The 53,948-nt window shown below is 60.1% G+C and carries 62 protein-coding genes and 2 pseudogenes (1 of these 64 running past the window's edge); 26 read left to right on the top strand and 38 right to left on the bottom strand.

The features are described 5' to 3' along the window. Positions 1–741: 741 nt before the first annotated feature. The 10 genes from AC0L3E_RS24955 to AC0L3E_RS25000 all read left to right on the top strand — a co-directional run bounded on the left by AC0L3E_RS24955 (position 742) and on the right by AC0L3E_RS25000 (position 10,134). Positions 742–1,686, top strand: a complete 945-nt coding sequence (locus AC0L3E_RS24955) for a heme-binding protein (protein ID WP_473605852.1) — start codon at positions 742–744, stop codon at positions 1,684–1,686. Beyond that, on the top strand, positions 1,683–3,563 hold the full coding sequence (locus AC0L3E_RS24960) for a methanol/ethanol family PQQ-dependent dehydrogenase (protein ID WP_128307161.1): 1,881 nt from the start codon (positions 1,683–1,685) through the stop codon (positions 3,561–3,563). Before AC0L3E_RS24955 ends, AC0L3E_RS24960 begins: the two co-directional genes overlap by 4 nt. Next, on the top strand, positions 3,544–4,413 hold the full coding sequence (locus AC0L3E_RS24965) for a substrate-binding domain-containing protein (protein WP_127331654.1): 870 nt from the start codon (positions 3,544–3,546) through the stop codon (positions 4,411–4,413). The genes AC0L3E_RS24960 and AC0L3E_RS24965 overlap by 20 nt, the downstream gene beginning before the upstream one ends. After that, complete coding sequence (locus tag AC0L3E_RS24970) at positions 4,410–4,943, top strand: c-type cytochrome (protein ID WP_127296112.1); 534 nt, start codon at positions 4,410–4,412, stop codon at positions 4,941–4,943. The genes AC0L3E_RS24965 and AC0L3E_RS24970 overlap by 4 nt, the downstream gene beginning before the upstream one ends. A gap of 14 nt (positions 4,944–4,957) precedes the next feature. Continuing rightward, positions 4,958–5,950, top strand: coding sequence for a cytochrome c oxidase subunit II (coxB, locus tag AC0L3E_RS24975; protein WP_127331652.1), 993 nt, complete (start codon positions 4,958–4,960; stop codon positions 5,948–5,950). Next, the gene (gene ctaD, locus AC0L3E_RS24980; RefSeq protein ID WP_128307162.1) at positions 5,947–7,917 is read left to right on the top strand and encodes a cytochrome c oxidase subunit I; all 1,971 of its coding nucleotides are present in this window, start codon (positions 5,947–5,949) and stop codon (positions 7,915–7,917) included. The genes coxB and ctaD overlap by 4 nt, the downstream gene beginning before the upstream one ends. After that, positions 7,914–8,519 carry a cytochrome c oxidase subunit 3 gene (locus AC0L3E_RS24985; RefSeq protein WP_127268121.1) on the top strand — a complete coding sequence of 202 codons (606 nt, stop codon included), beginning with the start codon at positions 7,914–7,916 and terminating at the stop codon, positions 8,517–8,519. The genes ctaD and AC0L3E_RS24985 overlap by 4 nt, the downstream gene beginning before the upstream one ends. A gap of 133 nt (positions 8,520–8,652) precedes the next feature. Then, the gene (locus AC0L3E_RS24990) at positions 8,653–8,862 is read left to right on the top strand and encodes a hypothetical protein (RefSeq protein WP_245469322.1); all 210 of its coding nucleotides are present in this window, start codon (positions 8,653–8,655) and stop codon (positions 8,860–8,862) included. After that, on the top strand, positions 8,859–9,737 hold the full coding sequence (locus tag AC0L3E_RS24995; protein WP_127331646.1) for a cytochrome c oxidase assembly protein: 879 nt from the start codon (positions 8,859–8,861) through the stop codon (positions 9,735–9,737). The genes AC0L3E_RS24990 and AC0L3E_RS24995 overlap by 4 nt, the downstream gene beginning before the upstream one ends. Continuing rightward, positions 9,718–10,134, top strand: a complete 417-nt coding sequence (locus AC0L3E_RS25000) for a c-type cytochrome (protein ID WP_127331644.1) — start codon at positions 9,718–9,720, stop codon at positions 10,132–10,134. Before AC0L3E_RS24995 ends, AC0L3E_RS25000 begins: the two co-directional genes overlap by 20 nt. 78 nt (positions 10,135–10,212) lie before the next feature. On the opposite strand, the gene AC0L3E_RS25005 is transcribed toward AC0L3E_RS25000, so the two are convergent. From AC0L3E_RS25005 to AC0L3E_RS25020, 4 genes are all read right to left on the bottom strand, one after another. Next, complete coding sequence (locus AC0L3E_RS25005) at positions 10,213–11,052, bottom strand: DUF3618 domain-containing protein (RefSeq protein WP_128307164.1); 840 nt, start codon at positions 11,050–11,052, stop codon at positions 10,213–10,215. Continuing rightward, a complete protein-coding gene (locus tag AC0L3E_RS25010) occupies positions 11,049–11,441 on the bottom strand; it encodes a phage holin family protein (RefSeq protein WP_128307165.1) in 393 nt (130 codons plus the stop codon). The genes AC0L3E_RS25005 and AC0L3E_RS25010 overlap by 4 nt, the downstream gene beginning before the upstream one ends. Continuing rightward, positions 11,438–12,043, bottom strand: coding sequence for a hypothetical protein (locus tag AC0L3E_RS25015; RefSeq protein WP_128307166.1), 606 nt, complete (start codon positions 12,041–12,043; stop codon positions 11,438–11,440). Before AC0L3E_RS25015 ends, AC0L3E_RS25010 begins: the two co-directional genes overlap by 4 nt. A gap of 552 nt (positions 12,044–12,595) precedes the next feature. Next, positions 12,596–13,513, bottom strand: coding sequence for a glycoside hydrolase family protein (locus AC0L3E_RS25020; RefSeq protein WP_164898456.1), 918 nt, complete (start codon positions 13,511–13,513; stop codon positions 12,596–12,598). 356 nt (positions 13,514–13,869) lie between these two features. Here AC0L3E_RS25020 and AC0L3E_RS25025 point away from each other — a divergent pair, with 356 nt between their 5' ends. Both AC0L3E_RS25025 and glf read left to right on the top strand, forming a co-directional pair. Next, complete coding sequence (locus AC0L3E_RS25025) at positions 13,870–15,042, top strand: glycosyltransferase (RefSeq protein ID WP_128307167.1); 1,173 nt, start codon at positions 13,870–13,872, stop codon at positions 15,040–15,042. Between the two features lie 2 nt (positions 15,043–15,044). Further along, positions 15,045–16,187, top strand: coding sequence for a UDP-galactopyranose mutase (gene glf, locus AC0L3E_RS25030; RefSeq protein ID WP_256747089.1), 1,143 nt, complete (start codon positions 15,045–15,047; stop codon positions 16,185–16,187). A 75-nt stretch (positions 16,188–16,262) separates the two neighbouring features. Here glf and AC0L3E_RS25035 read toward each other — a convergent pair whose 3' ends face one another. Beyond that, positions 16,263–17,429, bottom strand: coding sequence for a beta-glucosidase (locus AC0L3E_RS25035; protein WP_128307168.1), 1,167 nt, complete (start codon positions 17,427–17,429; stop codon positions 16,263–16,265). 464 nt (positions 17,430–17,893) lie between these two features. Between AC0L3E_RS25035 and AC0L3E_RS25040 the strand changes: the two genes are divergently transcribed. Next, on the top strand, positions 17,894–18,274 hold the full coding sequence (locus AC0L3E_RS25040) for a hypothetical protein (RefSeq protein ID WP_164898457.1): 381 nt from the start codon (positions 17,894–17,896) through the stop codon (positions 18,272–18,274). A 150-nt stretch (positions 18,275–18,424) separates the two neighbouring features. Here the strand turns inward: AC0L3E_RS25040 and ku are convergent. From ku to AC0L3E_RS25060, 4 genes and pseudogenes are all read right to left on the bottom strand, one after another. Further along, positions 18,425–19,248: pseudogene (ku, locus tag AC0L3E_RS25045) on the bottom strand (non-homologous end joining protein Ku). 573 nt (positions 19,249–19,821) lie between these two features. Next, entirely contained in the window at positions 19,822–20,031 is a 210-nt protein-coding gene (locus AC0L3E_RS25050) for a hypothetical protein (protein ID WP_127266476.1), read from the bottom strand. 139 nt (positions 20,032–20,170) lie between these two features. Continuing rightward, complete coding sequence (locus AC0L3E_RS25055) at positions 20,171–20,344, bottom strand: hypothetical protein (protein WP_127266475.1); 174 nt, start codon at positions 20,342–20,344, stop codon at positions 20,171–20,173. Between the two features lie 340 nt (positions 20,345–20,684). Continuing rightward, positions 20,685–20,990 (bottom strand): hypothetical protein, encoded by a 306-nt coding sequence (locus tag AC0L3E_RS25060; RefSeq protein WP_127266474.1) that lies wholly within the window; start codon positions 20,988–20,990, stop codon positions 20,685–20,687. A 1,095-nt stretch (positions 20,991–22,085) separates the two neighbouring features. Between AC0L3E_RS25060 and AC0L3E_RS25065 the strand changes: the two genes are divergently transcribed. From AC0L3E_RS25065 to AC0L3E_RS25075, 3 genes are all read left to right on the top strand, one after another. Continuing rightward, entirely contained in the window at positions 22,086–22,820 is a 735-nt protein-coding gene (locus AC0L3E_RS25065) for a Crp/Fnr family transcriptional regulator (RefSeq protein WP_127331628.1), read from the top strand. Between the two features lie 19 nt (positions 22,821–22,839). After that, positions 22,840–23,076: a DUF6894 family protein gene (locus AC0L3E_RS25070; protein ID WP_127266472.1), complete on the top strand. Its 237-nt coding sequence runs from the start codon at positions 22,840–22,842 to the stop codon at positions 23,074–23,076. 231 nt (positions 23,077–23,307) lie between these two features. Then, positions 23,308–23,547, top strand: coding sequence for a hypothetical protein (locus AC0L3E_RS25075; protein ID WP_164898455.1), 240 nt, complete (start codon positions 23,308–23,310; stop codon positions 23,545–23,547). A gap of 3 nt (positions 23,548–23,550) precedes the next feature. Here the strand turns inward: AC0L3E_RS25075 and AC0L3E_RS25080 are convergent, their stop codons facing one another. The 8 genes from AC0L3E_RS25080 to AC0L3E_RS25115 all read right to left on the bottom strand — a co-directional run bounded on the left by AC0L3E_RS25080 (position 23,551) and on the right by AC0L3E_RS25115 (position 28,448). After that, a complete protein-coding gene (locus AC0L3E_RS25080) occupies positions 23,551–23,739 on the bottom strand; it encodes a hypothetical protein (RefSeq protein WP_127296097.1) in 189 nt (62 codons plus the stop codon). A 605-nt stretch (positions 23,740–24,344) separates the two neighbouring features. Continuing rightward, positions 24,345–25,301, bottom strand: a complete 957-nt coding sequence (locus AC0L3E_RS25085; protein ID WP_473605853.1) for an NAD(P)/FAD-dependent oxidoreductase — start codon at positions 25,299–25,301, stop codon at positions 24,345–24,347. Positions 25,302–25,398: 97 nt separating this feature from the next. Further along, the gene (locus AC0L3E_RS25090; RefSeq protein ID WP_127318130.1) at positions 25,399–25,683 is read right to left on the bottom strand and encodes a DUF6894 family protein; all 285 of its coding nucleotides are present in this window, start codon (positions 25,681–25,683) and stop codon (positions 25,399–25,401) included. Positions 25,684–25,981: 298 nt separating this feature from the next. Further along, positions 25,982–26,215: a hypothetical protein gene (locus AC0L3E_RS25095; protein WP_128307170.1), complete on the bottom strand. Its 234-nt coding sequence runs from the start codon at positions 26,213–26,215 to the stop codon at positions 25,982–25,984. Positions 26,216–26,471: 256 nt separating this feature from the next. Further along, a complete protein-coding gene (locus AC0L3E_RS25100; RefSeq protein WP_127266467.1) occupies positions 26,472–26,693 on the bottom strand; it encodes a hypothetical protein in 222 nt (73 codons plus the stop codon). A 9-nt stretch (positions 26,694–26,702) separates the two neighbouring features. After that, complete coding sequence (locus tag AC0L3E_RS25105; protein ID WP_128307171.1) at positions 26,703–26,903, bottom strand: hypothetical protein; 201 nt, start codon at positions 26,901–26,903, stop codon at positions 26,703–26,705. A gap of 723 nt (positions 26,904–27,626) precedes the next feature. After that, positions 27,627–27,920 carry a DUF768 domain-containing protein gene (locus AC0L3E_RS25110; protein ID WP_127318176.1) on the bottom strand — a complete coding sequence of 98 codons (294 nt, stop codon included), beginning with the start codon at positions 27,918–27,920 and terminating at the stop codon, positions 27,627–27,629. Between the two features lie 282 nt (positions 27,921–28,202). Continuing rightward, entirely contained in the window at positions 28,203–28,448 is a 246-nt protein-coding gene (locus AC0L3E_RS25115; protein ID WP_127331622.1) for a hypothetical protein, read from the bottom strand. A 723-nt stretch (positions 28,449–29,171) separates the two neighbouring features. Between AC0L3E_RS25115 and AC0L3E_RS25120 the strand changes: the two genes are divergently transcribed. Next, entirely contained in the window at positions 29,172–29,681 is a 510-nt protein-coding gene (locus AC0L3E_RS25120) for a ferritin-like domain-containing protein (protein WP_473605855.1), read from the top strand. A 245-nt stretch (positions 29,682–29,926) separates the two neighbouring features. On the opposite strand, the gene AC0L3E_RS25125 is transcribed toward AC0L3E_RS25120, so the two are convergent. Both AC0L3E_RS25125 and AC0L3E_RS25130 read right to left on the bottom strand, forming a co-directional pair. Further along, positions 29,927–30,772, bottom strand: a complete 846-nt coding sequence (locus AC0L3E_RS25125; protein ID WP_473605856.1) for an SIR2 family NAD-dependent protein deacylase — start codon at positions 30,770–30,772, stop codon at positions 29,927–29,929. Positions 30,773–30,812: 40 nt separating this feature from the next. After that, on the bottom strand, positions 30,813–31,121 hold the full coding sequence (locus tag AC0L3E_RS25130) for a hypothetical protein (RefSeq protein WP_127318144.1): 309 nt from the start codon (positions 31,119–31,121) through the stop codon (positions 30,813–30,815). Between the two features lie 330 nt (positions 31,122–31,451). Between AC0L3E_RS25130 and AC0L3E_RS25135 the strand changes: the two genes are divergently transcribed. Both AC0L3E_RS25135 and AC0L3E_RS25140 read left to right on the top strand, forming a co-directional pair. Continuing rightward, the gene (locus tag AC0L3E_RS25135) at positions 31,452–31,625 is read left to right on the top strand and encodes a hypothetical protein (RefSeq protein WP_127331618.1); all 174 of its coding nucleotides are present in this window, start codon (positions 31,452–31,454) and stop codon (positions 31,623–31,625) included. 39 nt (positions 31,626–31,664) lie between these two features. Further along, a complete protein-coding gene (locus AC0L3E_RS25140; RefSeq protein ID WP_127266460.1) occupies positions 31,665–32,162 on the top strand; it encodes a metallophosphoesterase family protein in 498 nt (165 codons plus the stop codon). A 258-nt stretch (positions 32,163–32,420) separates the two neighbouring features. Here AC0L3E_RS25140 and AC0L3E_RS25145 read toward each other — a convergent pair whose 3' ends face one another. Then, positions 32,421–32,852 carry a hypothetical protein gene (locus tag AC0L3E_RS25145; protein WP_127318150.1) on the bottom strand — a complete coding sequence of 144 codons (432 nt, stop codon included), beginning with the start codon at positions 32,850–32,852 and terminating at the stop codon, positions 32,421–32,423. 285 nt (positions 32,853–33,137) lie between these two features. Here AC0L3E_RS25145 and AC0L3E_RS25150 point away from each other — a divergent pair, with 285 nt between their 5' ends. From AC0L3E_RS25150 to AC0L3E_RS25160, 3 genes are read left to right on the top strand one after another with little or no spacing between them, the layout of a single operon-like run. Beyond that, positions 33,138–34,175 carry a glycosyltransferase family 2 protein gene (locus tag AC0L3E_RS25150; RefSeq protein WP_164761561.1) on the top strand — a complete coding sequence of 346 codons (1,038 nt, stop codon included), beginning with the start codon at positions 33,138–33,140 and terminating at the stop codon, positions 34,173–34,175. Then, positions 34,150–34,842: a class I SAM-dependent methyltransferase gene (locus tag AC0L3E_RS25155; protein ID WP_127318152.1), complete on the top strand. Its 693-nt coding sequence runs from the start codon at positions 34,150–34,152 to the stop codon at positions 34,840–34,842. The genes AC0L3E_RS25150 and AC0L3E_RS25155 overlap by 26 nt, the downstream gene beginning before the upstream one ends. Beyond that, positions 34,820–35,284, top strand: coding sequence for a GtrA family protein (locus AC0L3E_RS25160; protein ID WP_127266457.1), 465 nt, complete (start codon positions 34,820–34,822; stop codon positions 35,282–35,284). Before AC0L3E_RS25155 ends, AC0L3E_RS25160 begins: the two co-directional genes overlap by 23 nt. Positions 35,285–35,288: 4 nt before the next feature. Here AC0L3E_RS25160 and AC0L3E_RS25165 read toward each other — a convergent pair whose 3' ends face one another. From AC0L3E_RS25165 to AC0L3E_RS25180, 4 genes are all read right to left on the bottom strand, one after another. Beyond that, on the bottom strand, positions 35,289–35,912 hold the full coding sequence (locus tag AC0L3E_RS25165) for a hypothetical protein (protein WP_127318154.1): 624 nt from the start codon (positions 35,910–35,912) through the stop codon (positions 35,289–35,291). Next, positions 35,899–37,146: a hypothetical protein gene (locus AC0L3E_RS25170; RefSeq protein ID WP_127331612.1), complete on the bottom strand. Its 1,248-nt coding sequence runs from the start codon at positions 37,144–37,146 to the stop codon at positions 35,899–35,901. Before AC0L3E_RS25170 ends, AC0L3E_RS25165 begins: the two co-directional genes overlap by 14 nt. Then, on the bottom strand, positions 37,143–37,430 hold the full coding sequence (locus tag AC0L3E_RS25175) for a hypothetical protein (RefSeq protein WP_127318158.1): 288 nt from the start codon (positions 37,428–37,430) through the stop codon (positions 37,143–37,145). Before AC0L3E_RS25175 ends, AC0L3E_RS25170 begins: the two co-directional genes overlap by 4 nt. 223 nt (positions 37,431–37,653) lie before the next feature. Next, complete coding sequence (locus AC0L3E_RS25180; RefSeq protein ID WP_128307173.1) at positions 37,654–38,586, bottom strand: lipid kinase; 933 nt, start codon at positions 38,584–38,586, stop codon at positions 37,654–37,656. A 603-nt stretch (positions 38,587–39,189) separates the two neighbouring features. Here AC0L3E_RS25180 and AC0L3E_RS25185 point away from each other — a divergent pair. Continuing rightward, positions 39,190–39,330: a hypothetical protein gene (locus AC0L3E_RS25185; RefSeq protein ID WP_473605858.1), complete on the top strand. Its 141-nt coding sequence runs from the start codon at positions 39,190–39,192 to the stop codon at positions 39,328–39,330. Positions 39,331–39,383: 53 nt separating this feature from the next. Here AC0L3E_RS25185 and AC0L3E_RS25190 read toward each other — a convergent pair whose 3' ends face one another. From AC0L3E_RS25190 to AC0L3E_RS25225, 8 genes are all read right to left on the bottom strand, one after another. Then, complete coding sequence (locus AC0L3E_RS25190; RefSeq protein ID WP_127321601.1) at positions 39,384–40,127, bottom strand: amino acid ABC transporter ATP-binding protein; 744 nt, start codon at positions 40,125–40,127, stop codon at positions 39,384–39,386. Further along, positions 40,124–41,098, bottom strand: coding sequence for an amino acid ABC transporter permease (locus AC0L3E_RS25195; RefSeq protein WP_473605859.1), 975 nt, complete (start codon positions 41,096–41,098; stop codon positions 40,124–40,126). Before AC0L3E_RS25195 ends, AC0L3E_RS25190 begins: the two co-directional genes overlap by 4 nt. 56 nt (positions 41,099–41,154) lie before the next feature. Beyond that, positions 41,155–41,988 (bottom strand): transporter substrate-binding domain-containing protein, encoded by an 834-nt coding sequence (locus AC0L3E_RS25200; RefSeq protein WP_473605860.1) that lies wholly within the window; start codon positions 41,986–41,988, stop codon positions 41,155–41,157. A 264-nt stretch (positions 41,989–42,252) separates the two neighbouring features. Next, a complete protein-coding gene (locus tag AC0L3E_RS25205) occupies positions 42,253–43,080 on the bottom strand; it encodes an alpha/beta fold hydrolase (RefSeq protein WP_473605954.1) in 828 nt (275 codons plus the stop codon). Positions 43,081–43,082: 2 nt separating this feature from the next. Beyond that, a complete protein-coding gene (locus AC0L3E_RS25210; RefSeq protein WP_127380198.1) occupies positions 43,083–44,159 on the bottom strand; it encodes an LLM class flavin-dependent oxidoreductase in 1,077 nt (358 codons plus the stop codon). 27 nt (positions 44,160–44,186) lie between these two features. Further along, positions 44,187–45,698 (bottom strand): aldehyde dehydrogenase, encoded by a 1,512-nt coding sequence (locus tag AC0L3E_RS25215; RefSeq protein WP_127332292.1) that lies wholly within the window; start codon positions 45,696–45,698, stop codon positions 44,187–44,189. A 22-nt stretch (positions 45,699–45,720) separates the two neighbouring features. Next, positions 45,721–46,698, bottom strand: a complete 978-nt coding sequence (locus AC0L3E_RS25220) for a flavin reductase family protein (protein ID WP_127322470.1) — start codon at positions 46,696–46,698, stop codon at positions 45,721–45,723. 176 nt (positions 46,699–46,874) lie between these two features. Next, positions 46,875–48,668: a helix-turn-helix domain-containing protein gene (locus AC0L3E_RS25225; protein WP_473605861.1), complete on the bottom strand. Its 1,794-nt coding sequence runs from the start codon at positions 48,666–48,668 to the stop codon at positions 46,875–46,877. Positions 48,669–48,831: 163 nt separating this feature from the next. On the opposite strand from AC0L3E_RS25225, the gene AC0L3E_RS25230 reads away from it, so the two are divergent. Then, the gene (locus AC0L3E_RS25230; protein WP_127332298.1) at positions 48,832–49,413 is read left to right on the top strand and encodes an amino acid synthesis family protein; all 582 of its coding nucleotides are present in this window, start codon (positions 48,832–48,834) and stop codon (positions 49,411–49,413) included. A gap of 482 nt (positions 49,414–49,895) precedes the next feature. On the opposite strand, the gene AC0L3E_RS25235 is transcribed toward AC0L3E_RS25230, so the two are convergent. From AC0L3E_RS25235 to AC0L3E_RS25260, 6 genes and pseudogenes are all read right to left on the bottom strand, one after another. Further along, complete coding sequence (locus tag AC0L3E_RS25235; RefSeq protein ID WP_245466509.1) at positions 49,896–50,060, bottom strand: hypothetical protein; 165 nt, start codon at positions 50,058–50,060, stop codon at positions 49,896–49,898. A gap of 402 nt (positions 50,061–50,462) precedes the next feature. After that, positions 50,463–51,182, bottom strand: coding sequence for a chemotaxis protein CheB (locus tag AC0L3E_RS25240; RefSeq protein ID WP_245470334.1), 720 nt, complete (start codon positions 51,180–51,182; stop codon positions 50,463–50,465). A 7-nt stretch (positions 51,183–51,189) separates the two neighbouring features. Further along, complete coding sequence (locus AC0L3E_RS25245) at positions 51,190–51,513, bottom strand: chemotaxis protein CheB (protein WP_245470335.1); 324 nt, start codon at positions 51,511–51,513, stop codon at positions 51,190–51,192. A 135-nt stretch (positions 51,514–51,648) separates the two neighbouring features. Next, positions 51,649–52,617 (bottom strand): manganese catalase family protein, encoded by a 969-nt coding sequence (locus AC0L3E_RS25250; RefSeq protein WP_127332300.1) that lies wholly within the window; start codon positions 52,615–52,617, stop codon positions 51,649–51,651. Positions 52,618–52,715: 98 nt separating this feature from the next. Further along, positions 52,716–53,270: a M20/M25/M40 family metallo-hydrolase gene (locus AC0L3E_RS25255; RefSeq protein ID WP_473605863.1), complete on the bottom strand. Its 555-nt coding sequence runs from the start codon at positions 53,268–53,270 to the stop codon at positions 52,716–52,718. A gap of 26 nt (positions 53,271–53,296) precedes the next feature. Then, positions 53,297–53,464 (bottom strand): annotated as a pseudogene (locus AC0L3E_RS25260) (cytochrome c oxidase subunit I); the annotation flags it as partial. A gap of 155 nt (positions 53,465–53,619) precedes the next feature. On the opposite strand from AC0L3E_RS25260, the gene AC0L3E_RS25265 reads away from it, so the two are divergent. Continuing rightward, positions 53,620–53,790: a hypothetical protein gene (locus tag AC0L3E_RS25265; RefSeq protein ID WP_127321693.1), complete on the top strand. Its 171-nt coding sequence runs from the start codon at positions 53,620–53,622 to the stop codon at positions 53,788–53,790. A gap of 1 nt (position 53,791) precedes the next feature. Then, positions 53,792–53,948: the 5' portion of a DUF2243 domain-containing protein gene (locus AC0L3E_RS25270; RefSeq protein ID WP_473605865.1), read on the top strand. It continues 650 nt past the right edge of the window; the window shows 157 of its 807 coding nt (coding positions 1–157); it begins with the start codon at positions 53,792–53,794; its stop codon lies off the right edge, out of view.

The following is a 53,948-nucleotide window of genomic DNA, read 5'->3' on the forward strand; positions in this document are numbered from 1 at the left end:
GCCGGCGCCAAACGTCCCAACAAACCCGCCACAGGCGCCGGCCACCCTCGCCTCGGTCGCCTCCGAGATGTGCAGTGTTGAGTGGATGCGTCGTCGCGTCGAGGGCTCATGGCTTCGCCTCTCGGATCGCTCGCAAGGTCGCACGGCGTAGTTTGTCCTCGCGCTTGAAGGTCTTCACGCGGTCGACAAGGCTGCCGCTGCTCGGGCACTCCAACTTCGATGAGGCGTATGAGGTCGCGCTCGCGGGCGCAGTACCGCGGAAGCGGGGGTGGGGTCTATTGCGTGCGTCACCTGCGTGGTCGCAAACGGAGGTCGGCTAGTCCGCCGAATGACTTTATCGCCGTAGCTTCCCTACTCCCACTCGATTGTTCAAACAGCGTATAACCCTTTGAAATCGCTGTCAAATATTTTCCAGAACTGCTAAAATTCCGACACTAGAACCGTCAAAAAATTACGCTCTTGATTTTAAAGGGAAAATCGCCACAAAAAATATTTCGAGGTTTCACCAACTATCGGGACCATCCGGGCGATTTTCGAATTTTATGACGTCCACCAGCGTGCCCAAGTCGCCTCAAAAAGTACCGTCGCCTTCTCAACTAGGCATTTTTCATCGCAAAATGAGCCGTTGTCGCGAGTCCGGGTGGATCGTCCGTATGGTCCCGCAACCGCTCCGCTTCTCCGATAATGCCAAGTGCTTACTAGGTGCGATGAGCCGGCCGCCGGCGGGACAGACGGCAACCCTTGCCATTCACCGGACGGGAACTGTGCATTTTTTCCAAAAGCAGGAACATACCTGCATCGCCCAAGTTAGACATCGACGGCATTGGATCACGGATTCTTTCTCGCATTCTCCAGTCTGACAGAGTGCTCCATGATTCTTTGATGCTCGAACCAATGGGCAGGACAATGTACCGCTGTCAGCTTTTCTTATCTGCCTTTGGCCTGATGTTGGCGGGTGGCCTGTCCCCACAGGGCCAAGCCATGGCACAGGCGCCCTGCCCGGCCCACCACGATAAGCTGCTCGCTGTCCTCAAGGCCAATGTGAAAGCGAGCGGCGGACCTGCCAACGGAGGCTTTGAGACCAACGAATGGGCGGCTGTCGTTGCCCGCGACGGCGCCGTGTGCGCGATCGCTTTCAGCGGTCCCACCGCCGATTCCCAATGGCCGGGCAGTCGCCTCGTCGCGGCAGAGAAGGCCAATACGGCCAATGGGCTCAGCTTGGCGCAAATGGCCCTATCGACGGCCAATCTCTACGCGGGGGCGCAACCTGGCGGGCCGCTTTTCGGCTTGCAGGAGACCAATCCGGTCAACCAGGCCGCAGCCTATGCGGGCGATCCCAAAACGTTCGGAAGCGCCAGCGATCCGCTCGTCGGCAAGCCGATTGGAGGCGTCGTTGTGTTTGGCGGCGGGCTTGCCCTCTATGACGGAAAGAGCATCGTCGGAGGCATCGGGGTCTCCGGAGATTCCTCATGCGCCGATCACAATGTCGCCTGGCGTGTTCGCGCGGCGCTCGGCCTCGACAAGGTTCCCGCCGGAGTCAATCCCAATCGCAAGGACGCCATCGTCTACGATCTGGATCCCGGCGGCAAAAGCGCCTCGGGCTGGGGCCATCCGCTTTGTGCCGGCACCGAGGCTGACATCGCGGCGGAGCTCGGCGCCGGGGTGGGAGGCTCGATCCACAAATGAAAGGCATGCTGCACCCGGCACAGGCGCGCGTTAACGAAGGACGAGGCGACCGCGCATCGGCGACCGAGAATTCTTTTCGCACCTGCATACTCTCGGTGATGCTGCTGGCATGCGGCCCATTCCTGAGCGGTGCCTCGGAGCCGCCATCGGCGGCGGCTATTGCGCCGCCCGCCGCCGCCGCGCCACCCGATGACGGGCAATGGACTATGCCGGCCAAGAACTACGCGTCGACCCGCTTCAGCGACCTGACCGAGATCAACGAAGGCAACGTCAAGAACCTGCAGGTCGCCTTCACCTTCTCCACCGGCGTGAACAAGGGCCAGGAAGCAGCGCCGCTGGTTGTCGGCAACATCATGTATATCATCACGCCCTTTCCCAACATCGTCTACGCGCTCGACCTTTCCAGGCCCGGCGCGCCGATGAAGTGGAAGTACGAGCCCAACCCCGAGCCGGCGGCACAAGGGGTGGCCTGCTGCGATGTCGTCAACCGCGGCGCGGCCTTCGCCGACGGGCGCATCTTCTTCAACACGCTGGACGGCCACACGATCGCCCTCGACGCCAACACAGGCAAACCAATCTGGAACGCCCATATCGGCAACATCAACATCGGCGAGACCATCACCATGGCTCCGCTGGTGGTGAAGGGCAAAGTTTTGGTCGGCAATTCCGGCGGCGAAATGGGCGTCCGCGGCTGGGTCAAGGCGCTGGATGCCGGAGACGGGCATATTGTCTGGACGGCTTATGGCACTGGACCCGACAAGGATGTGCTGATCGGCCCGGACTTCAAGCCCCACTATGACATGGACAAGGGCACAGACCTTGGCGTGACGACATGGCCGCCGGAAGCCTGGAAGATCGGCGGCGGCAATATGTGGGGCTGGATCTCCTACGATCCGGCCTTGAACTTGATCTTCCACGGCACAGGCAATCCAGGACCGTGGAATCCGGATTTGCGGCCCGGCGACAACAAATGGACGTCCGGTATTTTCGCGCGTGATCCCGATACCGGAGCGGCGAAGTGGTTCTATCAGTGGAGCCCGCATGACCTCCATGACTATGACGGGATCAACGAGCAGATCCTTCTGGACATGACCTGGCAAGGCAAGCCGCGCAAGGTCCTCGTCCGACCGGAACGCAACGGCTACCTCTATATCCTTGATCGAACCACTGGCGAGGTGTTGTCCGCCACAGCCTACGGTCCGGTTAATTCCAGCAAAGGCGTCGACCTGAAGACCGGCCGCCTGATTGCAAACCCCGACAAGAAGACCGGCACCGGCAAGGTGGTCCGAGACATTTGCCCGACAGCGTCCGGCCTCAAGGACTGGCAGCCATCGGCCTTTTCGCCGAGGACCGGCCTGCTCTACATCCCCCACAACAATCTCTGCATGGATGAAGAAGGCGTCGAGGTAAACTACATCGCAGGCACGCCCTATGTCGGCATGAACGTACGCATGATCCCCGGGCCGGGCGGCAATCGTGGTGCCTTCACCGCCTGGGATGTTGCCGCCGCGAAGCCGGCCTGGGTCCTGAAGGAGAACTTTCCGGTGTGGAGCGGCACCGTCGTCACTGCCGGCGATGTCGTCTTTTACGGCACCATGGAAGGCTGGTTCAAGGCGGTCAGCGCCAGGACTGGCGATCTCCTTTGGCAATTCAAGACATCGTCCGGCATCATCGGCCAGCCGATAACCTATCGCGGCCCCGATGGGCACCAATATGTCGCAATTCTGTCAGGCGTCGGTGGCTGGGCCGGTGCCATCGTTTCCGGCGACCTCGACCCGCGCGATGCCACCGCGGCACTTGGCTTCGTCAACGCGATGAAGGATCTAAAGAACGCTACCACGGCGGGAGGCACGCTTTATGTGTTCCGGCTGCCTTGATGGATTGGACTTGACCGTACGTCCGGCGCGAAAGGCGTTCCAACGGGTGGCGATCGGCATGGCCGGGCTCGCCTTGTTGCTCTTGCCGGCCATTGCCAATCCACGTGAGTTGAGAGTGTGCGCCGACCCGAACAACATGCCGTTTTCCAACGCGGCCGGTCAAGGCTTCGAGAACAAGATCGCGGAAATCATCGCCACTGATCTCGGCGCCAAGCTGACGTATACTTGGTGGGCGCAGCGCCGTGGCTTCATCCGCAACACGCTGAAGGCAGGCCTTTGCGATCTCGTGCCCGGCACGCCTGCCAATCTCGAAATGCTGCGCACGACCACGCCTTACTACCGTTCGTCTTATGTCTTTGTAACCCGCCAGGACGGCCCGGACGTGGCCTCCTTCAACGACCCGCGGTTGCAAGAATTGCGTATCGGTGTTCAGCTCATCGGCGACGATGGCGCCAACTCGCCGCCAGTCCAGGCGCTTGGCCGCCGCGGCATCGTCGGGCACCTCATCGGCTACCCCGTCTATGGCGACTACTCCGCTCCCAACCCTCCGGCGCGCATCGTCGAAGCTGTCGCGAACGGCGAGATCGATCTTGCCGTGGTCTGGGGTCCGCTCGCCGGCTATTTCGCCCAGCGGCAAAAGGTGTCGCTCCGGATCACGCCGGTCACGCCTCGCATCGACGGACCGCAACTGCCGCTAATGTACGACATCTCAATGGGTGTTCGGCGCGAGGACGATGTGCTGCGTGGCGATGTGAATAGCGCGCTTGCCAGACACAAGGCCCAGATCGACGCGGTTCTGGCGCAATACGGCGTACCGCGTCTGGACATGGCCGGGAGTCCGGCGCGATGAGGCAGGCTCTGGCGATGTTACTGCCCTTGACGCTGGCCCTGGTCGCCTGCCAGCGCGAGGAGCGCGACACGCGACCGCAATCGGCGCTCGGTTCAGGTGAGCAGCCGACGCCCGTGACCACGTTGGAGCCGGGCGGACAGCGACCCTCCCCCACCGATAACAAGGCGGCGAGCTTCGAGGCCAACGCCTTCCACATGAGCGAGGGCAAACGCCTGTTCAGCTGGTTCAACTGCTCGGGCTGCCATGCCAATGGCGGTGGCGGCATGGGCCCGGCGCTCATGGACGAGAAGTGGCTCTACGGCAGCTCGATCGAAAGCATCCACGCCACGATCCGCGACGGCAGGCCGAACGGGATGCCGAGCTTCGGCCAGAAGATACCCGATGACCAGATATGGGAGCTGGCGGCATATGTGCGTGCACTGGGCGGCAACGCGCCCTCCTCCGCCGCGCCGCAACGCAATGACGGCATGATGGTGCATCCCTCGGAAAACCGCCTGCCGGATGCCGCGACACTGGGCAAATCACCGTGAGGCGCCCGGCTTCGATGACCTTCGCTCTCTGTCTCCTGCTTCTGCAGGGATGCGCAGGCTGGCAGTCGGCGCTGGATCCGAAAGGCCCCGCAGCCGACGAGTTGGCTTGGCTGATCTGGTTCTTCACCGCGCTTTGCGCGGTTGTGTGGGTGCTGGTGATGATCGCGCTCGCAGCACCGCTGGTTATGCGATCGCGTCCCGGCGATGAACCCCTCTTACTCGACGAAGCGGCCGAACGCCGCAAGATGCGCGTGGTCGCGTCCGCCGTCGGACTGACCGCCATCATCCTGATCGGACTGACGCTGCTAAGCTTTTTCGCCAACAGGACGCTGGCTGCAATCGGCTCGGAGGCTGTGCTGACAATCAGGGTGACCGGGCACCAGTGGTGGTGGGAGTTGCGCTACGAGGATGCTACGCCGAGCCGCATCCTGACGACGGCAAACGAGATCCATATCCCTGCCGGCGAGCCGGTGCGGCTGCTATTGACCTCGACCGATGTGATCCATTCCTTCTGGATCCCAAGCTTGGCCGGCAAACTCGATCTTATCCCCGGCCACATGAACGTGCTGGATATCAAGGCGGACAAGCCGGGCGTCTACCGCGGTCAATGCGCTGAATTCTGCGGTGCGCAGCACGCCAATATGGGCACCTTCATCATCGCCGAGCCGCGCCCGAAATTCGATGCCTGGCTGAACGACCAGTTGCAGCCGGCCGGCGCGCCGGCGAGCGGCGAAGCCAAGGCCGGCGCGGACCTGTTCCTCAAACGCCCCTGCGTGATGTGCCACAGGATCGGGGGAACGCCGGCCGGCGGAACGGTGGCTCCCGACCTCACCCACATCGCCAGCCGGAAAACATTGGCGGCCGGAACGCTGACGATGAGCCGCGGCAATCTCGCCGCCTGGATAGCCGACCCGCAAGGCATCAAGCCGGGTTCCCACATGCCAGTGGCAGATCTCAACGGCGACGAGCTCAACGCAATCGTCGCTTATCTCGAGGGGCTGAAATGAGCAGCGCCGATGTCACAGGCGACCGCCACATCCCGGAACCAGACCCCGCCAAGGGCGACCTTGCTCCCGAACGTGACGGCCCCCGCGATACCGGCATGGATGATGCCAGCCTGCATCGCTGGCTCGAGCGCACCTGGCGGACGCCGTCCGGCATCGTCGGAGCGCTCTCGAGCGTCGATCACAAGGTGATCGCACGACGCTATTTGATCACCGCTTTCGTCTTCCTTGGTCTTGGCGGTCTCAACGCTGTCGCCATGCGTATCCAGCTTTCGGGACCTCAACGCGGCCTGATCGGGCCCGACCTCTACAACCAGCTGTTCACCATGCATGGCGTTACGATGATGTTTCTGTTCGCCGTGCCCATCGTGCAGGCGACCGGAATCTACCTGGTGCCGCTGATGGTCGGCACCCGCAACATCGCGTTTCCGCGCCTGAACGCGTTCAGCTATTGGATCTACGTCTCGGGCGGCGCTTTCGCCTGGGTGTCCTTCGCCCTCAACATGGCTCCTGATGTGGGCTGGTTCGCTTACGTGCCGCTGTCCGGCCCCGAATTCGCACCGGGCAAGCGCGCCGATGTCTGGGCGCAGATGATCACCTATACCGAAGTGTCGTCATTGGCCGTCGCTGTTGCGACCATCGTCACTGTGTTCAAACAGCGTGCCCCCGGCATGTCGCTGGACAAGATCCCACTCTATGTCTGGGCGATGCTGGTCACTTCCTTCGTCGTCGTCTTCGCGATGCCGGCGGTGATGATCACCTCGACTTTCCTGATCCTTGACCGCCTGGTCGGCACGCACATCTTCAACCCGGCGGAAGGTGGGGATGCTCTGCTGTTCCAACATCTCTTCTGGTTCTTCGGCCATCCGGAGGTTTACATCATCTTCCTGCCGGCGACGGGCATGGTGTCCGCGATCATTCCTGTTTTCGCCAGGCGACCGACATTCGGTCATCTCGGGCTGGTCCTGTCGCTGATCGCAGTCGGCTTCCTGTCGTTCGGGCTCTGGGTTCACCACATGTTCGCCACGGGATTGCCTAAGCTCGGCGCCAGTTTCTTCACCGCATCCAGCATGCTGATCGCCATTCCAAACGGCGTGCAGATCTTCTGCTGGCTTGCAACACTTTGGGACGGCCGGCCGGTGATCCGGACGCCATTGCTGTTCGTCTTCGGCTTCTTCTTCATCTTCGTCATCGGCGGGCTGACCGGCGTCATGCTCGCCTCTGTGCCATTGGATCTTCAGGTGCACGACACCTATTTCGTCGTCGCGCATTTCCACTACGTGCTGATCGGCGGCTCGGTGTTCCCGCTGCTTGGCGCGGCTTATTTCTGGTTCCCGAAGATCACCGGCCGCATGATGAGCGAACGCCTTGGACGGTGGCATTTCTGGCTGGCCTTCATCGGGTTCAATGCGGCCTTTTTCCCGATGCATCTCGTCGGCCTATGGGGCATGCCACGAAGGGTCTACACCTATCCGGCCGAGCTTGGCTGGGGCAACATCAACCTTTTCATCTCTGCCGGGGCGCTGCTCTTTTTCCTGAGCTTTGTCCTGTTCACTTTCAATCTGGTGCATGGCGCGCTCAAAGGCACCCTGGCCGGCAACAACCCGTGGGACGCAGGAACCTTGGAGTGGGCAACGTCCTCGCCACCGCCGAGCTATAATTTCGCACGCATTCCCATGGTTACCCATATCGAGCCGCTCTGGGCCGAGCGCGAGGCGCTCCCTGTAGCGACCGGGCTCCGCGTCGATGCGCGCGAACTCCTCATCTCGACCTTGGCCGAAGCTTATCCCGATATTCGCGAGAAATCGGCCACACCGTCGATCTGGCCGCTTTTTGCGGCGCTAGCCGTCGGCGGCACGTTTCTCTATTCGATCTTCACGCCTTGGGCGATCGTCTGGGGCGCCGCGCCGATCGCCATCACGTTGATCGGTTGGTTCTGGCCGAAGGGCGATCCGGAGGACCAGGAATGAAGCAGCGCGCCGCCGCCGATCTTTCTGGCCTGCCGACCTTCGGGCACGGTCCGCGCAGCCCCACCTGGTGGGGCACGCTCGGCTTCATGGCTTTGGAAGGCACCGGTTTTGCGCTGGCAGCGGGCGCATATCTCTATCTTGCGCTGTCGTGGCCAGCGTGGCGGCTTAGCGCACCGCAGCCTGACCATTGGCCCGGAACGATCGTGACGATTTTGTTTGTCGTCAGCCTTGTGCCCAACCACGTCCTCCACCGCCACGCCAAGCAATGCTCCATGGTTCCGGTGCGGATCGGCCTGGTGGTCATGTCGCTGCTCGGCATCGCTCCGCTCGTCGTGCGCTGGTTCGAATTCCCCGCCCTCAACATCTATTGGGACACCAACGCCTATGGATCGATGCTCTGGGTGCTGCTTGGCCTGCACACCACGCACCTCATAACCGATGTCGGCGACACCATCGTGCTGACAGTGCTGATGTTCACGCGCCACGGCTATAGCGGCCGGCGCTTCGGCGATGTCGGCGACAATGTCTTCTACTGGGATTTCGTGGTCCTGACCTGGATCCCGATCTACGTGCTCATCTATTGGGCGCCGAGGCTAGGCTGAGATGCGAGCGTTGCGGTTGGGAACGTCCTGGGGTGGTCTTCTGTCAGGTCCGCTGGCCTGGGCGGTCTCGACACAGCTGAATTATGCACTGGTGCCTTGGCAATGCAACCGTCAGGTGCCAGTCGTGCTTCCCGTGGCGCTGCTGCTCGTCTTGTTGTCGCTGCTCGGCGGGGCGCTGTCGTGGCGGGCGAAGCGGCGAGGCGGTGCCGCATTCAAGCCGGAGCGTACGCGCGGCACAGAGCGCTTCGTCGCCAATCTCGGGATGTTGTCGGCGTTGCTGTTTGCGCTTGTGATCCTCATGCAAGGCAGCGCGGCGCTGATCCTGGATGGGTGCCTGCGATGAACCTGGACGCGCTGTTCCCTACTTCCATCTGCTACGGCGCCGGCGCGCCCGGGGCCGGGTGGACGCTCGCGCTGCCCATCACCCTGCCACTCGCCGTGCTTGCCCTGATATATGTCGTTGGCGCTGGCCGGCTTTGGCGGCGCAGCAGCCGCGGCAGGACGTTGCGGCTGCGCCAGGCTCTGCTGTTCACGGCCGGATGGAGCGTGTTGACAGCCGCATTGGTCAGCCCGATTCATGTGCTCGGCGAGCAGGTCTTTGCGGCGCATATGATCGAGCATGAGCTGCTGATGGCCGTGGCGGCGCCGCTGTTGGTCTCTGCCTGCCCGGCTGCGGCCTTGATGTGGGGCCTACCCATCCGGTTCCGGCGCATTCTGGGAATTGCCGGACACGCCAATTGGCTGAGGGTGGTCTGGGCCTTCGCAACGCGGCCGATCAGCGCGACCATTATCCACGGCATTGCTATATGGATTTGGCACATTCCGGTGTTGTTCGAGGCCGCGCTCGAACGCGGCGTACTGCACTATGCACAGCACGCGAGCTTCTTCGGAACAGGGCTGCTGTTCTGGTGGGTCCTCTTGCCGCGTCCCGGCCGCCAGCATGCCTATGGGAGCGCAGTGATGCACCTCTTTGTCACCTCGCTGCATACCGGGCTGCTCGGCGTTCTCCTGTTGCTCTCGCCACGCCTCTGGTACCCGGAGAACGCCGTGGGAGCGGCACTGTGGAATTTGAGCCCCCTGGAGGACCAGCAACTTGCTGGGCTGGTGATGTGGGTTCCGGCTGGATTGATATATGGCGGCGCAGCGCTGCTGCTGGCCGCGTTGTGGATCAAGGCGAGCGGAAGGAGGGAGGCGGCGCATGCGTACGAGCGTGTCTAAACTGCTTGCCGCCGTCATCGCCGCGCTGGTGCTGCTCGTCGCGGCCGTGGCCGGAATGACCTGGTGGTCCGATCGGGCCGCGCGCGTCCGCCACGAGGCGGAGGCGGCCACAGGCGGTGACACTGCGAGGGCCTTGCCGATCATGAATGCGAATGGCTGTTCCGGCTGCCATACGATTACGGGCGTGCCGGGCGCGCAAGGGCAGGTCGGTCCTCGCCTGGATGCCAGTCTTGCTGACCGCGTCTTTATCGGCGGCGGGCTGGCCAACAATCCAGAGAACCTGATCCGCTGGATACGATCGGCCAGGGAAATCAATCCGCACACCGCCATGCCGTCGACCCGGATTACAGAGCAGCAGGCGCGCGATATCGCGGCTTACCTCTACGCTCTGAAATGACTCGAGCGGTTCACCGTTTGAACAACAACGCCGGCCCTTCTGAAGAGACCGACTATCGTTGATCCAGGATCATTCAAGCTAGGTTTGACGCTGAGACGGATCGGAAATCCGTTCACGCACGGCATGCTCGGTTTTGTCTGCTGTGGACTTCACGACCTCGCCGAGCTGATCGGCCATCGTGCCTGCTTCCATATTTTGCCGGCCAGCTTCCTGCTTGATGGTCTCATAGGCGTCGGCGGCGACCTGCTTGGCTTCATCCAGACCCCTGTCGAGCATGGTTTCGGCGGTGTCGCGAAGCTTGTCGCCATAGGCGCCTAGTTGCTCATCCTCCGTTGCGGTATGGGGCAGCATTGCACCTATGGCGGCGCCGATGGCGAGACCGGCGGCCGCTACGGCCAAGGGTTGGTTCTCAAACAGTTCTTGGGCAGAGCGGGTGGTTTTCGCCGCCATCTCGCCGGTCACCGATCTTGCAGTGGCCGTGCTGCCCGTCAAACCCTCGGCGGCGTTGCTTGCCGCGCTCGAAACGGTATCGCTGACGCTGGTAGCAGCCGACGACAGCGATGTGGCGGCATCGGAAAGCGTGCTGCCAAGGCCTCCACGCTCCCCGTCATCATGTCGTCCCGGCGACGAAGGCATGGAGTATCCAGCCGAACCGTGGGGGGTGTTTGAGGTACCGCTGCCGAACATCAGCCAAGCCAGACCTGCGCCCACCATGGTGACCGGCAAAGGATTGTCTCGGACCTGCGTTCTGAGATTGCTGAGCATGGCCGAGCTCTCCCCTCCCGAGAACAGCCCGGTGAACTCATCCAGCAATTGTCCGGGCGTCATCTTGCCTCGAATGGATTCGGCGGTCTCCATCACCCGGGCGCGGGCTGCCTCGGCCTCGCGTTCAAGTTCGGCTGCGGATTTCTCTTTCATCTCACCTGTTCCTTGATCACGCTCGCGTCGCGCTTAAGCTGTTCCTGGGTCCGGTCGGGGGTAAGTTCCGAAGGCGCCATGCTGGCCATCCCGGTCCGCAGCAGGATGACGCCGAGGACCGCCACGACCACACCGACCAGCAGGGAAGACCACCCCGCGCCTAGCCCTGCCCGCGTCAGTGCGATAACGAGTGCCTGCAGCAACACCAATAGCGCGGCGAGCAGGCAAATCGCGCCGCCCAGTACTTCCGCGGCACCTGCTCCGGCTTTGGCAAGCTTTTCAGAGAGCTCCGCCCGAAACAGCCTGGCCTCGGTTTGCACCAGAGTGGTGACATTCTGGGCCAAGTCGGTGATCAGTCCGGCAAGGCTGGGATTGTCCTGGGTGTTCATCTGTCCTGCTCCGCGTTCTGCGTGGCCCCATCATCGCCGACGAGGCCCGAATCCTGCGAACGATCAACGGACCAACCCTGTGCCTGATCGGTGTGTGATTTGAGGTCTCCCGCATCCTGGAATTCTGGACCCGCCGGCGGAGAAGCCTTGATGAACCGCCCGAGAGCCAATCCGGCCAATACCGATCCGGCAAGCAGGACACCGGGATTTTGCCGGCCAAAGGACTGCACGTCCTCCAGGACCTGGCCGAACGGTTTCTGTTTCAATGACGATGAAAGCCGCTCCAAGCCACCGGCGGCATCCAATGCGAACTTCGATGCGTTCCTTTCATCGTTGTTGGCCAGATGGTCACTGGCCGCGCGCAGTGCGCCGCCCAGCGCCGCCAGACTCGATCCGATGTCGCGCTGAGCTTCCTCCGCCTTGTCGGAAATCGCATCCCTGGCTTCAGATGCATAATCGCCAGCCTTACGGGTCACCGTGTCACGCGCGTCGTGAAGCAGCTCGCTGGCACGTTCTTGTTCCTGGCGAAGCCTGTCGGAAACGTCGCTTTTTGCCTTGTCGAAATCGGTGGGCTGTCCGCCCTGATCGTTCTCATGCTGCATGGGCCACCTAGTGAAGACCGAGGAAGGAGAGGACCGCGAGCACGACAACGATAAGGCCGATAAGATAGATGACACTGTTCATGTGCACGTCCTCCGTGGCTTCCCAACTTCGTGGAACCTCCGATGTTCCACTAGGTGAAAGCATTTATGATCAGGCTGAAACGGAGAGCTCGTCAGGCACGCAACAATCAGGAATGAGCTGAGCTGCCCCTCGTGCGGAGCTTCAGTGGCTCGAGTACAAACCTTGTGCTCCCGACTGCGCACGGGTCGAGCGGAAGGCCGCCGGTTGCCTCGGCTTTGGCTGACCTTTGTCTATTCGGCTGTCCGCCTGTCGATCATCTGCTCGCTCTGGACGCCCGGCACGTCCCTGGCCTGTTGGACGCCTTCAACGAAGCGAGGATGAAGGCATAGAATACGTGCTGATGTTTCATTCTCCTGCGGGAAGGAGCAGAGATATTCAGTTCGCCCATGTCTTCGAACGCCGCGACCGACTGCTGCATGGTGTCGTGTGCACGCGCTCCGACGGATTGTTCCGTCCGAGCAACACCTAAATCATGCAACCTTGGAAAACAGGGCGACGTCGCATCTGGCCAAGCCGTAGCGCCACCGATGATCGGTCGTGGCGACCCGGCTTTGGTAAAACAGCGAAAGTTGGCCCCCTTCGATCATCACGGTCGAGTGGCCGTTCTCTCCCGGCTGGCCTGGTTCCAGCACCGGTCCCATCGACACATAAGGTCCAGCAACATCATCGGCGATGGCAAAAAACACGCGTTGCCGGTTTCCCCGAAGGCCATTCGGGAGAAAGCAAGTGGCATTGAGAAGCACGCGGCCATCCGGCAATTCGACCAGTTGTGCGCCCTCTATCCCCCATTCGTAGTCGGGATCCTCTCTCGTGTTGTGGTGAGGAACTTCATTATGGTCAAGGATCTTGCCGATCCGTTTCCAAGGGCCGAACCATGAATCGGATTGGCTACGCGCGAGATAGATGTCGGGCTGTGGCACCCTGGTGAATTTTGGCATGGCGGAATAGACGAGGTAGCGCTTGCCGCCAATAACCGCGGGATGCGGATCGTAAATGCCATCTTCCTCCGTGTCCGGGATGGCGAGGATTGCCGGGCTAAGAACCACCCAATGGAACCCGTCATTGGAAACCGCATGCTCGCAGCGGCCACCAGACTTCATGAACTCGGTCTGGATGAACATATGAAAGACGCCACTTTCGTGAATGACCCCCGGAGCCGCAACACCACTCCCATTGATAGGAAGCTCGATCGACTGATGCTCGGTCCACGGCCCATAAAGGTCCGGCGCCGTGGCATGCAGGATCCTCCACGTCTCGCTGGTCACCGTGCCGCTCGAGCCGAAGACGTGCCACAGGCTGCCATCAAAGACGGGGCAAGGGTCCTTGAGATCATCCACGCTTTGCGGATGAAACAGCGGAAAAACATTGGTTGAAAAGTCGATCTTCATATCAGCCCCGGAATTCGCCTGGCACGGACTCGCCAGTGATGCGGGCGAATCAACTTGATGTCCTGCACATTTTATAACCAGCGACTTAAACGCAAATACGGCAGGTCAGTTCTCCACCGACATTCCCCCGTCGCTCACGCTTTCAAAGCCCGGCGACGCGTGGTGGCCGTTCTCAGCTCCGCAGAAACATCGTCGCATCCGTCATCCGAGCGGTGACTGAGAGCTCTTCACTTCACCTTGGAACAACTCACGCGGTGGAAAGTTAGGAGCTGGTACCGAAGTCTATTTCTCCTCCATCTGCGATTAACAAATGTTAGTCGCAGCATAAATTAAAGATTACAGGAAGGAAAATCTCAATGGAAGCAGCCTTGGGCAGGGTGTCCGCCAGTAAACACGCTGGCAGGGAAAATCTACTGGTTTGCTTCTCGCACTTGCGTTGGAATTTCGTCCATCAACGCCCGCAGCATATTCTCACTCTTGCATCCATGCAGCAGAGAGTGATCTACTTTGAAGAGCCTGTTTTTGAAGAACTGCCACAGCCGCTGATGCGGACGAGCGAGGCGTCGCCAAACATTCTAATTGTGACACCAGTGCTTCCACTTGGCGCGTCGGCCGCGAAATCAGATGCCGTCCAGCGGAGATTTGTTCAGCAGATCATAGCTTCTATGCCGCACAGCCGGCTGATCGCCTGGTACTACACGCCGATGGCTCTTCGCTTCACGGAGTTCCTTGACCCAGACATATGCGTCTACGACTGCATGGACGAACTCTCCGCCTTCAAGAATGCGCCGCCCGAACTGGCGCAGATGGAAAAGGGACTTCTGCGCCGCGCCGATCTCGTTTTCACCGGTGGCCTGAGCCTGTTCGAGACCAAGCGCCGCTTGCATCAGGCCATTTACCCCTTTCCGAGCAGCATCGATGTGAAACACTTTCACAAGGCAAGGCTGCCAGGAAAGGACCCCATCGACCAGGCCGGCATTCCTCACCCGAGGGTGGGGTATTTCGGCGTCATCGACGAGCGGCTGGACGTCGACCTCGTGGCGCTAGCGGCGCGGACCATGCCGGACGTGCATTTCGTCATGATCGGCCCCGTTGTCAAAATCGATCCTGCAATCCTGCCGAAGTCCGACAACCTTCATTGGTTGGGCACGAAGGCCTACTGCGACCTGCCCGATTATCTGCGCCATTGGGATGCCGGGTGGATGCCGTTTGCGCTCAACGAAGCGACCCGGTTCATCAGCCCAACCAAGACGCCAGAGTTTCTGGCGGCGGGCCTGCCGGTGATCTCGACGGCAATCGTCGACGTTGTGCGCAGCTACGGCGCTGCTGGGCTGGTGGAGATCGCCGACGGTGACGACTTGGACAGCAAGCTGCGCTCCCTGCTTTTGCGACCGCGCGAGATGCTGCTGCCGCAAGTCGATGCCTATCTGGCTGACATGTCGTGGGAAAGAACATGGAAGGCCATGGCCGCTCACATTGAGGGCGCCTACCGACGCAAGAAGGTCGTCCCGCTCCGCAGGAGCGCATAGCCATGTTCGATTGGCTGATCGTCGGCGCGGGGTTTGCCGGCAGCGTGCTTGCTGAAAGGATAGCCTCCCAGCGTCATGAAAGCGTTCTCCTGGTCGACCGCCGCAGCCATGTCGGCGGCAACGCCTACGATTGCTACAATGAAGCCGGCATCCTCATCCATCGTTACGGGCCTCATATTTTTCACACCAACAGCCAGTCGATCGTGGACTACCTCTCGCAGTTCACCCAATGGCGCACATACGAGCACAGGGTTCTGGCGGCGGTCGACGGGAAACTGCTTCCCATCCCGATCAATCTCGACACAATAAACCGCCTTTATGGCCTCGAGTTGAATTCCGCACAGTTGGAGGAGTTCTTTGCATCGCGGCGCGAGACGGTAGAGGACGTGCGAACGGCCGAGGATGTTGTCGTCAGCACCGTGGGACGCGAGCTCTACGAGAAGTTCTTCCGTGGCTATACAAGGAAGCAATGGGGCGTCGATCCGAACCAGCTGAGCAAATCAGTGACGGCACGAGTGCCGACCAGGACCAACCGCGATGACCGCTATTTCAGCGACAGCTTCCAGAAGATGCCTGCCGGCGGATACACGAGGATGTTCGAGCGCATGCTCGATCACCCGAACATCAAGGTCATGCTGCAGACCGACTTCCGCGAAATTCGTGACAAGATACCATTTAACCGCCTGATCTATACCGGCCCGATAGACGAATATTTCGGCTGGCAGCTAGGGCGTCTTCCTTATCGTTCGCTCCGTTTCGAGCACGTCACACTCGACCAAGAGCAGTTTCAGCCGGTTGCCGTCGTCAACTACCCCCAGACGGAAGATTACACCCGCATCACCGAATACAAACATTTGACCGGCCAACGGAGCGTGCGGACCAGCCTGACATACGAATATCCCACCGATATCGGGGACCCGTACTATCCGGTGCCGCGGGCCGAAAACGAAGAGCTCTACAAGCGCTACGAAGCGCTCGCCGCAACCTGTCCCGACGTGTGGTTTGTCGGCCGCCTGGCAACCTACCGCTACTACAACATGGATCAGGTGGTCGGGCAGGCCTTGGCAACCTTCGCACGCATTCAAAAGAGCGTCCCGGAATGGGCGGGCGTGGTGAATGCGTCGTTGGCCGAAGGGGCGCTGTAGCTCCCCCACCTGGACCCAGGAGCATCGGCGCGGGGCCGACAGGCGCTCGCGCAGTCCCTCGTGCAGCTCATGTGTTTAACGCGTCGGGTTCGCCGCGAACAAAGCTTGCTGGCGGGCCAATTCGTCCGCGACGGGCTTGCGGATGTGTCGGCTGCCGTCCGCCTGGACGACTGAAAACAATCCCACTTCCGCATGCCGCGAATTGTCCCAGCCCGGATAGGCGGTTACCGGGTAAAGGCAGATACCTTCGATCGGGGCTTTGAGGCTTTCTGCGGCACGCACCTCGTCGCAGACATAATGGAGCCAAGCCGGCCCGCCAGACCCCTCGGAGCCGGTCTCGGCGATGAACATAGGCTTGCTATATCGATGCGCGACTTCGATCAGCATCTCCGATAGGGCACGGTACTCGTGATGCCCCATCGGAATCGTCGGCCCGTTTAGGTACCACTGATTGTGTGGATAAAAATTCAAGCCAACGACGTCGACGGCATCTTCGCTCCCACCCAGCTCAGGTTCGGCCCGGCCCAGCAGCATGTCGTAAGCTTCGAACTGTCCCTGACGGGCATTTTCGGCCCGGCGCCGTTCGGTGCGGGTCCGGTCGCGAGGAGCGATGTGGATAAGCGGCTCGGCCCAGACGAATCTGCAAGCGGGATCGACCTCCCGCATCGCGCGAACGCCGGCTATTGCTGCTTTCACGAGGTGCCGCTTGAACCAACCCCGCTTCTTCGGGCCGACGCGCGGAAAATAGCCGACCTCAACAGCCCAGGCGAAAAACGAAATTTCGTTGATCGGGCACAACAGAGGCGCTGTACCGGCGATTGAACGATGAACCCTCACAGCTTCCGCGGCGAACGAGGCATAGGCATCGATGAAATGCATCGACCCCTGATCAACATGGTCGGGAGATCCGTAGTGGAAGATGTCCCAGATGATCTGGACACCTGCCGATTGCGCTGCTTCGACCATCGGCGTCCAGCTTGACCAGTCATAGGTTCCAGGAGCGGTTTCGATGAGGTGCCAGCGCAAGCCGTCGCGGATGGTCCGAAGACCGAGTTCGGCGCAACCGCGGTAGTCGCCCAGGGCATGCAAATAATGCGACGTCGCGCGGATAAGATCGAGGCGAACGCCGTCCTTGCGCCGGTGCGACGAGCACTCGAAGCCAGCCATGAAAAAACTGGCGAACGGCGACGTGCCCGTAATCGAAGTCACCTCATTGCCTGCGCTGTGTCCTGCTTCGCTCATGCGAAGTCTCCTAGGGCATTTGGGCTCAATCTCGGCTGCCGAATGCAGATCGGGAACAGCCATAGCAATCCGGCAGCCGTCTCTCATCCGTCAGGCTGCACATTAGTCTTGTGCTTAACGGGATGGTACCAAACCGGATGGTCGAGCCTTTGTTCCCGATCGAACCCACCGGAGGCCAGACAGCAGCCAGGGAAGAAGCTGGCAAGGGAAGTCGGGGGGCGAGGCACACAGCCGTCATCGGATCATCCACCGCTCCGACGAAGGCAAGGAACAGTACGTTCAAATTCGACTTTCCGACATCGATCATGCCAGGCGAGAGGATCGCAGCGACGTCGCCTGGAGTATCGCAGGAGCCGCTCCGCCGATCTTTCCCGGTAAAGCCCGTCATTCGCTTCAAGCGGGAACATTGGTTGCCTCCACAAGTTTGATCGCCATAGCAATGGCCGCAGCGGGCGGGCGCACAGATGAGACATCTGGTCAAAGATATCCTGATCGAGATCGCTGAAATGCTTCCGGCCATCACTCAAAAGGGCGAAAATTCGGCCGAAGCACTGCCCGTCCATGCGCCGAACTTCCCCCACGATCTGGAGCCGGTGATCCGGGCAGACCCTTCCTACCGAGTGCCATCGCAACGCACCGACGATCGGCATGAATCAGTCGCAGTCCCGAGCAAGCCGCAAGCTGTATGGGGGGATATGGCGCCGGAGGTGATGATCGTACCTTTGCCAGTCACTGTAGATGAAGGCACGGTCAAGGCTCACGCCTCCGACGGGCAGCATGCACGGCGTCGAGTGCCGAGCGAACGGCTTCAACGTTTGAGGCGTGAGGCTGGGCTCACGGCCTGAAGATCAGCGGCCGTTGGCCCTGCGCCAGTTCATCGCGCATTGCTTCGGCGCCGGCATCGACTTTGCTCACAGCCAGTCCGCCGCCTAACCTAGCACTGCAATTGCACTGGTTCTTTTGAGCACCGCAGCGATGGTGATCGCTATCTTTGACTATGCTGATTTGCGGCTCTTGGTTTTTGGTCGGGCTTGGGCGATGCCTTCCTTCGCAAGGCTCTTTCGGAGAACTGAGGCCAAGTCGACCACGTTCTCCTTGGGTTTCGGCGCTGGTTTCGGCGGTTTTTTTCTCTTGCGCTTGGCGTCGATCATGGCAATCAACGCATCCTCGTAAGTGTCCTCGAATTTCGAAGGATCGAACTTCGTTACCTTCTTGTCGATGAGAAGCTCCGCGATTTCCAGCAACTCCGAATCGAATTTTGGGCTTTTCACGTCATTGAAGACGGTGTCTTCCGATGTCATCTCATTGTGGGTCCGTAGCTCGGTCAGCAACATCCCCTTTCCAAGGGGCTGTATCAACACTTCGCGCCCGCGCTGATAGAGTACGACGCAGGAGCGTGCCGCAACGCGCTTCTTGGCCATCGCATCGCGCAGGACGGCAAAGGCCTCCAGAGAGGCACCGTCTGCCGGGATCAAATAGTATGGTTTCTCCAGAAAACGTGTGTCGATCTCGGCAACCGGAACGAAGGAATCGACGTCAAGTGTATGCTGCGACGTCAGTTTCAGTTTCTTTATCTCGTCCGGCTCGACGTGAATGAAATCACCCTTGTCCGCCTCATACCCTTTGATCTGATCCTCGGCTTCGACAACATCGCCGGTCTCTTCATCGACATAGGCGCTTTTGACGGGTAAACCGTCCTTGCGGTTCAAAATCTTGAAGTGGATCTTGGATGCCTCACTTGTGGCACCAACTATCTTCACCCCGCATGACACGGAACGACCCTCAGAAAGCCCTTCCACACCGCGCGTGGCGCAACCATGCCGTTTCTCCTAGACCTCGATCTCGGCACAACGTCAGGCACACGGTTCTGTTCCGCGACGTGCGCCGGCGTCTTTCCACCCGATCGCAGGAGCAGACGTTGCTTTCACAAGCACACGAGGTGCTCAAGGGTGCTTCAAATGCATCGGAGCTCTGGCTCAGTGCGACAAAAAGCGTTCGCGTAAGGGAGTCGGCAGGATCAAGCGGACCAAGCTCGGGTTGAGTGACCGTGCCGACCTTAACTGGACACAAGCGTGGGCCGAATGACCTGACGCATACGCTACCGGCACAAGGGAAATGCTACAATTAAGCCTGGAGGACTTGTTGTGAACATGGCGCTATTATACCCGAGTTGCAACGGTAATCACGTTCCCGGACCGAATAGTATCACGGCGAAGCCGTGCTACTCTGGCGTCCCAAGCCCTGCCAACTATTCCCCGTAGGTCATCGGCCGATTCCTCCAAGACATAGCAACTCAGTCGACATTCCGCCCGCAGGATCTCCCCTTGCGCAGAAAGCTCCTTGTGCTGGCGAATAAGATCATCCAGGCGGTCCAGATAAGGTGCGCGGCTCATCAGCCTTCACCCCGCAGCATCTCTTCGAAAGTAGCTTCATCGAAGTAGGCTCCGGAGTGCTGGAACAGCCACATCAGACGGGCGCTCAGTGCCTCGGCCTCGACGCTGCCTTCTGCTAGCGCACGCTCTTTGCAGGCCCGCTGAAACACCTGCTGTAGGAGGGCGAGTTCTTCGGGATTTGCAACGCCGATGGTAGCGGGAGCGGTCATGGCTTCCTCCGTTGGGGCGGAAGCATGTTCTTCGCTCACAGCCGGCGGTGCCCTGAAACTACCGCCGATGAGAGTAGACTACGCTCATATTGGCGAGAGTCGATTGAATAATAATTTAGTCACGACAGGCAGGAGCATTCTAATGCCGCTCTTTCAAAAATCGGGCTTCACGAAGCAGCGAATTCCAATCCGTGCCGATAAGCTTGATCAGACCGCGCGCATCCGGCTCCGAAATGCCGACTTCTTCAGACAAACGTCGGGCAAGCAATTGCTCATTGCCCTTCTTCACACGGCCGTCGCCATCCTTTTTCATTGGTTCCTCCTTGGGAAGCCAACTTACGGAATGACCTTTCGTTTCATGGAATAAGAAAAAAGCCCGCCGTCCCATTAGCGGCAGCGGCGCGCCGTCCCTGGGATAATGGGACTCGCTGGGGTGTTGGTTTCCCCTGCTGTCGCGGGCGGTGCAAAGCAGGTGCCACCTGGGGTGAACCAACACGGCACACCTCGAGGGCGACTCGCCGCGAAACGACAAGACCTTGGTCTGGTATCGACCCGCCGTGCCGACCTAGCACGACGGGCGTTCGAGAGCGGCTACACCCTGAGAGTCGACCCCTTTGCATCAATCTGGAACAGGGCAACAGTTCCAAGACACGTCAGCAGCCTTCCGTGGTCTTTTTCATCTGGCCAGGAGCAGCCGAGTTAGCATCGGTATCCTGTTGACCTGGCGCGGCCTGCTTGGCGCTGCCAGTTTGTTGACCTGGAGCGCAGTCCTTGGCGGAGTTCGAGTTAGAGTTCGTTCCACTCGTGGTGGTCGAATCCGTTCCCTGATCGGTCGTAGTGCTCGGCATTGTCTGGGTCGTCGAGGTCGACGATCCGCCTGTGGTCGTGGTGGTCGATTGCGCAACAGCGAGGCCAGTTGACAGTACCATAATGGCTGAAGCCAAAAGAACCTGTTTCATGATCAACTCCATATTGGAATGTCCCTTCGGTACCGAACTTCGCTGCGAAAAGACGGTTCCAAGAAAAATTCGCAATCGCACGCACCTCACGTTTGGACGGGCCCGCACCACTTGCGCGCGTCGGGGCGAGCGTCAGCGGGTAAGCGACCTAGCCCTTGGATCGACCTTTCTTGAATGATTGCGAAGCCTTGGCTTCGGCAGCAAGGCGTTGTTCTCGAAGTCGCGCAGTTTTTGTATCTCGCGCCTCTCTCTCGGCCGCGTTAGCAATCTTTGCCTCACGGTCTGCGCGCTCCAATCGGTCTTTGTCGACGCTTCGCCGGGACACATTGGCCTCCTACCAGAAGACCGTTGAATTTACAGTTTGCTAAAATGTTCCCCGCGATACGGCATGTTCCACGCAATGTGGCGGACTTCCCGGCCCGGGGAACCAGCAATGCAAAAGCCCGCTACCGGGAGGCAGGGGCCTTGAGAGACAGGTAACTTGGAGAAGGGCCGGCCCAACAAGCTTCCTTTGTAGTACCGATCAGTGCGGCCTTTAGTCAGTCGGCCCCGAGCTGAGGGGCGATGAGCCGGGCGAAGCCCTCACCGCCGACAGTCGCTCACGCTTGTCAAAATGAGCCTCCTGATAGGTCTTCTTCATTCGCTATCTCCCTTCGGCTATCGCATAATCACATATCGCGTTGCCTCGGCTTGGGTGCGTGTCAATCGCAAGCCAAACGCGAGATGGCCAAGGGATTATCACCCCTTTCTGGCCTGCCGCTTTCTTTCTTGTGGCTTGTGCGGAATTCTCGCGGGCTCAACGGAGCTGGAGCCCCTGATGTGACGTCAAAAATTCGAACCCAGCCTATGTCATAGGTTAATGCGCGGCTCGGGCGGCTCCCTTAAGGGTGCGGCATATTCACGTCGGGAGCGTTGCCGCACCCCAAGCGAGCAACCGAACGGGCCTCAACCCTCTGGCGCTGGGCACTGAGGTCCTGGGTGCGTTCGCGTCTTGAGTTCCCAACTGCCGACCATCAGTCCGGCGCCTCTTTACGGCTACCCGGAACTTTTGAAGCGAATGCAAGTTCGATAATCAACATCAGCTAGGTAGCCAATTTGTCACCCACCTCATCCTTGGATGTACTTATTCGCAAGCTCCAGAGCATCTCGGATCTCCGAGAGGGCGATATCGAGGTTTTGAAAGGCATCCAGATTCAGGAGAAGGATTTTTTGGCCAACTACGACCTGGTGCGTGAGGGTGACCGCCCTGTCAATTCGTTCGTGGTTTTGGATGGCCTGCTCGGTTCAACCAAACTTACCGGCGATGGCAAACGGCAGATTACATCCTTCTTTGTGGCTGGAGATATTCCCGATCTGCACGGACTGCATCTGTCGGTCATGGATTGCAATTTTACGACCCTGACAGCAGCCAGACTGGGCTTCATGCGACATGACGCTCTTCGCGCCATTTGCGAACAGCATCCTCGAATCGCGACGGCTTTTTGGCGGTCGACGCTGATCGATGCAGCGATTTACAGAGAATGGGTAACGAATGTGGGAAGACGCGAGGCCTATACGCGCATGGCTCACATCTTGTGCGAACTGATCTTTCGCTTGCGCTCGGTTGGACGCATCCAGGATCACGTCGCGGATCTTCCCATTACCCAGGCAGCACTTGGCGATGCATTGGGCTTGTCTACAGTCCACGTCAACCGAATGCTTCAGGAACTTCGACGTAGGGGCCTCATCGCCACGACGGGGTCAAGAGTGCATGTTCTTGATTGGCCCGGCCTCACTCGTGCAGGTGATTTCGACACGACCTACCTGCACCAAAGGAACCCCGCAGCTTAGTGGTGACGGAAGCTCTCGGATGGCACGATTTTTCTTTGATAGTGGCGATCACGACGTGGTCATCGAGGACGAAATCGGCATCGAATGTGCCGGTCTGGAGGAGGTGCGCCGCGCGGGCTTCGAGGGCCTTATCGACCTTACGAGAGATGTGCTTACCGAGGTGGACGGGCAGCAAGTATTTGTTGAAGTGCGGAACGAAAACGGCGACAGGATTCTGAGGCTGAGCATCTCGCTTCAGATCAAGTTGATGAGATGACGTGCCTGACTTGCTACGTCAGAATGCTGCCGAGTGCCGGCACATCGAATGGCATGAGCGGCGAGGAACGCCGCGTGATCGGACTATCGCCCGAAGATGCCGCCGCCATTTCGACCGGCGAACAAGCTCGGGTTCCCCCACATGGAAAAAAACCGGCAAGGCACAGCAGCAGGTCATGGCCCGTCTCATACATGGCCCATCCGACCGATTTTTAATCGGTGTCGCGTATTTTTGTACGAAGTTCTGGAACGCGCATTCTCAGCGCTCGTTCATGTTGTCTCAGCAGTGGGTGTCGACGTGCAAAGAAAAGCGAATGCAAGCCGGGTTGCGAAAGGCCAGGAGCTTGAGGTCGAACATCTTGTCGAGGTCACGGAAATTGACCCCAGGCAGGCCCGAACGCTGCTTCGCAAGCATGGAGCCGATTGGCCGAAGCTCAAAGACGAGGCGGAAGCTCTGAAGAAGGAAGACTAGCCGTCACCGTCCCAGCGGTTGGCGAGAAAGCTGTTCCAGCTCATCCTCATCCGTGATTCCCGCTTGGTAGTAAGCCAGAATACGTGATGCGCGCCGTTCCCTCTCGGTTGCGGTTTCGTTTTTAATTTTGCTGCGTGCGAAGACGCGACTGAGCAGGGCAAGTTCTGATGGGGTGAAGGCGTCTCTGTGCATCGCATCTCAACTCCCGTGCGTCACCGTCTCTAGAGGGGCCGAGACGGGCTGAAGCTTGATTGCAGCCTCTGACGCCGGCCAACAAGAGATCGCAGAACGGGTCGTCCGGCGCGCGCTAACGCTGGATAAGAAAGAATGTTCCGCGCGTTTTTCGGACACTAAACAAAGAAGCTCGTCCGGACCGAGCCAGCAACGGCCTTTTACCGGTTTACGTGTGATCTCCTTCAACTATATCCGGAAAACCTCTTCCTTGACGGGAATTTCTGGGCTTTCTGTGCGTTGCAGTTGAGAAATGGCACTTATGATCTTGGACAGAAAGAATGGCTTGGCGAGCCGAGTTGCTACAGCCACGAAAGCCCGCCCCGGACAAAGCCGAGACGGGCCGAAGCTGCTTCGACAGCCTCAAGGCCCAGACAATGAGGGAGGATTGTAGGCCTGCAGCCAAACCTCGTACCGCAGTGAATGTTCCGCGGCTGTAAACTGTCGCTGGGAGTATCATGATCTTTCGGGGATCGACATTCTCGGCCAGTTACTCCTTGTCGGCCGGGTCGAGACGTTGATACGCGCCATCAAGGCAGCCAAGAGCTCGATCAGCCGCGTGATCTTCATGTCCGTTGAGAAGGCTGATCTGCAAATCCAGTCCGCTCGGCGCTCTCAAGCTCTCTATGGGCATGCGACGCGGCAATGGCAGCCTGTCCAAAAGCGACGGCTATCTGGTTCAACGCTTTGACAACGTCACCAACGGCGTACATGCCTTGGATGGAAGTCTGCTGATGCTCGTCGACTGTGACATAGCCCTCTTCACAACATCTTGCGCCTACCGCCTCGGCGAGTTGAGAACGTACCTTGCACCCCAGTGCCAGATAAATGGCATCGAAGCGGGATGACGTCCCATCTTTTAAAATCGCCTCGCAACCGTCTGCTGTCGGGCAGAGCGTATCGAGAGCGTCACCGATGACTATGCCTCTTGCCCTCGCCGCACGACGAGTGCTGGGCGAAAAGTCGGATGCGTCGCTCCCAAGCATCGTTATGAGCGGTGTAAACCGACTGAGGAAAATGGCCTCTTTAAAGGCTCTCTCGTCGTGCCCGATGACCGCAATCTTCTGGTCGATCGCCTCATACCCGTCGCATACAGGGCAGAGTCGAACGACACCTGCGGCAATTGCCTCGCGTAGACGCGGAATGACAGGTGTCGTGTCGGTGATCCCTGTCGCCACAAACACCTTGCGTGTCCGGATTGCGCCGACCGAGGTCTCAGCGACGAACCCCCGATAGGCAGCGGCGAGGGAATAGACCTGCCCTCCAACCAGAGTGGCTCCATACAAGGTGGCGTGACGTCGAAGGCGATCCAGAATTTCGGCTCCACTTATCCCTTCGGGAAAGCCAGGGCAGTTATGGCTCGTTGGGATCAAGGCGGCACGAGGATCGCCGGCATCGATCACCAGCACGCGATGGCGAAAACGGGCAAGATATTGAGCGGCGGTCAGTCCCGCCGGCCCGCCTCCAACGATCAGGACATCTTCGGTCTCGGCGGTCGGTCGGCTGACGTGTCTGTCGTGCATGGTGCGGCGCATCACCGGCGAACGATTTGGTTCGTGCAATGTTCAAAGGGCGGTCTTCGGGACATCTGCTCGATGGCAACAGCGTAGAAACCAGGCTTCAACCCGATCGCAAGACGCCAGGCTCCTCTGTTTCCTTGAGCTCTTCCGTATCCTTGGGCGCGGCGACCAGATCGTGGAATCCGAGAGTAGCGACGAGATAGCCTGCCTCATCATAAACCTTCGTCACCCAACTGGTCGGGTCCACGCCATCGACAATTCCGTCGAGCATGGCCTCCTTGGCAGTGCGCTTCGCCTCTCTGACAGCCTCATCTCGATCAGCCATATCGGCAAAGATTGCAGGCTGCGACATGCCCTCGATAAACTCGAAGCGAAATTTCGGCATTAGCCGCTCCAGTCATTGTGCCAGCGGATCAAACATTTCTGGCAGGTTTGACCTCAACGCGGCGGTGTCGAAAAGGATGCAGCGGGTGTGCGCGTGACCATCAAACCTCAGGCAGCGTTGCTGCCTCCCATCTCCCACTCGTGCTACTTTTCCAGCACGCTACGCTCGCAGCTCTGACGATGGCGAGGTGGCGGAGATGCAGAAGTCTCCGCGAGATCGTGTGGCATCGTACGCTGAAGACGCTCGCAAGTCGCCGTTGAACGCCGCGCCGTGGATCGTGGACTGACGGTAAGAAGGACTAGCCGACCGCCAAGACCGGCCTCTTTCGCAGCCGCGCCCGCATGATGACAAGCAGAACCGTTTCATCTTCCATGCCACTCTGGAACAATTTTATAAGCTCGGCAGCAATCTGCTCGGCGTTGTAAGAGATCAGTTGAATCTCTGCTTCCCCGCAAAGCTTCTTTAGGACCGATTCCAGCAATCTCAACCCTTCAGGATAGATAGGTTGATCACTGGCGGTGTCGTAGGTCATGTACGCCCCTTTGACTCGACTTAAATCAAGGCCGCAGATGCTGGGCGGCAAGCCCATGCATGACTCGTTTCTGGGAAGAGGTCATTAACCTATGCAAGTTCGAGCATGGCGCCGGATTCACGAACTGCAGGGGGGATGAACCAACAAAGGGCAGCATGTGCACGGATCGAGCTGGAGCAAGTCGTGAAAGCCCCTGCGCCAGGCCTGTTAAGTCCGGACGGTGTTCCTGCATGGTGCTGTAGGCGAGCGAGAGAGCCTAAAAGAATTCAATCACCTTACGGCTCCTCTTTTTGAGAGCCGGGATGGGTTTGCGATGCATTCGCGGCTGCGCCGGCGGTGACTTCACCGGATGCTGTGCAAGCCTTGCTTGTCTCAGCCGCGCCGTCTTCTCGGCGCGTTCGGCTCGTTCAGCGTCCAGCATCTCTTGGCTGATACGTTTGGCGCGGTCGTATCTTTCCTTGTCGTGATTGCGAGTCACGGACACCTCCTAGCCAGCAACAAAAATCCTGCGAACCTTTTTGGTGACACGCGGCTTGCGTTGGCTGGGACCGGGCGTGATGGCTTGTGCGAGGCGACCCTCCTTCAACCGCGCCGTCTTGGCGGCGCGCTCAGCACGTTCCTTGTCGATAATGAGTGCTGCAGCTAATGTGGTATTCTCGTTGCGACCGTCATGATTGATCCGCGGCATCTCAGTGCCTCGCCCCGATTCTTGTCGCCCGTAGTGCCATTTTGCACCTGCGTCCCGCCCTAAACTGGTCTATCGCCGCTTTGATTGAGGTTTCGGTTGCATGTTCCGGTTTCTCGCCCGGCTGGTGGTTGTCGGTGGGAGCTTGTGTGATGGCCATCTTTGTTCTCCTACGAGGCCGAACTTCGATATGACACAAGTGTTCCAAGGCAACTCGCAAGCTGCAGGGCTATTTTCGATGTAGGGGCATGCGCGGATGCTCAGGCGCGTGATCGGAGCATTGTGTTGGAGGGCCGTAGCTGGAACTATGAGAGCGCAGATAGCGTGGTCGCCTGAACATGAACGGCGGCCTTCCCCCCTCTCGCAAAAAGCTGTCAGCGCGATATTGTTACCAGGAGCAAAGGAGCCCGGTGTCGACGAGAACTTTTCTCGCGACGAGATCGTTCAGACTTTGCTGCAGCACAGGGCCCCCGCAAGCGCATCAGCTCGGTATTGTAGGGAATTCGGGCGTTAGGGCCGTTGAACCGCTACGGGTGTGTCAGTAGCAAACTTACAGACAGCCGCAGGTCCAAACGAGCAGCACCGTTCCAAGCGCATACGGGACCAGAAGCAAACCTATCGTCACCCAGAAAGCTGGCTCTGCCAAGGCGGCCATGTCCTTGCGAAACTGCTCCATAGGGCTACCCCGGCAACTTCGACAAACGAATAGAGCTAATCTGGTAAGGCCTACGGCCCGCTTTTGGCATCTTCGACCTCCAGCGCATCCATGAGGGCTGCCACGTCGGTGGGTTCGCCATCGGCGTCACCATGCACGCCAGTTCGGGCGTTCTTTAGCGCTTGCTCGATCGCATCTTCAATGTTTCCGAGCTCGTCCTCACGCACCTCGCGACCATAACCGGCCGCTTCGGCATCCTGCTCGAATTGCTGGACCAGCACGGCGAAGCTCACTTCCTCTTTGCCAGCAAGAGTGCCGACATTCTCCTGCAGCCAGGTTTCAAAAAACTCTTTGGTCGCGTTCATCGGATCACTCCTTCGCCGGATTAAGCGCGGCGGCGATCCGAAGTTCCGCAATGCCGTCACTTTCCCAATCAGCAAGGGGATATGCTCATGGTGGGCTTGGCTAGTAATCCCGAAAATTCGTCTGCGCGGTGCTGGCTCCGTACCGGGAGCAAGGCCGCCGGATGAGTTCACGCCCACCGAGCGCTCGTCGATCCGCATGCTCTTCGATCGGTCTGCATGGAACTATTGCCCGCTCGGTTGCGCAAGGCTGCCCCGGCGGTGGTTGTTCGCCTTCCCGCTATTCTATCCCGACATTCCGGATTGTATCACCTCATCGGCCGACAACCGGTCAGACATCGCTGCACTGTTGGTCTGGTCCATCCCGAACTGAGCGACCTGAATCATCATAGCCTTGGCCTTTGCAATGAGTTGGTCGTCGGGAAGAGTATGCCCGGCCTGCAGGGTGACTGTAATACACTCGCCTCCCTCTCCGCGGAATTCCACGATCGGAGCCTGGTCTCGGCTGACGACAATTCCCATCATCTGCATACGAACCTCCTTCGACTGCAGCGGGCAGCCGAAACTCAACCCAGCTCGGCCGTCTAATCCTTGACATAAGCCCCAGGCTGACGACCGCCTCTGGGCGCCTTGGCGTCTTTCGAATGCTCGGCCATCGCAGGGCCTGCTCCGGAGACTTTCTCTGCGGCCGGTGACGGTGTCGCCGGCTTAGACGAGGTCCTGCCGCCCGATTTTTCGGGGCGTGGTGATATGCCAGCTGAAGAATTGTCTGAAGAAGTCATGGCTCGTTTCCTTAGCTGCGAAACTTCCTTACCAACCTCCGAAATGCCCTGACGTTCCATTGCGATCCCTTCGTGAGATAAGATCTCCGCAGGTGAACATGCCTCGTCCCTGGACGCGCATCAGGTAGGGGTTGATTTCGCAAGCGAACGGTAAAATGCGAAGCCGCTCCGGCGAGATACAGCTTAGCCCTACATGGCAGCGCGGGCATCAGAATACGAGCCGACGCGAAACAGAGGTCCATCCGTCGCCGAACCCGCGACAGGCAGCAGGTTCGGTCATTTCTGCAGAAATGCGTTTGCCAGCTTGGACACAGCGGCAGTGCGCGTACCGCGCTATTCTCTCCTGGTGCCGAGAGCCTGATTGCAGCGCCGACTGGGAAAAGCCTGCGACACAGGCTGACTCCGCAGGTCAAACTATGAGGAACAATATCTCCCTTTGAAAGTTCTGGCCGACCTATGAAGGAGATATGAAATGTCAGAATCGCGCGAATGGCTTGTCCAATGGCTCAGGGATGCTCACGCCATGGAGGAGCAGGCCGAGACCATGTTGAATGGGCAGTTGAACCGAATTGAGAACTATCCTGAGCTCAGCGAACGGATTCGCCAGCACGTCCAGGAGACCAGGCAGCAGGCTGCTCGGCTGGAAACCTGTCTCGACCGCATCGGACAAGAATCTTCCACACTGAAGGATGCCGGCGGCAAGCTGACGGCAATGGCGCAGTCGCTCAGCGGTGTCTTCGCCGGTGACGAAGTGATGAAAGGATCGCTTGCAAGCTACACGTTCGAGCACATGGAAATCGCCTCCTACACAATCCTTATCGCCGCTGCCAAATCGCTGGGTGAAGCAGAGGTCGCCCAGGTCTGCGAAGAGAACCTGCGTGAGGAAGTCGCAATGGCGGACTGGTTGAAAAGCCATATTCCAACGACAACCGAGCAGTTCCTGGCGCGGGCCGACTCGGAGAGTGAAAACGCCAAGCGTTGATCAGCCGGTAGCGTATCGCTAAACAAGCTCGCCCTTGCGCCGAAGCTCGGCGCAAGGCGCATCGAGGTTGAGCCGTTACCGCTGAAAGGCACTTCAAAGTAGGCAGTGCGTGAGTAAGTTTTCCGATTAGCTCTCCGTGCCGCGATAGTATCCTTGACGCCAATTGAACTTGAAATTCCGGACGGAATTCTCTGCCATGTGCCGCTCCTTGAGAGCCCGCCGAACTGCCCATCATACGGATGTTGCTATCGCCCACTTTTTGGCGACAGTTCCCCATCCCCAACCATCTCCGCCAGCCGGCTGAGGAAGTCCACCAAAGCAGCTTGCGGCTCGTCGATTTCGCCGACCACGACCGAAATGCCCCAACGTCCAAGCACGGCCTCCTCCATAGGGTTTCGGCTGGTCATGAAGATGAACGAGGGCGGGCGATCTTTCTCATAGCCGGACCGATGCCACGTCTGCCAGAGACGGTGCAGCAGCAACCGAATGTTTGGGTCGGAAAGGCTATAGCCAATGAAGAGGATCGTGCTGCCGAGCGCATCCGAGCGAAAACGCACGTCCAGCGGAGAATTGAAGGAGAGACGATCGAGGTAGTCCGTTTCGGTGAGGACGAGGGACGAATCCTCGTCGAAATCACCATGGAACTTGACGATGTGGGTAATGCCTTGGCGGGCCTGCGCCACATCGCGTGCATTGGCCACTTTCACGTAGTCCCGACCGTATATCTCATAAGCCAGTTCCAGATTCCGATCATAGTTAGTTGTGTAGATGACAGGGAATTCGAGCCTCACGATGAGACGATGCAACTCGGATTTCTCGATCCGGTCCTTGGGGACGGACCAGTTTCTGTCCATCCAACTGCGAAGTGGCCCGATGCTGCCATGCTTGATGCGATAGTACTCGGCCAGGGTTTGAAAACGATCGCGTCGCGTGGAAAATTCGTCGTCGACGCCGAGCTCCTTTGCCATTCGCTCTATCAGCTTCTCCCAGGAGGGTAGTCCAACGCTGATCGACACCCCTGCCCCAACAAACAGAATTGCGCTGCGATGGCGAATTGCGTTGGCGAGCGAATCTACAGGGTCATCGTTCATCAAGTCTTTCGAGGCCACCGCGCAGGTCGACCTTCCTCCCTCACATCTGGTCGTTATTAGGCTCCTTGGTGATCCCCACCTGCCTGGCCAGCTCGGAAAACGGTGGCACACTCGCTTCGAACTGCTTGGTGTTAGCCAGCCGCAAAAGCCGCAAAGGGAAACACACTGCGTCGCGGTTAGCCGGCGACATATCCTCGAAGAGGCGCTCATCAACCGTGAACGAGGCTTCCGCGTTTTTCAACGCCGTGTCGATATCATCGACCGAGAGAAGGCCTCTGCGGACCAAGGCGTTATTGACGGCCGCGACCGCCATAAGCAAACCTTCCAATTGCAGGTTGGCGACGTTCATGGGCCATTGTCCTTCATACCATTGGGAGCCCGTCGATAGATAATCCTGCTCCGGAGGCCTTGTGCCGTGCCGGTGATGGGGTTGCCGGCTTGCTAGAGCGTTTCGGCTGCGCGGCGGCGCCGGGATTGGCATCTGGTGGCGCCATGGCTTGGATCTCCGCTGGGCTGCTGGACAACTCTCCACATGCCTCGAGGTTCCGGATCGCCATGGCAACCTTGCAAAGGCAGAGGCAAGGCTTCTCGCTGTCCTACTACCGTGGGGCGCACGAGGTGATCGCGGGAACAACCCGGCACCGTGATGGCTCGGTGGCATCAAAGGTGATAGAGAACGATGGGTAAAAAGCCTAAACAGCACACAGAAGCCACAGATCGTGAAAAGGCGATCGAAGCTCTCTACTTTGCGCGCAAGTGCGGCCTCACCAAGGAAGAGGCACTCAAGATGCTCAGGGAAGCCCAAATCAGGATCGATGATGGACCCCAAAGCCGCTCCGGCAACCGAACTTAGAAGCGATCGTCGAGCGCTCATCTCAGCCAGCGGCGGCGCATGATCTTCTTCACCTCCGACACGCATTTCAACGATCCCCGCATTCTGCGGCTCGACCCCCGCCCCTTCAGTTCATTGGTGGCCCACGACCAGGCACTGACTGAACTTTGGAACGAGACTGTTGCTCCAAATGACGAGGTTTGGCACCTCGGCGACTTCGCCAAGGGATCGGCCGAGACAGTGTCTTCGCTGCTGTCCTGCCTCCACGGCACCAAACACCTGATCATCGGCAACAACGACGGCATGGTAACGCTCCGCGCTTCGGCTTGGGCTAGCGTGCAACACTACAAGGAGCTAACTGTCGAGGGCAGTTTCTTGGTTCTTTGCCACTACCCGTTCCGCACCTGGAACAAGATCGGCAAGAAATCGATAAACCTGCACGGCCATTCTCATGGCCGGCTGAAGCCAATGACGCGCCAGCACGACGTCGGCGTCGACGCCTGGGATTTTCGCCCAGTCACCTTTGCTGCCATACAGGCCAGGCGCCGCCGAGATTGAGGTTAGCGCAGCAGATGGCGAACGATCGATGTTTTCACGTGGTGATGCTAGCCGCAAACAGGATTCCAGAATCCTGCCCCTGGAGTATTGCAGCCATGCTGGAACGCACCGCGAGTAAACTGGGACCGAGGAGCGCCCCACCCGTCTGCACAGCCGTGGGACAGGCGCCGACCCCGTCGTCAACACGGCGCTCCACTGGCGCCCCAATCGTTCATCCACCTCGCTTGAAACGAGCTTCAATCGCCGTCCTTGGCGACCTCAGTGCCACATTCTCTCTCTAAGCCACTTAAGAAACCTGTTCCCTCCGATTGCCCGGCGGACTCTAGCGGCAGCCCACTGCCCTCTGAACGTGGTTCCGACATGGCAACTGCAGAGGATGTCATGCAACTCCCCGTCAGACAGTTCGAAGAAGCGCTTTGCTGCCCCATAGGTGTCATCCTTCAGGCCTAACGCACGTAGTAGCGGGTCCTCGAAGGCCACAGTAATTGGCGAGCCCTCACCGCGCGCTGCGTCGCGAGCTTCCCGCTTCAGATACTCAGTGCCGGTAAGCGCTGTCAGGCGTCGCTCGGGATGTTGTTCCAGCAACTCTGCCCAGCGCTCAATGCGCTGTTGCCGGGTCATGATCGGGTATGTCGACAGGGGTTCTACTTCTGCAATTGTCTGCAGTTGGCTTAAAGTTTGGTGTTCCATCGTCGGCTCCTTTGGTCGAAGTCCCTTCCCCTCAAAAATTATCGCGCGCCGACGCGCTGACAAGAGCTGGCAAGGCGGCCACTTGCCCGACAATGATTGCGAAACAGCGCATTGCTCCGCCGGCGCGCGAAACGATATCTCATCCCAAATCAGACCGAAGCCGTTCAGAACGAACAGCTCGCCACCCGCCTGCAACAACTAATTAAATTAGTAATGCCTTATGGAACTTTGAGGCTGGCGTTTCATTTGATCGGCATGGAGGCCTCTGTAATCCAAAGTGCCGGGATGAGAGCGAACGTGTCGCTGCGCTACTCGCTGGTTCTGCCGATATACAACGAGGAACAAGTGCTGCCTCGTCTGATCGAGCGGATCAGGTTGCTAATCCACCAGCTGGACGGTGAGACAGAGGCTATTTTCGTCGATGACGGAAGCAGCGATGGCAGCGTCACTTACCTTCGGCGTGTGGTCGCCGCCGAGCCTCGTTTTCGGCTAATCGAGCTTTCCCGCAATTTTGGGCACCAGATAGCAATCACAGCCGGTATGGACGCCGCCCAGGGGGATGCCGTCATCGTCATGGATGCCGATCTCCAAGACCCACCCGAGGTGGTTCTCGATCTGGTGGCGAAGTGGAAGGAAGGTTTCGAAATTGTCTATGCCCGGCGCGTCAAACGCGAGGGCGAATCCTGGTTCAAGCGCTTCACGGCAAGTCTCTTCTATCGCTTGCTGGAAAGGATGACGACCGTTGACATTCCGCGCGACGTTGGAGATTTCCGGTTGGTCGGTCCCAAAGCGCTGAGAACTTTCAGGCAGATGCCCGAACAGGATCGCTTCGTCAGGGGCATGTTTGGCTGGATGGGATTCAAGCAGGCGTCGGTGCCTTTCGAGCGCCCGGCACGAGCCCATGGCCAGACCAAATACCCATTCTGGAAGATGGTGCATCTTGCTGTGCACGCCATCGTCAGCTTCTCGGAGCAGCCGCTGCGCCTGGCGCTCTGGGGTGGCTTGGCCATTTCTGCGCTGGCCATAGCCTTTGGTGCCTACGCCATCTACGCCTGGGCCTTTGAAACCGGCATTGTTGCCGGCTGGACATCCACCGTGATGATCGTGTCGCTCCTGTGCGGCATCAACCTCTTCATGACCGGCGTGGTCGGATTGTATGTCGGCAGCATCCACGCCGAAGTAAAACGGCGCCCGCTTTACGTGATCGATCGCCTCACCGGCTTCGACCGGGCCATGTCTGCCGTCCCCGGCAAGAGCCGCCGCCCGCCTCGAAAATCCCGGATTGGAGTCCCGGCCAATGTCCGAACCCTTCGACAGCTATAGATTCAATTATGGTGAGACGGTCCAGGGATCGATCCGCTTTTCAGGGCTTAAGCACGACTTCTTTCTCATGGCGAAGGCCGAGTTGCTGCGACGCGTTGTGGTCGAGCGGGTGCTTCGTCATGCCGGCTCGGATGTGCGGGCGCTTGATGTCGGCTGCGGCGTAGGTGCGCTCCATCCCTATCTCAAAGGCGTCTTCGAGTCCCTGGACGGCTGCGACATCTCGCAGGAATCGATCCTGCGTGCGAGGCAGGAAAATCCGAGCGTCACATACAGGGCCTGCACCAGCCTGAACCTGCCATACGACAATGGGGTCTTTGATCTGGCCTTCGGCAGCTGCGTCGTCCATCATGTACCGCCAGCTTCCTGGCTCGGGTTCATGCGCGAGATGCGGCGCGTCGTGCGCCCGGGCGGTGTCGCCTGCATCATCGAGCACAATCCCTATAACCCGCTGACGCGTCTGGCTGTGTTCCGGTGTCCCTTCGACCATGACGCGGTGCTGCTCAGCGCAGCCAAAACAGCGTCCCTCCTTCAAGAAGCAGGCTTCAGCAACATCCGATCCGAGCACTTCCTGCTGCTGCCGTCGGGCAGGTCCTTGGCCCGAAAAGTCGAGCGCGCGCTCGCCCCCCTGCCGCTGGGGGCACAGTATGCGTGTAGTGCGCATGCATGAGCATCGGCCTGCCGGCGACGACTCCCTGAAGCTACTGGCACGCTTCGGCCTGGTCGGCATCGCTGCCACACTTCTGTATGCCGCTTTGGTTGCTGCTTTTTCCAAATCGGAATGGCTCGGTTTAACGCCCATCCATGCCTCGCTTGGGGCATATGCCGCAGCCACCCTGTTTTCGTATCTAGCCCACAAATCCCTGACGTTCGTGTCGGGCCGATCGCATCGAACTGAAGCTCCGCGTTTTCTCCTGCTGGGGGCAACAGGCTTGGCCATTGCCTATGGGGCGCCGGCGTTGCTGACGGTAAAGCTGGGCTTGCCGCTCATCATTCCCGTGCTGATTACGTGCTTGCTTGTCCCCGGCATCAATTTCTTCGTGCTTGACCGGTGGGTTTTTGCCGGACGCATTCCCGGTCGGCACGGCAATCGCTCCCGCCAGAGGCAATAATGCTCTAAATGGCGTCCAGTCGAAACGACACCAATTTGATGGAGCGCTTGTAAATGTCGCTGGCGGCCTGGCTGGGCGGGATCCCGTCGAGATAGTCAAAGGTCATTTCGAACGTGCTGGCGTCCGAAAAAGCTGCGTGCGGAATGACGAACGAGACGGTTATCGGTTGCTTGCCCGACAGTGTGACCTTATGCACGGACACGCCATGCACCGAGATTATTACCCTCTGCGTCATCTGTGGCGGACGAATGACAGCGGCCATTTGTAGCGTTGCCTTGAGACCGTCGCGAAGCGGCGGTATCTGCAGGCGAAGCCGCGAGGTCTCGCCCAGCGAATGCGTGCCGTCGGCTGCCGGCCCCGACCAGCCACAAACTTTCATGCCGGCAACCCGTTTGGCGCCATCGGACCGGAAGGACACTGTCTGGCCGAGTGAGTAGCTGCCAATGGCATCGCGGTTGAGGCATGTCGTCGTGCGGTCGATGTAATAGGCACGATAGTCGGCGTGGACATTCGGATGGAGAGCCAGCGCAAGGATGGCGAGTTCGGACACGGCCAGAACCGCGGCGAGCGCGTAAGCGCCAAGCGAGATAGCGCGTCCATGGGGGTTGAGGGTGTCAGACCAAAGCAAGGTAGCCCCCAATCCATGCCACCGTCATGAAATAGCAGGCGACCAGGAAGAGAACCAAAGCGGCGAGCCAGGTCAGTTTCGACGCCGACAACAGGACGGCCATCAACATTATAAGAGGCGCCAGCCCAATGACGTATCTGACCATGGAGGCCAGATTCGTTATCAATGGCACGAGAATGCAGATCGCGCAGAAGACCCCAGCGCCATATTGCTTGCGAGCCACCAGCACGACTGATAGCGCCAGCCCGACGATCGCTGCGAGCGCACTCCATTGCGGCGCCGTGGGCAGCCACCCGGTCTTGGGAAATGCTGAGAGTCCGTCCCATAGAAACAGGAGCGGGTTCCCAGCCACTCGTCCAAAGGCGCGTTGGACGTGCAGAAAGGCAAAGCCGTCGCCGACAGTGACATACAAAAACAGGATGTAGGCAAACAAGCCGGCAGGCGAGATAAAGATAGCGACGAGCTGATCCGGTCGACCGAGCACCCAACGCGGAAAGGAGAGTGGTGAGCCGCCCCGTTCGCGATGCTGCTGGAACATTTGAATGACGGTCGCAAAGACGACAAGGACCCCAACGAGCCTCGTTGCCGAGAGGAGCGCTGACGAGACGCCAGCGACGGGATAGCTGGAGCGTTTGAGTGCCAGGAAGACAATCGAGGTCAGGAGCACGAAAAGAGGTTCGGAAAGGAAAGTTGTGAAGTGGAAGGAGAACGGGCCGCTAAGCAGAAAAGCGCAGTACAGTACATAGGCCCGCATGTTCTTCTCCAACAGCGGCCATGCCACCAGACACGCGGCGTAGCTGCATGCAATCGAAGTGATCGTCGCGACCAGTATCGTGGCGAAGGGGAAAATCGCCCGGATCACCGCTACCAGCATCGGATAGAATGGAAAGAAGCCCCATCGTCCGACGTTGCTTTGGTTTGGGATGGGAAAGCGCTCGTAGCCGCGTTCGGAAATATCCAGATACCAGTGGCAATCCCATCGGCAGAGCGCACGAGCATAAGACTCGAAGCCTGGTTCCGCCAACGTTGAAGCAACAGCGGCATAACGAATAGCAAGTCCGGCGACACCGAACAGGAGCGGGACTGTCACGACCGCTGCCGCTACCATGTGGCGCTTGTTGATCGTCGAGCCGTAGTCGGGGAAAATCTCGAACTGCTCTGGGTGGTCTTTCGAGGGTGCATGGCGGGGGCTCTTGATGGCCGTGACGAGATTCTCAGTCCCGGATTTTCTCATAGCAGAGCACCGGCGCGGCACGTTTCCATCCTCTGATGGGGGCCAAATTCCGCCGTGACCAAACCGCCGACCGTGGCCTTGCCATCTTCATTGTCAACCGGCGGGGCGTGTCCGATGGGGTTCAACTTGTCCGGCGCCGTTGCCTTCTTCGGCGTGTCGATCGAGAAGAGGAAGTTGTAGGTCGCAACGCCGACGCTGGCCCGACGGTCGTCGAGCAGTTCCAGATGGGTGACGCCTATCGTCACCTCGTGGCCAAAGTCGATGCCAGTCTGTTCCCGCACCATGTGAGGGATTCTGGAGCGCGGCTGGCGATCGTCAAGAGGTTGCTAATATTCGAGCGGCGAAGGGCAACAAATCTTTGGCCCTGCTTCTAAGCGAGCGTTTGGAGAATACCCGCGGTGCGTGGAAGGCGCCTTTGAAGCGCGTCGAGAACACGATAATCATGCATGCCTCGGCGGCCGGACGAGCTATTGCGCAGCCTTGACACCGGGATGGTCGCCCGACAAATCAAAGGTCCGCACCGAATGCTCCTTCTGTGCGACGTCGAATGCCCACGGGCGGAGGCGCAAAGACCGAGATCGCCTTTGGGTGGACCTTGAAATGAGCTGGTGTCGAGGTGACGATCTCACCATCGGTGTTGACCGGCATCGGCTTCTCCGTCTCGATGTCGAACTCGACGCACCTAGCCGTCCGAACCTCTCGCCAGGCGCCATGCGTTCCAGAACGGAAGGAGCGGAGCATCAGCGCCAGTTTCCAGAGGTTCGTCATTTCCAAGCTATAGAGATCGAGATGTCCGTCATCGATCTCGGCCGTCTCTTCCACCACGTTGCCGCCCCCGTAGTGACGACCGTTTCCCACCGCAATCTGGTAGGTTTCGACGTCGGTCGCTGCGCCTTTCTCAATAATCTTCGCGTGGAACCGCGTGGCCCGCGTCAACACTTTAACCGCCGCCAGCGCATAGCCGAGCCTGCCGAAACGCTTCTTCAAAGTGGGATCTAGACCCTTCGCCAGTTCAGTGCTGAGTCCGATACTCGCGACGTTGAAAAAGGCATTGCCATTGACCGTGCCGATATCGATCTGCCGAAGTCGGCCCCGCACGATCACGTCAGCGGCCTGCAGAAGATCCATGGGGATGTCGAGTGTGCGAGCGAGGTCATTAGCCGTTCCCATAGGGATAATGCCCATCGGCAGGCGGCTTTCCACTACAGCCATCGCCGCCGCCGACACCGAACCATCGCCACCGCACACGACCACAAGGTCGGCCATTTGGCGTAGGCGAACTATGTCACTGGCAATCTCCGGCAAGGCCTCGAACGTTTCGACAGTGACGGAAAGCCGGCCGCGCTCCAGCCGCTCCACAATCGGGGCGATCATCTCCTGGCCGCGCCGCGCCTTTGGATTGAGGAGCAGCAATGCGCGCCTTGTGGCTAATTTGCTCATTCAAAGATCGATCCGATGGGTTCATGACGCATCACATAGGGCGGTTGCTCATTCGACCGCAACCGAAGCTTTCGACTCAAACCGGACCTACCTCCGCCGCGACGTTGCGAACGGCGCAATTTGCGACATCCAGCGGTCCCCAGGATCGCTATTCGAGTTCGTGGACCGTCACGCCGGCACAGCCGTCTTGGCAATCGCATAGGTGCTGGCGATGCGTGAGATAGGCCACTTGGCCAGCACATGTCATTCCCCAAACAACTTGAAACCTCCTCGAGTGGACATGGTCGAAGGTTTCCATGATCATCGGCGCGCCTATCTATCGCGCGAAAGCTTGAAAGCGCGGTCGATCGCATCGCGGATATGTCCCGGGGCGGATTTCAGATCGTCCTTCGGTGCGCCGCTTTGCTCCGGAACGTCGCCGGCGTCCCGCTGGAGCCTGCGACAGAAGATGCGCTCAAGCCCATTGCCGGAGAGATTTAAATCGGCAGGGCCAGATCGGCCTGGCTCCTGTAAAATCTGGAGCCGGGTCGCGATTGGCCGGAACCAAACAGAACAGCCGTAATTATCAGCCGAAGGGACCGCAACCGCATAGGAAGCGGAACGATGGCTGAAATTCTTGATTTCGAACTTGGCAGTTCAAGGTTGCGCGTCAAACGTGCCGAGAAATCGTTGAAGCGCGCAAACGAAGAAACGGACAGGAAAAATGGCGTGGTGAATCCGCGGCACCCGCGCGCTGCTGGTTGAGGAAAGGCACGGGCCGTTCGTCCAGCGCATCCACGCAGCTTTTTTCTGGAAGTTTAATGCTTCAGTATCTGGCTGAGGAACAACTTGGTTCGATCATGGCGCGGGTGGCCGAAAAACCCGTCGGGCGTGCCCTCCTCGACGATCTGCCCAGCGTCCATGAAGATCACCCGGTCGGCAACCGCACGCGCAAAACCCATCTCATGCGTCACACACACCATGGTCATGCCGTCCCGAGCCAATCCCGTCATCGTCTCTAGCACCTCGGAGACCATTTCCGGATCGAGGGCGGAGGTCGGCTCATCGAACAGCATGACAGCCGGTTCCATGCACAGGCTGCGGGCAATCGCCACGCGCTGCTGCTGTCCGCCGGACAGCTGGATGGGGAACTTGTTCGCCTGTTCGGGAATGCGGACCCGCTCAAGGAACTTCAGTGCGGTCTTGCGCGCCTGCTTTTCCGATACGCCCTTCACCCACATTGGGCCGGCCATGCAGTTCATCAGCACCGTCATGTGCGGAAACAGGTTGAAGTGCTGGAAGACCATGCCGACGTTGGAGCGCACGGCGGCAACGTTGGTCATCTTGCCATGTAAGGCAACGCCGTTGACGACGATGTCGCCCTCTTGATGCGCCTCCAGGCGATTGAAGCAGCGGATGAGCGTTGATTTGCCGGAACCCGAGGGCCCGCAGATCACGATCCGCTCGCCCTTGTGGACGATCAGGTTGATGTTCTTCAGCGCCTGGAATTGGCCGTACCATTTGGAAACGGACTTGGCTTCAATGATGGCCGGAGCGCTCATCGCACCTTGCTCCTGTGGTAATGCCGTTCGATCCGCGATTGGACCAGTTCGAGGCAGATCGACAGCATCCAGTAGATCATGGCTGCCGAGATCAGCATCTCCATGTGCTGGAAGGTCTTCTGTCCGAGGGTGCGCGCCAGGAACATCAGCTCCCACACGCCGATGACCGAGACCAGCGAGGAATCCTTCAGCATCGAGATGAACTGGTTGCCCGTTGGCGGAATGATGACCGGCAATGCCTGCGGCAGGATGATGCGATGCATGGTCAGCGTGAAGCCGAAGCCCATGGAGCGCGACGCCTCCCACTGGCCGCGATCGATGCTCTGTATGCCGGAGCGGAAGATCTCGGTCATGTAGGCGCCGTAGCAGAGCGATAGCGCCAGGATGCCGGCCGGAACCGCATCAATGACAAAGCCGAGCTGCGGCAGCCCGAGATAGATCAGATAGACCTGCATGAGTAGCGGCAGGCCGCGGAAGAAGGAGGTGTAGAAGCTGGCGATGGCGTAGGCGAAGCCATTGCTGGAAAGCTTGGCCACCGCACCGGCGACGGCGATGACGGAAGCGATAACGATCGAAATGGCCGAGACGTAGAGTGTGGTGACAACGCCCTGGCTAATCAGGAACGGCAGCTTCTCCCTGATAAAGGGCAGGCTGAGATGGAACGTTTCGAAGAAGGCGATGAACAGGAGCAGCAGTTCGAGCCAGACGATGCCGATCTGGAACTTGAGCGGCGCGAAGCCGATCAGCACGACGTTCAAGGTGAAGATCACCGCTATGGCAAAAGCAATGGCAAAGCGGCCGTAGAAGCCACTCACCGACGGTTCGCCGATCACGGGGCGCATCAGTTCGGCAAAGCTGGTGCTCGACATGTTGAAAGCCATGAAGAGAAGCAGAACGACGCCGAACATCGTAGCCACGAACCAGGGTTTGTGGACGAGGATTTCGGCTTCGACGGTATCGGGATAGAGCATCTTTGAGCACCGGCTGTTCGGCGGCCTGCCGGGGGGCAGGCCGCCTTTGAAAGGGGCTAGTTGGTCTTCGAATAATCCTGCCCGTACCACTTTTCGGAGAGCTTGCTCAGCGTGCCATCCTCCTTCATCGCTTTCACGGCGTCGCCGATCTTGGCGGAGAGTTCGGGATCGCCGCGTTCGATGGCAATCGCCAGCGGCTCGTAGAATACCGGATCGCCTAGTTGCTTGATCGGGTAGCCGGCCTTCTCGGCATCGAGGATCGACGGTAGCGAAGAGACCACCGCGTCCAGGCGCACGCCGTCGCCGAGGCGGAGGTCGTCAAAGGCGGTCGTCGAATTCTCGTAGGAGCGGACCTCCTTCGGGTTGAGCTTGTACTCGAATGGCGGCGCGCCGGCGGCGTCGAGCGTCAGATCCTTCTTGGCATAGGCCTCGAAGGTGGAGGTGCTGGTGGCGCCGACCACCTTGCCGTCGAGATCTGCCAGCGTCTTGGCCTTGCTGTCCTTGTGCACGGCAACGGCCGCCGGCGTGTAATAGTAGACCGCCGGAAAATCGAAGATCTCGGCGCGTTTCTTGGTCGGCGTCATCGAGCCGGCATGCATGTCCCAGCGCCCCGCCCAATGGCCGGCGGTGATGATGTCCCAGCCGGGCGTGATGAACTCGACCTTGACGCCGAGGTGCTTGCCGATGGCTTTGGCGACGTCGACATCGAAGCCGTCCAGCTCGTTGCTGGAATTCAGGAAGGACTGCGGCGCCCAGTTGGCATCGGTCGCCACCTTGAGCGTGCCGGCCGCCAAAACGCGGTCGAGCACCGCGCCTGCGTGAGCAGGATATGCGCCAAGCGCAAGCGCCATCGCGGCCAACGTCAGCTGTGGTCTGTTCCAGAATGTCATATCCGTATTCCCCTGTTGTTGTTCAGTTCCTTGCAGTCACTTCCGTTCAGCCGGTCGTGACGTCCCAATTTCGTGCCGACCTGGTCGGCGTCCTCTCCCAAGGCCCGCCGATTTAGCGACGTCGTGGCCGGTCCGGTCTTCCGATGTCGCGGAGGATGTTTGCCGTCGCCATTCCCCCGATCACAGGGAAGGTCTCGGCCCGCTCCCTGCGAGGTGTCGTGCAGCCAGTGGTGTCCGGCGTTCGCTTTCGCATCGCGAAGGCTGCTATTCATCGGCGCCGCCCCCTTTCCCGCGGTCAGCGTCCATCAGGAAATCGCCCATCAGGGTGGCAACCCGAGCCGGCGCCTCGATCAGGATCGAATGACGAAGTCCGGGCAGGATGGCGAGTTGCGACCCTTGCATCTGTTCGTGCATCAGCCGTGCCATCCGCGGGCTGGAGCCCTGATCGTCCTCCCCGGTCACGATCAGCGTCGGGCAGGTGATGCGGTCGAGAATGCCGCCGAAATCGGTCTCGGCCAGAACGCGATAGGCGGCCGCATAGCAGTCGCGGTCGTTTTCAGCGTCACGCCGGCGCAACTCGGCGATGACCTCCGGGTTGCTGTCCTGAAAATCCTCCGTCAGCCAGCGCGACAGCGAGGCTGCATGATGCACTGAGGCATCGCTCGCCATCAGCGCCGCCAGCCGGCCACGCACCGCGTGCCGTTCCTCGGGCGTGCGGCCGGCGACCGTCGACAGCAACACCAGTTTTTTCAGGCGCTCGGCATGCGTCAGCGACAGGCGCTGTGCGATCAGGCCACCCAGTGAAAACCCGGCCAGATGGAAGGCGGCAAACCCGACATGGTCGGCCAGCGCCAGCGTTTCCTTGACGAAATCATCGATCTCGTAACGGCCCTTGATCCGGCTGGAGCGGCCATGGCCGCGCAGGTCGAAGGTGAGAACCGAGAAGCGATCTTTCAGTTGGCCCGCCACGCCACTCCAGGCTTCGAGATAGGAGCCGACTCCATGGATGCAGACCAGCGGCAACCCACCCTCACCCTCAAGGCGCCAGTTGAGCAGCACGCCCTCGACATCGAGCTGGCCGGAGCGCGCCATGGTCACGCCCTCGCCGCCTGGCGCGCCCTGTCGCGCTCGCGCGCGGCGAAGACCGGCATCACCTCGTCGACCCACAGCTTGATCGTCTTCTTCTGCAGCTCGAACGGCAGGTTGAACGTCAGGCCGAGGCAGTACTGGTCAACGCCCGCGGCTTCATAGTCGAGCAGCTTCTCGATCACCTCGTCGGGCGTGCCGAACATCAGGTTGCGACGGATGTTCTCGGGATTGTAATTGTCTTTGCCCTTGACGCTCTCGTAGGGGATAGCTTCGGGAAAGCCGTTTTGCACGGTGCCGATGTTCTGGAACAGGTTCTCGAACGCGCGGCCATAGTCAATGGCATGCCCGACCGCGATCTCCCAATCCTGCGCTCGTTCGTAGACGCAGGTGCGCCGCTGCATCATCAGGCGCGGGCGCGGCACCTCTGGATGATCGGCGACGGCCTTGCGGAATTTCTCGCCGAGCACGGCGATCTCGGCCGCCGGCGCCGACAAGGGCGTCGACAGGATCGAAGCGCCGATGCCGACCGCCCAGTCGAAGGTTCCCGGGTCCCGCGCGGCCACCCAGATCGGCGGATGCGGCTTCTGTAGCGGCTTCGGCACGCCGGCGGCGAGTGGGAACTTCCAGTAATCGCCGTCATGGGCATAATCCTGTGCCCACAGCTTCTTCACCGCCGGCACCAGCTCCTTCAGATAGGCAACGCCTTCCTGCTGCGGCATGCCGCCGGCCATGCGGTCGAACTCATATTGGTACGAACCGCGCGCGATGCCGAACTCCAGCCGCCCGCCGGTCAGGTGATCACAAAGTGCCGCCTCCCCTGCCAACCGGATCGGGCTCCAGTAGGGCGCGACCAGCGTCGAGGTGCCGAGGCGGATCTGCTCGGTATGCTGGGCAAGCCAGGTCAGCGTCATCAGGGGGTTGGGCGAGATCGTGCATTCGATCGTGTGATGCTCCGCCGTCCACAGCGTCTCGAAGCCACCCTCGTCGGCCAGGCGCGCCAACTCGAGGAGATTGCTCTTCACCTTCGACATCGGCATGTCGGGCGAGAAGCGTTCCATGGTCAGCGAAACGGCGAATTTCATGTCGGTCTCCCCAGTGCGTCGGGTTGGTCAGCGAAGGCGGATAATGAAGGGGTCCTGCATGGCGCCCGAGTAGTCGATGACGACGTTCTTCAGGCGCGAGAACTCCTCCATGGCGTCGAAGCCGCCGCGCCGCCCGTAGCCGCTCTCCTTGAAGCCGCCATTGGCGGACATGAAGGACGAGGCGCGGTAGGTGTTGATCCAGACGGTGCCGGCTTCAACATTCCTGGCGAAACGCAGCGCGCGGTTGATGTCCCGGGTCCAGATGCCGGAGGCGAGGCCATAGCGGGTGTCGTTGGCGAGACGGATCATCTGGTCTTCCGACGAGAACGGGATGACGCCGACGACAGGACCGAACAGCTCCTCCTGCATGAAGTCCATGCCGTTGTCAGCATCGGTCATCACGGTCGGCTCGAAGTACCAGCCGCCTGCAAGCTCATCCGCCTGCGGCCGCTTGCCGCCGGCCGCAATCCGCGCGCCCTGGCGCACGCCCGAGGCGACGTAGCCTTCTACCTTGGCGAGTTGCACCGACAGCGCCAGCGGTCCGACGTCGGTTTCCTCCAGCATCGGCAGCCCGACCCGCACGCGCCGCGTGCGTTCGACCAGCGCCTCGACGAACCGATCGTAGACGCTGGCCTCGACGAAACAGCGCGAACCGGCGACGCAGGTCTGCCCAGCCGCCGCGAACACACCGGACACGACGCCGTTGACGGCATGGTCGATGTCGACGTCGTCGAAGACGACATGTGGCGACTTGCCGCCGAGTTCCATCGAACAGGGGATGAGGTTCTCAGCCGCATTGGCGGCAATCCGCCGGCCCGTCGCCGTCGAACCGGTGAAGACGAATTTCGCGATGCCAGGGTGCCGGGTCAGCGCGTCCCCCGCCACGGCGCCGGTGCCGGTCACGACATTGACGACGCCGGCCGGGAAGCCGGCCTCCATGATCAGCTCGGCCAGCGCGAGCGTGGAGGCACTGGCATGCTCGGACGGCTTGACGACCACCGTGTTGCCGAGCGCCAGGCATGGCGCCAGCGTGCCGGTGAGCAGCATCAGCGGCGAGTTCCATGGCGTGATCATGCCGACGACGCCGATCGGCTCGCGCAGGTTGAAATTGAGCATGTCGAGCTTGTTGACCGGAATGGTGTCGCCGAGCAGCTTGTCGGCCATCCCTGCGAAATAGGTGTAGCTGTCGGGCATGGCGCGCATCTGCGCCCGCATTTCCTTGAGCAGCTTGCCGTTGTCACGGGTCTCGATCAGCGCCAACTCGTCGGCGTGCTCCAGCACCAGTTCCCCCAAACGGCGCACCAGCGTGCCGCGGTCGGTCTGGGTCATGCGTCGCCAGACTGGATTGGCAAAAGCTAGGCGCGCCGCCTCCACGGCCGCGCCGACATCCTCGGCATTGGCCTCTGCGAATTGGTACCAGGGCTTGCCGGTGGTCGGATCGAAACTGTCGATGTACTGGCCACCTTTCGGCGCCACGAACGCGCCGTTGATGAACAGGTTCTGGCGTGAGCCTTCGAGCGATTCGACCGTCGTTTTCATGCTGTCTGTCCTGGGTGAAGCATCATTCGGATGCGGCTTGCGTCCACGATTGCGACTGGCCGTCGATCATGGCGACGCGGCCGCCGTCGCCGGTGTCGATGTAAATGCCGAAGCGCTTGTCCTGGCGCTCCCGCGCATAGCGGCGCAGCATGGCGCGCAATTCATGGGTGGCGACCCGCTCATAGGGCAGCGCGTCGACGGAAAAGAAGGCGTGGCCATCCGGAAGTGCTGCTTCAGCGCTCTCACGGCTCAGTTCGGCGCGGTAGATGAGATAGCCCGGGTCGCTGTCGGCGACGTCGAAGACCGAATAGAGGAAGGTGTTTTCAGGGACGAGGGTCAGCGCCTCGCCGCCATCGAGGACGAGCTGACTGTCGGCCTTGCGGCGCCGCGCCGTCGGCAGCACCCAACTTCCCTTGCCATCGGTGCGCAAGAGGATGCGGTCGCCGGCTTCGACAAGATAGCCGATGATCATGTCCTGCGAGGCCAGCCAGCCGGCAGGCAGCGGATCCTTTACGCTGGCGTAACGGCCGCGGCAAAACCCGAGCGGCGCCGATGGGCTGGTTCCGAAAGCCTGGACCTGGCCGATCAGGATGATGTGGTCGCCGGCCTCGATGCGGTTGTGAACGGTGCAGTCGAACCATGTCAGGCTGTCGGTGAGGATCGGCGCGCCGGTGTGGGCGCGGTCATAGTTGACCGACTGGAATTTGTCCGCCGCTTTGGATGCGAACACCGAAGAAACGTCGACCTGGCCTTCATGGAGGAAATTGACCGCGAAGGACCGTGTTTCGTTGAATGCGGGAAAGCTCGCCGCCGCCTTGGCGACGCAGACCAGGAGCAACGGCGGGTCAAGCGAGACCGAGGTAAAGGAGTTCGCGGTCATGCCGCGCGGATTGCCGTCGCAGTCGCGCGTGGTGATGACGGTCACGCCGGTGACGAAGGTGCCGAAGGCACGACGCAAGGCGATCGGGTCGATCGTCCTGTGTACCACCGCGTCCGCCATTGCTTTCCTCCCATAGTGTCGGATGAAAGCTAGGCAAGAGACGGCCGGCCTTCTTCCTCCGGTCTGTAGGAAAGATGTCGGGGCGTGCTGCTGCCATCCCGAGCAAGTGCAGGCGCAGCGCGCCTGCACTTGCGGCGGCTGCCGCGTCGAAACAGTGGTGGCGAGGTCAACAGAGTCTAACGGGCTGTCGGCGTGCGGCTGTCGATGATGCCGCTGAGACGGATCGCGAGTTCAACCGCGAAGCGCTGTTCGGGCGTGTCGAGACGGATGCCGAACAGGTCCTCCATGCGCGACAGGCGATAGCGTAAGGTGGTGACATGCAGGCCGATGGCGTCGGCGCAGGCCTGGCTGCGGCAGCCCTCGCGCAGATAGGCAAATAACGTCTCCAGATAGGGCGTGCCGTGCTCGCGGTCATGCGCGATCAGGGCGCCGACACTTTCGTCGACGAAGCCGCGCACGTCCGGAGCGTCGGCAGCGGCGACCAATATCGGCAACGGACCGAAATCCTGGCCGGCAAAAACGCCGGTGCGTCCGAAGGCACGGCCGATCCGGATCATGCGGCGGCACCGCTCCCAGGCGATGGGATAATCGACCAGCGCGGCACAGGCCTCGGAAAGCACAACCACCGGCTCACCTTCGAAATAGCGGCCAAGCCCGGCCGCAATCTTGTGCGGCAATTTCGCGAAGCGCGCGCCATCCTGCCCGGTATCGGCCGGGACAAGACAGACAAGCCCATCCTCCACCGCGATTGCCGTGCCGGCAATGCCGGCCTGCTGCAGCAGACGCATGACCTCATGATGCGGATCGGCAAGGCCGATGGCACCGTCCTGTTCGGCGAGGTCGACGACGATCATCTTCTGTGCAACGGTCAAGTCGAGCCCCAGCCGGCGGGCGCGATTGACGATATCGGCCTCGTCGCGCCAGCGGCGCTCCGCCACCTCCAGGAAAAGCTCGGTCAGCGAGCGCGTCTCGAAACGGAAGCGCACGAAGCTGCGCATCATCTGCACACTGAGGGCGAATTTGGTGCTGTCGAGCAGCATCTGATCGAGTTGACCAGACTCGTGAGGCGTCGGGAAAATCATCAGTGCGCCAACCACTTCGGCGTCGATGCTAAGCGGCTCGATGCGCACCGAAAGCTTGAGCTGTCGCTTGCCGTCATCGACGAACAGCGTCTCGGTGTGACGCCCGTCGGACGCGCCGCGAGCTATCTTGAAGATTTGCCGGCTGAGCGTTCCGCTCACCGCCTGCTGCCAGGAGGCGGTGTCGAAATGCGCCTCGCTCGGGGAACGGCCGGCGACAACCAGATTGGCATGGAAATCGATCACCACCACAGGATTGGGTAGCAGCTCGCTGACTTTTTCGGCGAGCGAGGCCACCGATCCGTCCGACAAGGCTTGCTGCAGAAGCGAGGTGTGCGCCGAGAGGGCGCGCTGCAGACGCTCGCCGGCCTGCTTCTCCTGGCGCAGCCGATGCTGCTTCTCGACCGCGATCTCACCCAGATGCACGATCATGCCGATGAAGGCGATATCCTGCGCCGTCACTTCGGTGATCTCGCGCGAAACGACGGTCAGCACCATCGGCCGGCCGTCTTCGTCGACGCAGTTCATCGGCATGACCAGAACACTGCGGTAGTCGCGCTCGAAGGCTTCTCGGCGGTAGCCCGGGAACTCCTCCGATACGCGCGCGTCCCTGATGTAGACCGGCTCGTTGCGGTTGAGCGCGACGATCGAGGGACTGGTGGCCAGCTCCCAACGGTCCGGCAACGTGCGGTGAATGAGCGTCGGGTCGTGGCGCACGATGACATAGGCGTGGCCGTGGGGGGCGTCGATGCCCATGATCGAGCCTAGAGTCCATTGGGCATGACGACAGGCCGCCAGCACGAGATGGCGCAGCACGGACTGGAGATCGCCGCCCGAATTGATGAGGCTGGCGGCATCCCGCAAGGAGAGAATTTGCGACTCGTGGTCCACGCCTGATCTTCCGCCGCTCGCGAAGGGCGAATTTAAGCCGTCGCGGATATACGAACGCTACACCGCTTCCAAGCGGGACGCACGCCGTTTCTTCCTACGAACCGGAGGAATACCCGACGGTTGGCGTGCATTAGCTTGAGCTTCCACCTGGAGAGGCCAAATCATGGAATTGCGAAAAGTCAGCACCTTCATCGAGGAAGTGCACATCGAAGGCGGCAAAGCGGGTGCAAGGCCGGTAACGTCGATCGTGGTGGCAGCCGTCCTGCGCAACCCATGGGCCGGGCGCGGCTTCGTCGAGGATTTGCAGCCGGAGATTGTCGCCATAGCGCCCCGGCTGGGGCAGGAACTCACGAGCCGCCTGATTGGATTGATGCAGGCGGAACGCATCGAAAGCTACGGCAAGGCGGCCGCCGTCGGAACCGCCGGCGAGATCGAGCATGCCTCCGCCATGATCCATACGCTGCGCTTCGGCAATGTCTTCCGCGACGCCGTCGGCGGCACGACCTATCTCGAATTCTGTAACACCCGCAACGCGCCGGGCGCGCTGCTATCGCTGCCGATGATGCACAAGAGCGAGAACGGTCGCCGCTCGCATTTCATCACCGCCAACTTCCAGATCGCCGACGGCCCGGCTGCCGACGAGATTGTCGTTGCCATCGGTGCTGCGGACGGCGGCCGGGTTCACCCACGGATTGCGGACCGCTTTCAGGACATGAAAGAGATGGAGCAGGAAGCAGCGATGTGAGGCTTGCGCTGGGTTCCACAACATCACCGCGGGTTCCACAACATCACCAATGTTCAGAGCCGGCGAATGCTGATGACGATCTCGCGGCCTATTTCGAAGAGCTAGCTAGGCTGCAGTGCAGGCTCTCCGGACCCGAAGGTGCTTGGCGAACTGCACAGGCGTCCTTGCCGTTCATCTCCGGCCCATCGATGCTGTCGGCATGCGGCGTTGCGATCCGGCACCTTTGATGCCGGAAGCAGTGTGGCGGTAGCTAGTTTGTCAGTACCCTCCAATTGCCTGCCTCTTCAAGAGCCCGCTACGTCGGCAAGGTCGCTCGCATAGCCCCGACTTTCAAATGCGGCATGAATGCGTCGGAAACGCACCAAGCATGGATATCCACGCGGGCCGCGTGACTCCTAAATGGCTTACTCAGCCAGGACTCTCCGTTGTGATCGATCTGTCAAACCGCACGCCGAGACCATATGCGGTGGCGCTGGCTGCTATCATGTCATCAAAGGCTCTTCCGGAAATCGGCAGTTCGGGAGTACCTCCCGAATGGCGGCTTCTGCCGTCGAGGTAGAAATGACGTCATGTTGCCTTTTTCTGGTTTCGACATATTGCTCGACCAGCATTTTCAGGCGTCTTGCAGCAATCTCATCTGCAAACATCGAGTTTCTCCTGGCGGCCGAGGCCGCATTCGTTCGCGGCGCCATACTTCAATTGGTGAACCCGCGACACGAGCGTTAGCTCGATTGGCCAAAGCTGCTGTCGGGTATCTTGTTCCGGATAGCCGAGGCTTGGTAATTCCCAGACATTTCTGCTGAAGTGGGCGTTTTGGAGCGGGTGGAGATGGTTCGGAATTTCTGTTGAACGCCCTCGCGACGTCCGTGACGCTAATGTGACGTAATATCGTTGTTGCCGCCGGCATTGAAGGATATTTGAAGAATGACTCATGTTGACCACCCTTGCTGTCTCTGTGGGGGATCATGGTCTCCGGCAAGTGACGCCGCCAAGCCGGTACCGTGAGCCCGGACCGAGATGAGCTCATGGTTGTCGGGGCGTGTGTTTTGTCACGGCCTTCGACGATGGATAAATTCTTCAACAAGTTTCGCGTCGGCTTCGTGTTCCGCGGCCCGCGTAGCCATTTGGCTGGCCAAGCTATGTCTTTCCCGAGCGGCTTCGCGTTTCGCCGTCCGTTTCGCCAACTCGGCCCGCTGCTGGTGCGCTCTTAGAAGACTCCAAAGGGCCTGTTCCGCATCGTCCGCCTGGGCCTGCATCAAAACGTCCGCTCCGAACGCATGTCCGGTGTGACAACGGTAACGGGTAATCGGCCCGTCTTCGATCTCCCAAAGCGGTCCGTGACATTCGGGGCAGACAAATGTCGAGGGGGTGCCAAGCTGGCGTTCTGTCTGTTCCATTGTGCTGTGCTCCTGAGCAGCGATCGCAGCCTCAAGGCGGATGACAGGCGGGATTTCTGGTGTCGGCCCTGCGAGTTCGGAAGCAAGCCTGCGCAACAGGCCAGCCATTTCGGACAGGGCGACGCAATGGTCGACTTCCACATTCTGCAAGGCGCTCAGCGGCATATCGGGTACTGCAGCATCGTCGGGATCTTGGACCACGCTGACCCCTCCGCAAGTCTTGATGGCGCGCAAGCCGGCGGTCCCGTCGGAGAGGCTGCCCGTGAGCACGACACCAATCACGCTGCCGCCAAAGCTGCAGGCCGCTGATCGAAAAAGGGGATCGATGGCAGGGCGCGCCAAATTCTCCCGCGGCCCGCGCCGCAGCAGCATGTGATCATCATGTAAAAAGCAGGTGAGCTCCGGGCGGTGCAACGAAGATGTGCCCGTTTTTAACCTTCGTGCCGCTGGCGGCATTCGCTACGGGCACGCTTGCAGCGCGACCGAGAATGTCGCCGAGGTAACTCGTGAGGCCGACGTGCTGTACGATGAGGAGGGCCGCCGGAATGTCCGGCGAAATATCCCGGACAAGTCTCTTCAGCGCGTCGAGCCCCCCCGCCGAGGCTCCGATTGCGACAATGCAACGGTTCTCGCAACCGTAGGCACGGACCTTCTCCGACTGTCCCGCATGCTCCGACTCGGATCGTGGTGCGGCGGTGGCCATTTGTGCTTCACCCACTTTTCACCAATAGCGAGCACTCCGGCCAGTCCGCTGCTGCCACTCGGATGCCCCTGCTTTCGTCCTTAGCTTCTTGATCATCGCCGAACATAGTTGCCCCGCAATGATGTCAGCTCTAAACTAACGCTTACGTGCGCGTTTGACAGCAGCCTCTGCCACGGCGGGGGCCTCCTGAATGCTTGCCGAGCCGCCAAAATCCGCGTTCTTGGTTCGGCCAGCTCCCGGGCCCGCACCTAAATCAGCGCCTGTGACCGGATCGGAGGCCGGATCAGAAAGAGTACGGTCGGCCATCTTGGCCACCACCTTCATGTCTCTGGCGCCCATCTTGACGGTTGCCAAGCCGTCTCCGCCGTCGACGGGCATCACCTCTTCAAGGTCATCGATCCGATCCCACTCTTCGCCGGAATTCCATGGACCATTGGTGTCGCCGTCACCTTGAGAGGTGTTGACGTACATGCTGGCGTACTTCTCGATGCCTGGGAGCTTGCCTGACGGGAAATTGTTTTCGATGGCGTAGAGTGCTTTCTCAAACGATTTTTGGTGAGCGATCTCGCGTGTCATCAGGAAGCCGAGCGCGTCCTTGATGCCCGGATCATCGGTGATGTTGATGAGGCGTTCGTAAACGATCTTGGCGCGCGCTTCAGCGGCGATATTCGACCGCAAATCCACGGTAGGTTCACCGCGTGAGTCGACGTAGGCCGCGGTCCAGGGAACGCCGGCTGAGTCGCACAGCGCGGGAGCACCGCCGAACAGGATCGATTCCTTGGCTGTGGTACCGCTGGCGCCGATCATCAGATAAAGGTCCGCTTCTTTCATCTGGCCTTCGGCAAGTTGTGCCTTGAGGCCCTTGTTCAGCATGGTGACGATCGATCCCACCACCTCAAGGTGGCTGAGTTCTTCAGTGGCTATGTCGAGCAACATGTCGCGACGGCCAAGATCATCCTCGCCAAGGCCTTGCGTGAAATAGCGCATCGCCGCCGCAAGCTCACCATCGGCGCCACCGAATTGTTCCATGATCATGCAGGCCAGGCGGGGATTAGGCTCCGAAACGCGGACGGTGTATTGCAGGCGCTTGTTGTGCATGAACATCGGCAGTCCTCCAGGGGGTTGGCTTGCCCAACATCCGCCTGCGAGGATTGTTCCATATTGCATCGAGTGACGCAGTGGATCCGCGAGGCCATGGCGCGCTATGGGGTGAAATCCGTGTCGGGACGCACATCGCGGCAAAACGCGCACACTAGTTCGATCGTCGCTTCGATGTCGGCGAGACACAAAACCTCGGATGGGGTATGCATGTAGCGTAGAGGCACGGACAAGAGTCCCGTGGCGGCACCTCCCCGGCTAGTTTGCAGGAGGCGGGCATCGGTCGGGCTTTTGTCTCCGTAGGCCTGCAACTGATACGGAAGACCCCTACGATCCGCGGCTCCTTTGAGAAGGTCGAACACTACGGGGTTGGTGCTTGGGCCTTGCGAGAGTCCGGGACCTTTCCCAAGGTCCAACTTACCTTGGTCTTCTGCCCTGGCGAGCGGGTAATCCATGGCCACCCCCATGTCTACCGCAAGCGCAACATGCGGGGCGAGATTGAAGGCTGCTGTCTGGGCGCCTCTTGATCCTATCTCCTCCTGAACCGTTCCCAACACGTATACGCCCACCTCGGGATGCAGGCCGCCATCCTCTTTGAGCCGCCTTACGATTTCCGTGCCAATAAAGAGGCCGGCCTTATTGTCGAAAGCGCGTGCCATCGCGCGATCACCAAGAAGCATCGTGAAGCTTGCATGCCCACCGACAAGAGCATGCCGATGACCCCCGCGATGAAGGCGAAGATCAGGTAGAGCGTTCCGATATCCTTGTGGTTTGTCGAAGACAGCCAGCGGGTGATGCCCCGCGGCTTGTGGTCTCCGCGGCTGCTCGGAGCCGCCGCCGAATATTCACTCATGAGCGTTCTCCGCTTCAGCCAGTTTCCAACAGGGCATCCGAACCATGATGTCAGTTGATTGTTCCTCCCCAGAACGCCCGACGCGAGGGAACATACGGCAGAAGCCAAGGTTCGGGTCGGGCGCGGCGTGCCCGCGGTTGAAGGATCGACATTCCATGCTGGCAGTCATTGCTGGGACTTTGGTTCTGACGACAGTGGTCGGCGGGCTGATTACGGCCTTCTGGATCGAGGCCCGTCATGATCTCCACGACCCGACGGCGGACAGGGCGATGCACCTGGAGCTGCTAACCAGACTTGGCTCTCCGGCTTCGGCGGAGTCGTCCTGATATGGACACCATCACCGCGAAACTCCATCCGGGAACGAGAGTCGGCTGGCTTCTGCTCGGCTTCGCCCTGGGCGGTTTCTTCGACGGCATCGTCCTGCACCAGATTCTGCAATGGCATCATCTTCTCTCGGGCCTCGCCGACCCGGCGGGTTCCGACC

The organism is Mesorhizobium sp. WSM4822 (assembly GCF_055811155.1).

What these genes read in the sequence shown, in the direction of transcription:
- AC0L3E_RS25145 (WP_127318150.1), bottom strand. Translation starts at nt 32,852, where the DNA reads ATGGAACACCAAACTTTAAGCCAACTGCAGACAATTGCAGAAGTAGAA.
- AC0L3E_RS25120 (WP_473605855.1), top strand. Translation starts at nt 29,172, where the DNA reads ATGTCAGAATCGCGCGAATGGCTTGTCCAATGGCTCAGGGATGCTCAC.
- AC0L3E_RS25255 (WP_473605863.1), bottom strand. Translation starts at nt 53,270, where the DNA reads ATGGCACGCGCTTTCGACAATAAGGCCGGCCTCTTTATTGGCACGGAA.
- AC0L3E_RS25020 (WP_164898456.1), bottom strand. Translation starts at nt 13,513, where the DNA reads ATGAAGATCGACTTTTCAACCAATGTTTTTCCGCTGTTTCATCCGCAA.
- AC0L3E_RS25215 (WP_127332292.1), bottom strand. Translation starts at nt 45,698, where the DNA reads ATGAAAACGACGGTCGAATCGCTCGAAGGCTCACGCCAGAACCTGTTC.
- AC0L3E_RS25060 (WP_127266474.1), bottom strand. Translation starts at nt 20,990, where the DNA reads ATGAAACAGGTTCTTTTGGCTTCAGCCATTATGGTACTGTCAACTGGC.
- AC0L3E_RS25210 (WP_127380198.1), bottom strand. Translation starts at nt 44,159, where the DNA reads ATGAAATTCGCCGTTTCGCTGACCATGGAACGCTTCTCGCCCGACATG.
- AC0L3E_RS25115 (WP_127331622.1), bottom strand. Translation starts at nt 28,448, where the DNA reads ATGCAGATGATGGGAATTGTCGTCAGCCGAGACCAGGCTCCGATCGTG.
- glf (WP_256747089.1), top strand. Translation starts at nt 15,045, where the DNA reads ATGTTCGATTGGCTGATCGTCGGCGCGGGGTTTGCCGGCAGCGTGCTT.
- AC0L3E_RS25085 (WP_473605853.1), bottom strand. Translation starts at nt 25,301, where the DNA reads ATGCACGACAGACACGTCAGCCGACCGACCGCCGAGACCGAAGATGTC.
- AC0L3E_RS25025 (WP_128307167.1), top strand. Translation starts at nt 13,870, where the DNA reads ATGGAAGCAGCCTTGGGCAGGGTGTCCGCCAGTAAACACGCTGGCAGG.
- AC0L3E_RS25195 (WP_473605859.1), bottom strand. Translation starts at nt 41,098, where the DNA reads ATGCTCTATCCCGATACCGTCGAAGCCGAAATCCTCGTCCACAAACCC.
- ctaD (WP_128307162.1), top strand. Translation starts at nt 5,947, where the DNA reads ATGAGCAGCGCCGATGTCACAGGCGACCGCCACATCCCGGAACCAGAC.
- AC0L3E_RS25110 (WP_127318176.1), bottom strand. Translation starts at nt 27,920, where the DNA reads ATGAACGCGACCAAAGAGTTTTTTGAAACCTGGCTGCAGGAGAATGTC.
- AC0L3E_RS25140 (WP_127266460.1), top strand. Translation starts at nt 31,665, where the DNA reads ATGATCTTCTTCACCTCCGACACGCATTTCAACGATCCCCGCATTCTG.
- AC0L3E_RS25155 (WP_127318152.1), top strand. Translation starts at nt 34,150, where the DNA reads ATGTCCGAACCCTTCGACAGCTATAGATTCAATTATGGTGAGACGGTC.
- AC0L3E_RS25190 (WP_127321601.1), bottom strand. Translation starts at nt 40,127, where the DNA reads ATGAGCGCTCCGGCCATCATTGAAGCCAAGTCCGTTTCCAAATGGTAC.
- AC0L3E_RS25235 (WP_245466509.1), bottom strand. Translation starts at nt 50,060, where the DNA reads ATGTTTGCAGATGAGATTGCTGCAAGACGCCTGAAAATGCTGGTCGAG.
- AC0L3E_RS25070 (WP_127266472.1), top strand. Translation starts at nt 22,840, where the DNA reads ATGGCACGATTTTTCTTTGATAGTGGCGATCACGACGTGGTCATCGAG.
- AC0L3E_RS24970 (WP_127296112.1), top strand. Translation starts at nt 4,410, where the DNA reads ATGAGGCAGGCTCTGGCGATGTTACTGCCCTTGACGCTGGCCCTGGTC.
- AC0L3E_RS25230 (WP_127332298.1), top strand. Translation starts at nt 48,832, where the DNA reads ATGGAATTGCGAAAAGTCAGCACCTTCATCGAGGAAGTGCACATCGAA.
- AC0L3E_RS25175 (WP_127318158.1), bottom strand. Translation starts at nt 37,430, where the DNA reads ATGGTGCGGGAACAGACTGGCATCGACTTTGGCCACGAGGTGACGATA.
- AC0L3E_RS25150 (WP_164761561.1), top strand. Translation starts at nt 33,138, where the DNA reads ATGAGAGCGAACGTGTCGCTGCGCTACTCGCTGGTTCTGCCGATATAC.
- AC0L3E_RS25220 (WP_127322470.1), bottom strand. Translation starts at nt 46,698, where the DNA reads ATGGCGGACGCGGTGGTACACAGGACGATCGACCCGATCGCCTTGCGT.
- AC0L3E_RS25105 (WP_128307171.1), bottom strand. Translation starts at nt 26,903, where the DNA reads ATGCCGCGGATCAATCATGACGGTCGCAACGAGAATACCACATTAGCT.
- AC0L3E_RS25005 (WP_128307164.1), bottom strand. Translation starts at nt 11,052, where the DNA reads ATGAAAGAGAAATCCGCAGCCGAACTTGAACGCGAGGCCGAGGCAGCC.
- AC0L3E_RS24995 (WP_127331646.1), top strand. Translation starts at nt 8,859, where the DNA reads ATGAACCTGGACGCGCTGTTCCCTACTTCCATCTGCTACGGCGCCGGC.
- AC0L3E_RS25010 (WP_128307165.1), bottom strand. Translation starts at nt 11,441, where the DNA reads ATGAACACCCAGGACAATCCCAGCCTTGCCGGACTGATCACCGACTTG.
- AC0L3E_RS25055 (WP_127266475.1), bottom strand. Translation starts at nt 20,344, where the DNA reads ATGAAAAAGGATGGCGACGGCCGTGTGAAGAAGGGCAATGAGCAATTG.
- AC0L3E_RS25185 (WP_473605858.1), top strand. Translation starts at nt 39,190, where the DNA reads ATGGCTGAAATTCTTGATTTCGAACTTGGCAGTTCAAGGTTGCGCGTC.
- AC0L3E_RS25240 (WP_245470334.1), bottom strand. Translation starts at nt 51,182, where the DNA reads ATGCTGCTGCGGCGCGGGCCGCGGGAGAATTTGGCGCGCCCTGCCATC.
- AC0L3E_RS25250 (WP_127332300.1), bottom strand. Translation starts at nt 52,617, where the DNA reads ATGTTCATGCACAACAAGCGCCTGCAATACACCGTCCGCGTTTCGGAG.
- AC0L3E_RS25170 (WP_127331612.1), bottom strand. Translation starts at nt 37,146, where the DNA reads ATGAGAAAATCCGGGACTGAGAATCTCGTCACGGCCATCAAGAGCCCC.
- AC0L3E_RS25205 (WP_473605954.1), bottom strand. Translation starts at nt 43,080, where the DNA reads ATGGCGCGCTCCGGCCAGCTCGATGTCGAGGGCGTGCTGCTCAACTGG.
- AC0L3E_RS25160 (WP_127266457.1), top strand. Translation starts at nt 34,820, where the DNA reads ATGCGTGTAGTGCGCATGCATGAGCATCGGCCTGCCGGCGACGACTCC.
- AC0L3E_RS25015 (WP_128307166.1), bottom strand. Translation starts at nt 12,043, where the DNA reads ATGCAGCATGAGAACGATCAGGGCGGACAGCCCACCGATTTCGACAAG.
- AC0L3E_RS25245 (WP_245470335.1), bottom strand. Translation starts at nt 51,513, where the DNA reads ATGGCCACCGCCGCACCACGATCCGAGTCGGAGCATGCGGGACAGTCG.
- AC0L3E_RS25040 (WP_164898457.1), top strand. Translation starts at nt 17,894, where the DNA reads ATGAGACATCTGGTCAAAGATATCCTGATCGAGATCGCTGAAATGCTT.
- AC0L3E_RS25000 (WP_127331644.1), top strand. Translation starts at nt 9,718, where the DNA reads ATGCGTACGAGCGTGTCTAAACTGCTTGCCGCCGTCATCGCCGCGCTG.
- AC0L3E_RS25095 (WP_128307170.1), bottom strand. Translation starts at nt 26,215, where the DNA reads ATGACCTACGACACCGCCAGTGATCAACCTATCTATCCTGAAGGGTTG.
- AC0L3E_RS25090 (WP_127318130.1), bottom strand. Translation starts at nt 25,683, where the DNA reads ATGCCGAAATTTCGCTTCGAGTTTATCGAGGGCATGTCGCAGCCTGCA.
- AC0L3E_RS25035 (WP_128307168.1), bottom strand. Translation starts at nt 17,429, where the DNA reads ATGAGCGAAGCAGGACACAGCGCAGGCAATGAGGTGACTTCGATTACG.
- AC0L3E_RS25180 (WP_128307173.1), bottom strand. Translation starts at nt 38,586, where the DNA reads ATGAGCAAATTAGCCACAAGGCGCGCATTGCTGCTCCTCAATCCAAAG.
- AC0L3E_RS25265 (WP_127321693.1), top strand. Translation starts at nt 53,620, where the DNA reads ATGCTGGCAGTCATTGCTGGGACTTTGGTTCTGACGACAGTGGTCGGC.
- AC0L3E_RS25200 (WP_473605860.1), bottom strand. Translation starts at nt 41,988, where the DNA reads ATGACATTCTGGAACAGACCACAGCTGACGTTGGCCGCGATGGCGCTT.
- AC0L3E_RS24965 (WP_127331654.1), top strand. Translation starts at nt 3,544, where the DNA reads ATGTGTTCCGGCTGCCTTGATGGATTGGACTTGACCGTACGTCCGGCG.
- AC0L3E_RS25130 (WP_127318144.1), bottom strand. Translation starts at nt 31,121, where the DNA reads ATGAACGTCGCCAACCTGCAATTGGAAGGTTTGCTTATGGCGGTCGCG.
- coxB (WP_127331652.1), top strand. Translation starts at nt 4,958, where the DNA reads ATGACCTTCGCTCTCTGTCTCCTGCTTCTGCAGGGATGCGCAGGCTGG.
- AC0L3E_RS25135 (WP_127331618.1), top strand. Translation starts at nt 31,452, where the DNA reads ATGGGTAAAAAGCCTAAACAGCACACAGAAGCCACAGATCGTGAAAAG.
- AC0L3E_RS25080 (WP_127296097.1), bottom strand. Translation starts at nt 23,739, where the DNA reads ATGCACAGAGACGCCTTCACCCCATCAGAACTTGCCCTGCTCAGTCGC.
- AC0L3E_RS24985 (WP_127268121.1), top strand. Translation starts at nt 7,914, where the DNA reads ATGAAGCAGCGCGCCGCCGCCGATCTTTCTGGCCTGCCGACCTTCGGG.
- AC0L3E_RS25050 (WP_127266476.1), bottom strand. Translation starts at nt 20,031, where the DNA reads ATGACCGCTCCCGCTACCATCGGCGTTGCAAATCCCGAAGAACTCGCC.
- AC0L3E_RS25125 (WP_473605856.1), bottom strand. Translation starts at nt 30,772, where the DNA reads ATGAACGATGACCCTGTAGATTCGCTCGCCAACGCAATTCGCCATCGC.
- AC0L3E_RS24960 (WP_128307161.1), top strand. Translation starts at nt 1,683, where the DNA reads ATGAAAGGCATGCTGCACCCGGCACAGGCGCGCGTTAACGAAGGACGA.